Below are 57,671 nucleotides of genomic sequence, written 5' to 3' on the forward strand. Positions count from 1 at the left end.
AATTGAATCTATAGATTCAGAACTTTCTAAATGAACATCTTTTTTCCTCAGCGTGTTGATAAGTCAACTAACACTCGAGGCTCTAGAAAGGAGGTGTTCCAGCCGCACCTTCCGGTACGGCTACCTTGTTACGACTTAGCCCTAGTTACCAGTTTTACCCTAGGCAGCTCCTTGCGGTCACCGACTTCAGGCACCCCCAGCTTCCATGGCTTGACGGGCGGTGTGTACAAGGCCCGGGAACGTATTCACCGGATCATGGCTGATATCCGATTACTAGCGATTCCAGCTTCACGGAGTCGAGTTGCAGACTCCGATCCGAACTGTGACCGGTTTTATAGATTCGCTCCTGGTCACCCAGTGGCTGCTCTCTGTACCGGCCATTGTAGCACGTGTGTAGCCCAAGGCGTAAGGGCCGTGATGATTTGACGTCATCCCCACCTTCCTCACAGTTTGCACTGGCAGTCTTGTTAGAGTTCCCGACTTGACTCGCTGGCAACTAACAACAGGGGTTGCGCTCGTTATAGGACTTAACCTGACACCTCACGGCACGAGCTGACGACAACCATGCAGCACCTTGTAAATTGTCTTGCGAAAGATCTGTTTCCAAACCGGTCAATCTACATTTAAGCCTTGGTAAGGTTCCTCGCGTATCATCGAATTAAACCACATGCTCCACCGCTTGTGCGGGCCCCCGTCAATTCCTTTGAGTTTCATTCTTGCGAACGTACTCCCCAGGTGGGATACTTATCACTTTCGCTTAGCCACTGAAATTGCTTCCAACAGCTAGTATCCATCGTTTACGGCGTGGACTACCAGGGTATCTAATCCTGTTCGCTACCCACGCTTTCGTCCATCAGCGTCAATCCATTAGTAGTAACCTGCCTTCGCAATTGGTATTCCATGTAATCTCTAAGCATTTCACCGCTACACTACATATTCTAGTTACTTCCTAATAATTCAAGTCTAACAGTATCAATGGCCGTTCCACCGTTGAGCGATGGGCTTTCACCACTGACTTATTAAACCGCCTACGGACCCTTTAAACCCAATGATTCCGGATAACGCTTGGATCCTCCGTATTACCGCGGCTGCTGGCACGGAGTTAGCCGATCCTTATTCTTACGATACCGTCAAGCTCCGACACGTCGGAGTGTTTCTTCTCGTATAAAAGCAGTTTACAATCCATAGGACCGTCATCCTGCACGCGGCATGGCTGGATCAGGCTTGCGCCCATTGTCCAATATTCCTCACTGCTGCCTCCCGTAGGAGTCTGGTCCGTGTCTCAGTACCAGTGTGGGGGATCTCCCTCTCAGGACCCCTACCCATCGTAGCCTTGGTAAGCCGTTACCTTACCAACTAGCTAATGGGACGCATGCTCATCTTTTACCGTTGTGACTTTAATTATAAAATGATGCCATTTCATAATACTATGAGGTATTAATCCAAATTTCTCTGGGCTATCCCTCTGTAAAAGGTAGATTGCATACGCGTTACGCACCCGTGCGCCGGTCTCTAGTTCCGAAGAACTATACCCCTCGACTTGCATGTGTTAAGCCTGCCGCTAGCGTTCATCCTGAGCCAGGATCAAACTCTTCATCGTATATTTTTATATTATATTGCGATGTTATCTATCGGTTCTTTTCAAATCTCTCGATTCCATTACTCTTATTCTTTTGCTTTAACATCTCTGTTAAAACGGCTGTCAATTCAATATGTCTACGAACGTGTATTTCTTTTCTTTCGCTTGTTTCTCAAAGCGGGTGCAAAAGTATAAAACTTATTTCTAACTGGCAAATGTTTTTTGAAGTTTTTCTAAAGAAAATTTCTTTTCTTTTTTCTTCTAAAACCTTACCAATTTATCAATGAACTTTCTGTGTTTTGCGGGGTGCAAACTTAAAACTTTCTTTCTTTACCCACAAGCTTTTTTTAATCTTTTTTCGAAATAAATTTTCGTTTTGATTGCTTTTGCTTGTCAGTATTTCAGTGAACGTTTATCGTTGTTGCGGGTGCAAAAGTAGCGCCTTTATTTACATTTACAAGCCTTTTTATTATATAATTTCAATGTTTTTAAAAACTTTCTCTTAACACTCTGATAACACCAAGTTTAGCTTTTCTTCTTTTTTAGACTTTCTAAGACTTTTCTTAAGCGCATTGCTCTTTTCTCAATAAGCCTCGCTTGAAAACTCGCGATTTTACAGACTTCACAGATTTTTAAATTGTTTGATGATTACTTGGTAACAGGGAATTTAATGGCTTTGGAACAGTTTGCCACGAAGATATTAAAGCACAAAGCTCTTTTTACTGCGTTTTAATCTCGTAATCCCGATGGCTATCGGGAGCACAGGCGCTAAGTTTTACTTTTGGGACTGTTTTAATAAATTACTGGTAAGTCGCTACGTTTCTCTTTATACTTATATAGATACTCTTCTTATGAAAACCTATGCCCTAGCCCTGATAGAAGAGGAAATCCTTTTGTGCCGGTGTTCGGCACAAAAGATTGGAACGGATAGCAGGAAATAGCTCCTGATCCTTAAAACTAAATTTCAAATTTTTCAAATTCCAAATCCCAATCTTCAAAATCTAAAACTTAAAGGCTTCGACTTCGCTCAGCCGGACATATTACTCTTATATATATGATACAAAAAATAAAACCCGACAGGTTTTAGCAAACTGTCGGGTTATATAAAGATTTATAGTCATTTATTCGAAACGAATGGCCTTGACCGGTGATATCTTTGTGATTATATAGGACGGAATTAGGAGCACAACGAAACATACTGTAATGGTAAGCAAGTTTAGCAAGGCAATATAACCCCAGTTTAAATATACCGGTGCCTGATTGACATAGTAGTTTTCGGGATTTAACTGCACTACTCCGAATTGCTGCTGGATTAATAATATTGCTATACCTATTAAGTTACCCCAAAACAATCCTCTTATGATGAGATAGAATGCGTTGTATAAAAATATTTTGCGAACTGTCCAGTTGTTCGCTCCCATTGCTTTTAGAATTCCGATCATTTGAGTGCGCTCTAATATAAGTACAAGCAATGCGACAACCATATTTATGGTAGCCACTAAAATCATAACTCCGAGGATCACGACAATATTGAAGTCGAACAATTGTAACCAATCAAAAATATAACTGTATTTTTCGATTATGGTTTTGGTATCTAAAGTAGATGACGTTTGATCATAAACCTGGATTCCTGTTGTTTTGATATTATCGAAGTCTTTGACAAAGATCTCGAAAGCTCCAACCTGATCCGGACTCCATTTATTGATTCGCTGAATGTGACGAATGTCTCCTATTATATAGGTAGCATCGAATTGCTGAAATCCTGAATTAAAAATACCCGCAATTTTGAACCTACGGCTGTTTGGCATTTTTCCCTGTTCTTCTTTAATAAAGAATGTATTGAAATTATCGCCTACCTTTAGATTAAGCCGGTCTGCAAGAAGTCTGGAAATTAAAACTTCTTCGTTTAAACTTTTAGAAAAATCCGGCACTTTGCCCTCAACAATGTATTCTTTAATATTATTCCAATCGTAGTCTCCTCCTACTCCTTTGAAAACAATTCCTTCGAAAGCATTTTCGGTTCTAATAATTCCGGCTTTACTGGCGATGGCCTGAATATGTTTTACTTCGGGAACTGATTTGAAATTGGGATAAAAATCCTGATTTTTTGATATTGGAGTTAAAGTAACTTCAGAATTGTTATTATCAAAATTTGATATAATAATCTGACCATTGAAAGCAGAAACTTTATCACGTATTTTTTGCTGCAATCCTATTCCGGTAGCAACTGAAACTATCATCATAATAATACCAATAGCAATGGCCGAAATGGCAATTTTTATAATTGGCGCTGATATACTGCTTTTATAGTCTTTGGCAGTAATAAGTCTTCTGGCTATGAAATATTCTAAACTCAAATTTAAGTTGTCTTTTATTAATTATCAGTGGATTTATTGATCCGAATCAAAAATACATTTTAAAAAGTAAAAACGAATGGCTTACAAAAACAATTACGAAAGTTTTAATCTCTTATAACGGAAGTTTCTTTTTCATTTCTTCTACTATATTGTATGCAGCAGGACAAATGGCAACATTCTTTAAAGTAAGGTCCGCAATTTGATGAAACTTTTTACGATCTGTATGCGGAAATTCTCTGCAAGCTTTTGGACGAACATCATATATCATACAATAGTTCTCGTTATCCAGAAAACTACAGGGAACACTTTTTAAAACATAATCTTTATCCTCGTCGATTCTAAGATATTGTTCGATGAATTGCTGTGGTTTTTGCCTGAATGATTTCGAAATACGTTCGATATCGGCCAAAGTAAATAATGGCCCGGTTGTTTTGCAACAATTGGCGCATTGCAAACAATCTGTTTTTTTAAATTCGGCATCATGCAAGTCCTGCATGACATAATCTAAATTCTTAGGTTGTTTCTTTTTTAGCTTATCAAAATACTTTTTGTTTTCGATATGCTTATCTTTGGCTAACTTATTTAAGTTATTTAAAATTTGTTTCAAGTTTACTTTTTAAAGTTGATCTGCAAAATTAAACAACTTTAAACTTGAAACCCTAAACTTTGAACTAAAATACGATGAAAGATCTATTTGGGAAAGCGATGTTCGACTTTCAAACCAATAATTCTCCTGAAGATATCATTACAGAAACTACGATTTCTGAAGAAGATGAAATGAGCGTTGATTATTTATTCCGTTCTTATAACGACATGCCAAAATTAGAGCAAAAAGCATTGCAATTGGCCTTTGGTAAAACATTAGATGTTGGATGTGGCGCAGGAAGCCACAGTTTGTCTTTACAAAATGACCGTAATTTAGAAGTTACATCAATAGACATTTCAGAAAAAGCAATTGAAACTTGTAAACTTCGCGGCGTAAAGAATGCAAAAGTTCAAAATATATTAGATTTTGAAGGAGAAAAATTCGATACGATTATTTTATTAATGAATGGTGTTGGTATTTTTGGAAAATTAGAGAACTGCAATAAATTTTTATCTAAATTAAAATCTCTTTTAAATCCAGGCGGACAGATTTTATTAGATAGTTCTGACATTATTTATATGTTTGATGAGGACGAAGATGGCGGAAAATGGATTCCGTCTAATAATGATTACTACGGCGAACTTGTTTTTAATATTTCTTATAAAGGAGAAAAAGAGGAACCTTTTGACTGGTTGTATTTAGATTACAACACACTTCAGAATGCAGCAATTGCAAACGGACTTAAATGCGAACTGATTCTTGAAGGTGAACATTACGATTATTTGGCTAAACTTTCGATTTAAAATAAAACAATTCGATCATGGAAGCATTAGATTTAGAAAAATTAAAGTATCCGATTGGAAAATTTGAATTTCCCAAGGAATTTAGCGCTGAATATATTTCTGATAACATTCATGAAATTGAATCTTTTCCTGAAAGATTAAAAAAAGAAACGATTCACTTAACAGATGAACAACTGGACACTCCTTATCGTCCCGGCGGATGGACTGTTCGACAAGTAATTCATCATTGCGCAGAAAGTCACATGAATTGTTATGTGAGAATAAAATGGGCTTTGACAGAAAATAATCCGGTGATAAAGTCTTATGATGAAACTTTGTGGTCTGAATTGCCTGATAATTTAAACATGCCCATTCAACCAACGCTTACTCTGCTGGAAGGTCTACATTTTAGACTGGTTTATATTATGAGAAATTTATCAGATGAAGATCTTGAAAAATCGTTTATTCATCCAGAGAATAATTCAGAATATAAATTAAAACAAATAATAGCGACCTATGCCTGGCATGGAAATCACCATTTAGCACATATTACTACTTTAAAAAAATATAAAAACTGGAAATAAAAACCTGTTTCTTTTTTATACAATGTGTATTATTTATCCTAAACAAAAAAATCTCTTCGGCTGAAGAGATTTTTTTATATCCTTTAGGGAATATTTAAGTATTTATGGGTTTGAAGTGAAACTCTCCATTTTGGATTATTCATTACATAATCTACAATTAATGGTGTCATCTCTTCTTTTTTACTCCATTCTGGCTGAAGAAACAAAATTGCATTGTCATTTACCAACTCAGCTTGTTCTTCTGCAAAAATAAAGTCGTGTTTGTTATAGATAATTACTTTTAACTCGTGTGCATTATCATACACGGTTTGTGTTGGTAATTTATTTTTTTTAGGCGAAAGACAAATCCAATCCCAGGTCCCTGATAGCGGATATGCTCCTGAAGTTTCTATGTGAACTTTTAGATTTCTGTCTTTTAATTCCTGAGTTAGTAAAGTCATATCCCAGGTTAATGGCTCTCCACCAGTAATCACAACGGTATCTGCCTGGGTTGCTGCATTATTTACAATTAAATCAACACTTGTTGGCGGATGTAATTCTGCATTCCAGCTCTCCTTCACATCACACCAGTGACAACCAACATCGCAACCTCCAATTCGTATAAAGTAAGCGGCCGTTCCTGTATGAAAACCTTCGCCCTGAATGGTATAAAATTCTTCCATCAAAGGCAACATTGCTCCTTTATTTACTTCTAATTGTATTTCTTTTGATAACATTATTTTATTTTAAAGTGCAAAGATAGTCAATTAAATACGGAACAAAAAAAACCGATAGTTCAAAGAACTACCGGTTTTGTATTTAAGAAAAGATCTTATATTATTTTAAAGCTTTTACTGATTGCGCTGCGTAAGCATTTGCAGGATCTAAAACTAAAGTTTTATTGAAATATTCAATTGCTTTAGCTTTATCAGTATTTGCGTAACTAGCACCAATACTATTGTAAGCTTCGATTACTTTTTTAACTGTAGCAGGTTTTGCTAATTCTTCAGGACCTTTTGCAGTTGTTTTAGTAACATACTCTTCGTAGTTTTTGATAATTAAATCATCTTTCTCCAATAAGTTATTGATTCTTCCTTTGTATAAGTAAGCTTCATCATAGCTTGGAGAAGCTTCTAAAACTCTGTCGAAAGCACCTTCAGCTTTTGCTAAAGCAGCAGCATCCGGAGCACCGTCTTTTTTATTTGCATTAGCATAATAAAGTGAAATACCATAATAAACATTGTCATCTAAATAATTTTTAGATTCTTTGTTATTAACAGCAAGTTCAAAAACAGTTGCTGCTTGTGCAAATTGTTTTTTACCAAACAATGCTTTTCCTAAATCAGCAAGTTCTTCAACTACTAAAGGCTCTAATTCAATTGCTTTTTTAATGTCAGCAACACCAGAATCAAAAGCAGCCTGATCAACTACTCCTTCTGCATTAGTTCCTTTTTTAATTTTTGATAAACCTAAATACAAATAATCTCTACCAATTACTTTGTTTGAAGGCACTTTCATAAAATCTTCGATAGATTTAATTGCTACATCAACATTTCCGTTTTCGTAAGCAGCATAACCTAAATATCTGTAGATTCTTGGATTTACTTTATCTTCAGCAATCATTTTGTTTGCTACAGTTTCAAGAGTTTTATAGTCTTTTACCAAGATTAAGAAATCTGCATGACGCATTTTAGAATCTAAAGAGTAATCTGTAAGACTTAAATATTTCTCATAGTTTGTAATTGCATTTTGCATATTAACTTTTGCAGTAGAAGTTTTGTTTCTTCCCCATTTGTAATATGTTTCAGCTAATTCTCTGTAAACTGGTCCATAATTAGGGTTGATTGCGATAACTTCATTAAAAGATTTAATTGCTTCTTCGTAAGATTTAGCTCCTTTTAATAAAACTCCTAATTGCATTTTTGCTCTCAAAAGCGTTGGATCTGCAGTAAATGCATCACGGTAAGCTTTGTAAGCATCATTTTGATTGTTTGAACCGTAGTAAGCATCACCAATTGTCAAAAGAGCATTTGCATTTTGAGGCTCGATTAATAAAGCACGTTTCAAAACAGCAATTGCAGCTGGATAATCAGGATTATTAGAGTTAATATAAGCTCTACCGATGTAAATAAACTCTTCTACATCCTTACGTTTCATATCTTTTGTTGCTAAGCCAAAATTTGCCTGAGCTGCAGCAGCATTTTTATCATCAAGATCTATTTGACCTAACCCAATATAATTTAAGTTTTTCTTATCAGATGCTTGCAATCCACTTGCGTAATAAATTTTAGCTGAATCAACAATAGATTGATTTAAGTATACATTACCTAAAACAAAATGAGCTTCTCCGTCAGAAGGTTTTGCCTTGATGATTGCTTTAAGCAAAGACTTTGCTTTTTGAAATTGTTCAGCATCAACTGCCTTTTTAGCTTCTTTGATATCTTGCGCTTTTGCAACATTAGCTGAAGCAACTAAGGCAAGACTAAAAATTTTAAATTTATTCATCTTTAATTGTAATTAATTTATTCTTTATCTTTAATAATTTGACTTCTAATCTTAAGATTTCTTCCCGGCATCCTAACAGGCAATAATCCTGATTTTAAAACAATTCGCTGTCCAATATCTCCTGATATAAATGAAGCGAATCCCATTCCTAAACCAGTATATCCCTGACAATTTATAATAAACAAATCACGTGCCAAAGGATATTTCTTTTCACCAAGATCATTTTGGGTTGGATTATAATATCCATCACCGTTTAGACCTTTGACGCTCATTACATTTATTTTTTTAATGATATCGAGCATATTCAGAGATGGCTGATACAGCCAGTTTACTCCAACTACCCCAATCATACCATCATTCTCTGAAACGAATTTAATAACTTCGTCGTTAGTTTTAAAAGAAAAAACGTTTTTTAACGGAAGCTCTTTTACTTTAGCCAAATCTTTCATGTAACGCACCGTACTTGAATTTGGATTATCAAATACTAGTCCTTTAATTCCAGAATCTGATTTGCCTTGTAAAAAATCGATCACGGTTTTCAACGCAATTAATGTATCATTATTGCCTTTATTAGTAACAAAAGCTATTGCATCTGTCGCAAAAGGTGTTACTCTGGGATTAATCTTACTTTTTTCGAATCTTGCTTTTTCTTCCGTAGTCAGCTCTCTGGTTGTTACTACAACTTTTGCTTTTTGGTTTAATAAATCATTTATTAATTCCGCTTCTGACTTAGGTTTTATAGCAATTTTTGCTTCGTAATATGTTCCTTCAAAAACAGCAACCATATCCTCAACAATAGGTTTTATTGTTTCATCTACGGTAATATCTAATGATCCTTTTAAAATTGTTTCGCTTTCAGCTTCATTCTTGCTTTTTTGGTTGCACATGGCAAACAAAAAAACAAAAACAGCCAAACCTACAACTTTACTATATTTCAACATAATTATTCTGCGTTTGAATTGATTAATCTTAAGAAACGAATTGCTGAATATACGATCAATAATCCGCCAAAAGCATATCTGTATTTAGGTTCCATATCTAAGGGAAGTTTATCCCAGAACATAATCATTAAACCCAGTACAAGATATATTAAAAAAAACATTATTCCTAAAACAAGAAGAAATCGCTCTTTGAGCGATTTCTTCTGAATATTATTAAGCTTATCTTTTAACATTATTCTGCAGATTGAATAGTAATAGGAAGCGAGTAAAGAACCCTAACTTTCTTACCATTTTGCTCGCCGGGAGTCCATTTTGGACATTTTTTAAGAACACGAATTGCTTCTGCTCCTGTACCGTAACCGATATCCCTTAAAACTTTAATGTCGGTTAATGAACCGTCTTTTTCAACTACAAAAGTAACATAAACTTTACCTTTTAATCCTTCTTCTTCCGGAGTTTTGTAATTGTTTCCTACGAATTTGTAGAACTTTTCAATTCCTCCAGGGAAATCAGGTTTTACCTCGATACCAGCAGTATTATAAACAGTGTTATCTTCCTGAATGATCTCAGTAACCGGTCCTTTACCAACTGGCTCATCTACAGTTAAAACTGCATCCGGATCTCCTTTGATAGTTTCGTTACCTACTTTTTTATCCTTAAGATCCACAATTTTTGGTGGGTCTTCAGTAACCTCATTTGCTTTAGCAACTACCGGTTTCACGAACTTAACCTGATCCACTTTTGGTGGTGGTGGTGGTGGTGGTGGTTGATTTGGCTTAATTTCCTCTTTTTTAGGAGGTAATTTTACTGTTGCGATTTTAATATCATTATTCACCACTTCTTCTTCAGACTCTGGTAACAAGCTTGCAATAAGAGGAGCTGCAACAGCTAAGCTAAAGATAATCGAACCAATAATAAGAGCCCTAACGGTAGTCTTATTGTTCGATTTTCTTAACTCATATGCACCATATATCTTATTACGTCCTTCGAATACGATATCAAGCCACTGATTTTTAATTATATCTAATTTCATTTTTCTTGATTATTAGGGATTAAAATAAGATTGCTCTTATTTTTTATCTATCAATTTCGTTTCTTCTGGAGTAAACTCAGGAACAATAGCATAAGTTTCTACACCTGAAATTGCCATCTCATCCAAGATATCAACCAAATTACGGTAATTTGATTTTTTAGTTGGTTTGATAATAACAATAATTCCGTTTTTAGGTTTCCCTAAAGCTGTAGAATAAGCCAAAACTGCTTTCTTCTGAGTTAATAATTCTCTACGAATTCCGTCTTTACCATAGGCGATATCTTTAGGTCCAACTTTAGGACTTGCAAGCAATCCCATATAATAAGTCATCTTATTGTCTTCACCTAGTATAACTGTCATCGTACGATTTTCATCTACTTTGGTATCCTTAGTATCTTTTTCGTTAGGATCTTTATCTGGCAGAGACAAATCCATCGCTTGAGGTTTTGACAACGATGTGGTCAACATAAAGAACGTGATCAATAAGAATGCCAAATCCACCATTGCCGTTAAATCGACCTTAGAATTCTGCTTTTTACTTCTTACTTTACCACCTTTTCCGCCACCACCGTCGCCGGTATTTAATTCAGCCATTTTAGTGTATGTTTTTTAATTAAAAGTCTTTTCCTCTCGTACCTGTAACTAAGTTAAAGGAATTGATTTTCTGATCTTGTAAAATATCCATAATCTTTTTGATTTGTGGATATTGTTCTTTAGCATCTCCTTTTATTGCAATTTTCAATTCTTTATCATCAAGATCAATCGAAGCTCTTCTCGAAACTAAAAGCCAGTCTTTTAATTGATTATCTAATGAATCTATTGGAATTCCAGGTTGATTTGCTTTTGTTCTGTCAGCCGCTTTCATATCAATGATTTGCTTCAAATTTGTTAATGGTACACCGAAGTCATCCATTAAAGCAAATTTAGTTTTATCATCTTCAGAGAATTCTATACTGTATTTTGCTCCCATACCTTCAAGAGTTCTTTTACGAATCTCTCTACCTTTTAGATCAAAAAACACTTTACTTTTCCCGTCTGCACCTTTTCCAATTGTAATAATAGCTAAATCCGTATCAGGTAATTTAGATTGAGCAACAGAAGAAGGCATATCTACAGGAAGTGCTTCTGGCACTTTGGCAGTAGCGGTCAAAATAAAGAACGTAAGCAAAAGGAACGCAACATCACACATGGCAGTCATATCTGTCGATGTTGACTTTTTTTTCATTTTTATTTTAGCCATTATCTTTTATTTTATTTTGATATAATTAATTATAATTAATACTAATCAAAAATTAATTATTGTTTCAAACTTCCTCTGAATCTTCTGTAAGTATTTACAATTGTAGTACCAGCCTCATCAATAGAGTAAGTTAAATCATCAATTTTAGCAGTAAAGAAGTTATAAGAAACGATCGCTAAGATAGATGTAGAGATACCTGTTGCAGTGTTGATAAGTGCCTCAGAGATACCTGTTGCAAGAGCAGCCTGGTCTGGAGTTCCAGCAGAAGCTAACGCACCAAACGCTTTAATCATACCTGATACAGTTCCTAATAATCCTCCTAAAGTTCCTAATGATACTAAAGTAGAGATAATAGTCATGTTTTTTTCTAACATTGGCATTTCTAATGAAGTTGCCTCTTCGATTTCTTTGTGGATTACTTCTGCAGCTTCTTCACTGTTGAATCCTTCTTTTTTAACATCTTGGTATTTTACCAAAGCAGATTTAATTGCGTTTGCAACTGAACCTTGTTGTTTGTCACATGAAGCGATAGCAGCCTCGATGTTTCCTTCTTTAATACTTCCTTGTACATTTTTCATAAATGCATCTAAGTTAGCTTTACCAGCAGCTTTACCGATAACGATAAATCTTTCAATAGAAAAAACAACAACCATTAAAAACATACCTAATAATACTGGTACGATAAAACCTCCTTTATATACTTGACCAAGTGTATTGATCGGGTGACCAGTTTCTGGATTACCTCCTTCGAAGTTAGCCGCATCTCCCATGATTACTTTCCAAATAAACACCCCAACTAAAATACACGCAACAATAATGATTCCTGTAATCATTCCTCCTCCATTTGAAGTGCTTTCTTTTTTAACTTTAACGTTTGCCATTTTTTTTAATTTTAATAGTTTTAAATAATTTTTATTTTTTAGTTATATTTAACTTGTAGAGGAGCAAATTTATACGTTTAGTTTAAATAAAAAAACTTTTTTTAATTTAATTGAAGCAAATTTAACGTCAATTTAAAAAATATCTCATTAAATTGCCGGCGTCATTTTTTAGATAAAACAAAAAATAGGGCTATTAATGGGAAAATTACAACGTTTTAGTAAATATTCAAACATTCCTTTGATATCTTCTTAAAAAGTTGCGAAATTATTTTTTATATAATTTTCAACCCATAAAAGCTTTTTCTTACTAAAAAAAACAGACTCAAAATGTTAAAAAAACAAGCAATACTCTTATAATCATCTAAATTACAATAAAAACATGAATAAAAAGGACAATTTCATTCAAGATATAAACAATGGTTACGCTTCTAAAGGTGATAGTATAATTCTTGGCGGAGCCATTCTTGACGGAGAACCTATTGCTGAAGCTCATGTTAAAATCCCGCTAAAAACACTAAATAGACACGGACTTATCGCCGGAGCAACCGGAACAGGAAAAACCAAAACAATACAGGTTTTTTCTGAGCAGTTGTCAAACGCCGGAATTCCTGTTTTAATGATGGATATAAAAGGGGATTTTAGCGGAATTGCGGAAGAAGGTAAAGAAGAGGGTTTTATTACTGAAAGACATGCCAAAATAAACATCCCATATAATGTTGCTTCATTTCCGGTAGAACTAATGTCTTTATCCAAACAAAACGGTGTTCGTTTAAGAGCTACCGTATCTGAATTTGGTCCTGTTTTGTTTTCGCGAATTTTAGATTTAAATGACACGCAAGCCGGCGTTGTTGCTGTTATTTTTAAATATTGCAACGACAACAACATGCCTTTACTTGATTTAAAAGACATCAAAAAAGTTATTAATTATATTACCGAAGAAGGTAAAGAAGAAATCTCTGCTAATTATGGCAAAATTTCGACAGCCACTACGGGAACTATTTTAAGAAAAATAATAGAATTAGAACAACAAGGAGGTGACATATTCTTTGGCGAGTTGTCTTTTGACATTGAGGATTTGATGCGAATTGACGAAAACGGAAAAGGATACGTCAATATCATTCGCTTAACTGATATTCAGGATAAACCAAAATTATTCTCGACATTTATGTTAAGTTTATTAGCCGAAATTTATCAAAAAATGCCTGAGAAAGGAGATGTATCTCAACCTGAATTAGTTATTTTTATAGATGAAGCCCATTTAATCTTTAATGAAGCCAGTAAAGTTTTATTAGAACAAATTGAAACCATTGTAAAACTGATCCGTTCGAAAGGGGTTGGTATTTATTTTGTAACCCAAAATCCTATGGATGTACCAAGTGGTGTTTTGGCGCAATTAGGATTAAAAATTCAGCATGCTTTAAGAGCTTTTACAGCAAATGACCGTCAGGCAATCAAGAAAACAGCTGATAACTACCCTACTTCTCAATATTACAAAACAGATGAATTATTAACAAGCCTGGGAATTGGTGAAGCTTTGGTTACGGCCTTAAACGAAAAAGGGATTCCGACGCCACTTATAGCCACGATGATGCGTGCCCCAATGAGCCGAATGGATGTTTTAACTTCTGACGAAATTAATGCCATTAATAGTAAATCGAAACTGGTTAAAAAATATGCCGAAGAAATTGACAGCGAAAGTGCCTACGAAATTCTAAACAAAAAAATTGCCAATGCTCAACAAGCAAGCGCGCAACAAGAACAACAAGCACCAGCCAAATCATCAAAAGCTGAACCAAGCACTACAGAAGTTGTTACAAAATCAGTTTTGAAAGTCGTTACAAGTGCTACTTTTATTCGTGGTGTTTTTGGCGTTTTATCCAAAATATTTAAGAAATAATCTAAATAAAATTTAAACCATATAAGTTATTTAAGTCAATATAATGCCTTGCGCATAAATTGAACAAACTTATATCGCTATTTTCGTTTAAACATTTTATTGTCAAACAAATAAAACCCGACAGATTTTAAAAATCTGTCGGGTTTACTATTTCTACATTAAATGAACTTATAAGACTTATATGGTTCAAAAAACTATGAATTTTCTAACAACTCCAAAATCTTATTTTCAATTTCTGGCGTGTTCCAGATATTTTCGATATTCTCTGTTCTTAAAACCTCTTCCATAATTCCGTTCTGGAAATCACCAATAGCCAAAGCCTCGGCATATGGGCGATCACTAAAGGTAACACGACTGTAAAGCGGAATCCATTTGTCAGGGTGTTTATCAGAGAATGCTTTTTCTATTTTCTTTTGCAGCAAGAATTTTTCATCAGCCGTTTTCGTACTCATTTCCATGAAATTTCTATACGAAAGTTCTGCAATCGCATCAGCATTTGGCTTACGGGAAATTTGATACTCAGAGAAAATCTTCTTCCAGTCATCACCATATTGCTCTATCATTTCATACAAAACCGTGATATCTTCAAATCCCGCATTCATACCTTGTCCGTAAAACGGAACAATGGCATGGCAAGCGTCACCAATCAAAGCAATTTTATCTTCATAAGTCCAGGGGAAACATTTCATGGTTACCAAAGTACTCGTTGGATTTTTAAAGAAATCTTCAGCCAATTTCGGAATCACTTCAATCGAATCAGGGAAATTTTTCTCAAAGAAATCCTCAACCATTTTACGATCTGTAAGACTTGCAAACGAATTTTCACCCTCAAAAGGCATGAATAATGTACAGGTAAAACTTCCGTCAAGATTAGGAAGCGCAATTAGCATGTATTCTCCACGCGGCCAGATATGAAACGAATTCTTATCCAGTTTATGAGTCGCATCAGCATTTGCCGGAATATTTAATTCTTTATATCCCATGTTCAAAAATTCCTGCGAATAATTAAACATGCTCTGGCGTTGCATTCTATGACGAATTCTCGAAAAAGCACCATCGGCACCAAAAACCATATCGTATTTTATCTCCTCCCACTCGCCTCTTTCGGTTTCGCCAATATGCAAAGTGGCATCACTTAGCGTAACATCCCAGATTTTTTGGTCAAAATAAAATTCGGCACCGGCTTGTTCCGCAAGGTCAATCATTTTCCTGTTCAGCGTTCCGCGCGAAATCGAATAAATAGATTCGCCTTCCTGTCCGTAGTTCTGAAAATTGAGTTTATCGACCAAATGAATGGCGCGTTTGTCCATCGGAATCGCGATTTCACGAACCGAATCGCCAACGCCAACGCCATCAAGCGCTTTCCATCCACGATTAGACATGGCCAAATTGATAGAACGACCCGAAAAATTAATTTTGCGAATATCAGGACTACGATCATAAACATGAACGGTGTGACCTGCTTTTTTGAGATAAATTGCCAATAGTGATCCTACCAATCCAGAACCTACAACAGCAATTTTTAGTGGAGTTTGCATCAAGAAAAATCTAAATATAAGATCGTAAAAATAAGTAATAAATACACAACAGCTTTAAAATAAAACAAATATTTAGACTAATTCGTGATAATTATTTGGGCATGACCCGCCGAAAAAAGCGGGTCGGGCTTTCGGCTTTATTCCCGATTAACAAAAACTACGGCTAAAAAGCCTTGTTTTTCTAAATCTGGAGATACCGCCTCTATCCCTCATGCAAGTTCCGTTTTCATAACAAATTCTGGTTTTTAATGATTTATTAGAAATATAGAAAAGCCTATTTTCGCTAGAATATACAATCTAGCAAAACACACAGTTGCAAAGTTTCATTTTTTGTCATCCTGACGAAGGAAGGATCACACTTGTAACTCTACAAAGATTGACGATTCTCTATGCGGAGTTTCTTGTGCGATCCTTCCTTCGTCAGGATTGACAAAATTCTACTAAAATTTTCATCATATGTTTTGCAAAAAACTCACTTAAATAAATACCATGAAAAGCGAACTATTACAATCTGATATCATTCTTGAAAACGAAAAAGTATTATTACTTCCATTTGAAAACGAAAGAAACATCGAACTCAAAGAAATAATCTTCGACGACGAAATCTGGAAATACATGGGAATGTACGTTAGAAATGATGCCGATTTCGAAAATTATATCAAAAGCACCTTAAAACAAAAAGCAGACGGAATTTGTTATCCGTTTTTAATAATAGACAAAGCCACAAACAAAATTGCAGGAAGTACCCGTTACGGATATCTAAATCACGCTAGCCAGAAATGCGAAATTGGCTGGACTTGGTACGGAAAGGAATTTCAGGGAACTGGTTTAAATAAAGCGTGTAAATATGAATTATTAAATTTTGGTTTCGAAAACATTCAATTTAAAAGAATACAATTTAGCGCCGATCTTGAAAATAAAAAATCACAACGCGCGATTGAAAAATTAGGCGCAATAAAAGAAGGCATTTTTAGAAATAACTATGTAGACTCTGAAGGAAATAGTAAAGATGACGTTTATTATAGTGTGATTTTGGAGGAATGGGGAAATACTAAAAACAAACACTTTAAAGAATACCTATAAAATAAAACTATTGTAGCAGTAAAAAGAAATCTACCATTAATACTAAATTTAATTTGTATTTTCGTTGGGTAAAAGAAAACCGTTAATCTTATGAAAGATTGTGAATTATCAAATATTGACATAGAAGAAATCGAATGTTTTCTTGAAGAAATTGAGAAATCCTTTAAGGTTCACTTTTTGAATAATGAATTAATTCATATTACAAAATTTGGCCAACTTTGCGATTATATTACAAATAAAATAGAACTTGAAAATTGCAATAATTGTACTAATCAACAAGCCTTTTATAAACTTCGTGAAGCAATTGCAATTATTTTAAATGTTGAAAAAAGAACCATAACCTTAAATCAGTCACTTGCTGATCTTTTCCCACGCAAAACAAGAATTACAGATATTAAAAAACTAGAAACTTATTTGGGTTTTAAACTAAATATTTTACGCCCTCACCATTGTTTATCTATAATCTTTTCTGCTTTATTCACCATATCTTTTGTTGCTCTTTTTTTTATTTTGCCAATCGGATTGTTAGGTATCTTGATTTCCATAACCGGATTTAAAATCTCACACGAGAATGGAACTGAGTTAAGTCTAAAAACTATCAGACAAATAGTTGAAAAAATGACAAGAGAGAATTACCTCGAATCAAGAAGAAACCAAAACACTTTTAATAAAAACGAAATAGAAAATGTATTAATTGATTGGTTTAGTAATCAATTTGATTTAGACAAAACGAAATTAACCCGAGAAGCAAAACTATTTTAACTACAATAAAGGCTTAATAAGCAAACTCTATACTCAAAATGAACCTCTACTCCGAACATTACGTAAGTCAGAAAACTGAAAGGTTCGTCAATAAAATTTGGTGTCTCGATAACAGCATCGGCGAAAGCCTTATCGAAAATAAACTTGTTTTACCCAATGGTTGTTTTAATCTGGCAATTGTAAGCGGAAATGCCATAGAAGTTCATACAAGCAAAAATAAATACACAATGAATGAAGGTTTTTACTTTTGTTCGCAAATGACCAATAAAGTTTTGGTTAATATTCAGCCTAAAACTAAAGTTACCATTATTCAATTGCATAGCTGGACACTTTCGTTTTTTCCAAAATATGATTTGAATAATTTTTCAGATGCTATTATCAAAATTGATGCAGCCGAATTGCCTTTTCAAAACAAAATCGAAGTTGGTTTAAATAGCGATATTTCGAAATTATTAAACACTATTAATTCTTATTTTGAAGATTTAAATGCTTCAAATCCCACTAAAACAGTAGTCGAAAAAATCTGCGAACTCATTAAACTTCACAACGAAGAAATCACGGTTTCGGAAATTGGAAAAACATTGAATTCTTCGCAAAGATCGCTTCAAATTAAATTTAAAATTGCAACCGGACTTACAATCAAAAATTATATTCAGATTCTAAAATTCAGAAAATCTGTAGATCAAATGGTACACTCTGATTTAGAGAAATTAAAACTAACGGATGTTGCGCTTTACAATAAATATTTTGACCAGTCGCATTTTATAAAAAAGTTTAAAGATGTGACGAAGACCACTCCAAAAATGTTCAATTCTGATTCTTATTTTCTTTCTAAAAAAAGATAATATTCGCATTTGTACAATTTTGTCGTTACTATTTGCAGTACTATTGCAAAATCATCAATCAATCAAATTAATCAAAAATGAAAATCAACAAATCATTTTTCCAGTTAAAAACATTTTTAGTTGGAATACTACTGCTCCAATTCCATATTGGATTTTCTCAGGAAGAAAAAAACTCTAAACTGTACAAAGCCATTATGTCAAAAGACAGTCTTTTGTTTAACATCGGATTTAATACCTGCGATGTATCACAATTCGAAAATTTACTAAGCAACAATTTCGAATTCTATCATGACAAAGACAGTATTCAAGACAGAACCTTATTTCTTAAAAACATTAGAAAAGGTTTATGCGGTTCAACCAAAACGTATCAAGCCCGAAGAGATTTAGTACAAGGCAGCACCGAAATTTATCCGTTGTCTAAAAATGGCGCTTTATATGGCGCGTTGCAAATTGGAATTCATCAGTTTTTTGAATCTACCCCGGAAGGAAAAGACAAATTTGGCAGCACGGCAAGATTTACTCATGTCTGGATTTTAGAAAACGGAATCTGGAAACTAAGACGATCCTTTAGTTACGATCATCAGGAGACAAATACCGCAGGAACGAAATCAAGTATTTTTGATAATGATTCTGAAATTGAAAAATGGTTAAAGCAAAATAACATTCCAGCTCTTGGACTTGGCATTATCAATAACGGAAAATTGCAGCAAATAAAAGTATTTGGCGAACTTAAAAAAGGAGTTACAGCGCCTTACAATACCATTTGGAATGTTGCTTCGTTAACCAAACCTGTAACAGCAATGGTAGCTTTGAAACTGGCAAGTGCAGGAAAACTGAATTTAGATGAACCATTATACAAATACTGGACAGATCCGGATATTGCAAAAGATGCTAATACTAAACTTTTAACGGCAAGAATTATTTTAAGTCATCAAACCGGTTTCCCGAACTGGAGATTTATGAACGAATCCGGGAAACTTGATTTTAAATTTAAACCGGGAACAAAATATCAATACTCAGGAGAAGGGCTTGAGTATTTGAGAAAAGCGCTGGAAAAGAAATTCAACAAAACATTACCACAATTAGCCGATGAATTAATTTTTAAACCGCTAAAAATGACGGATACGAAATTTGTCTGGAATGATATTACCGATGTTTCAAGATTAGCAATTGGGTATGACAACAAAGGAAATGCTTACGAACCTACTAAAAATAAAACCGCAAATGCTGCCGATGATTTATTAACAACAGTGCAAGATTACGGAACATTTTTATGCAGCGTGATGAACAGCGATGGCTTAAGTAAAAAAGTATTTGATGATATGATTTCGCATCAGGTTGAGACGAAGAAAAATAAATATTTCGGACTTGGTTTCGAAATATACGATTTAGGAAACGACAATTATGCGCTATCACATGGCGGAGCAGATCAAGGCGTTCAAACCATTGTTTTACTATTACCAAAAACAAAACAAGGGCTGATTATTTTTACTAATGTTGACGATGGTTACAAAATCTACGAAAAGATAGTAAACCATTATTTGGGAGAGAAAGGAAAGAAAATAATTGAAATTGAAACGAAGTAAAATGGCAACTAATAAAGACACAACGATCAATCCCATGGTAAATGTAATAATGCTTTTTATTCTTTTTCTAAGCAAACAAGCCGTAGCCCAGACTAATAGCGAAGTTTTAAAGACTGATGTTCTCAGAAATGAAATTCTTAAAATGGATAGTTTACTTTTTGATGTTGCTTTTAACCAATGTGATGCCTCGCAGTTTAAAAAAATAATAGCCGATGATGTCGAGTTTTATGACGACCGTTTTGGTTTGAATGTTTCAAAAGAAAATGAAATAAAATCATTAGATGCAAAATGCAGCCGACCTGAAAAACTAACCCGAAAATTAAATTCTTGTATCATTGACAAATTAGGTGATTTTGGTGCTGTACAAATAGGCGATCATACTTTTTATGTGGATGGAAAACCCGAAGGAACCGGAAAATTTGTTCATATCTGGGAACGAAAAGACAAGGATTGGAAATTAAAAAGAATTGTTAGTTATGAGCATAGACCTATAAAGAAGTAATTTTTGGTCTGTGCTCTGATTTTCATATTTCTGGAAAAAATGGAAAATTTTGATTTATACTGAAACCTAATTCAAAAACAGTCGTCTAACCAAAAGACGTCATCGTAATCCTCTGTGATTATTAAAGTTTCAATCATCAATCAAAATCGATCATTAACCATAATTAACTCATCCATCATTATGAAAAAATCAATCAAACTAATTGTTCTTAGTACATTGCTTCTGTTTTTCGCTTTCAATGTTTCTTTTGCACAAGACAAAGCAAAACAAATTGACGAACTTATTGGCAAGTACGATCAATACGGTCAATTTAACGGCGCTGCTCTTGTGGCTGAAAACGGAAAAGTAATTCTAAAAAAAGGTTTCGGTTCTGCCAATATGGAATGGAACATTCCGAATCAGACGGACACCAAATTTAGATTAGGATCTATCAGCAAACAATTTACCGCTTTCCTGATTGTAAAATTAGCCGAAGAAGGCAAATTAAAATTAGACGTTCCTATTACTACTTATTTGCCCGATTACCCAAAAGCGACAGGCGACAAAATAACCATTCATCATTTGCTTACACATACTTCGGGTATTCCAAATTATACTTCGCTTCCTAATTTCTTTAAAGACCAAAGCAGAAATCCTTATACTCCTGAAGAATTCGTAAAAACATTCTCGAGTTTACCTCTTGAATTTACGCCTGGTGAGAAATTCAATTACAGTAATTCAGGATATTTTTTACTGGGGTATATTATCGAAAAAGTTTCAGGAAAATCATATGAACAATATTTACAGGAAACTATTCTTGATCCGCTAAAGATGGTGAACTCAGGTTACGACCATGGCGAAGTGATTCTAAAAAACAGAGCAGCAGGTTACGAAAAAAGAGGTAAAAAAATCAGAAATGCTCCTTATCTCGATATGAGCATTCCGTATGCTGCGGGTTCTTTATATTCGACTGTAGAAGATTTGTATTTATGGGATCAGGCACTTTATACCAATAAATTGCTTTCGTCAAAATCTATGGAATCTTTATTTACTCCGTATATCAAAGCCGGAAAAGGATCTTATGGTTACGGATGGTTTATTGAAGAAGCTGACGGAGCAGCAGGCAAAGTAGAAGTGATAGAACACGGAGGCGGAATAAATGGTTTTAATACTATAATTTACCGAATTCCTGGAGATAAAAACCTAATCGTTTTACTAAATAATACGGGCGGAACGGTACTAAATGAAATCAGCCAGTCTATTCGTGCAATATTATACAATCAGTCTTTTAAAGCGCCTAAAATGTCGTTAGCATTTGAATTATTGGATGCATTCTCAGATCAAGGAGTTACGAGCGGATTAAATACATATAACAAACTTAAGAACGATCCTGTTTATGCTATTGCAGAAGGAGAAATGAATCGGGTTGGATACGAATTACTTCAAAACGGAAAAACAAAAGAAGCCATTGAAGTTTTCAGAATAAATGCCGAAACGTATCCAAAATCAGGGAATGCTTATGATAGTTTGGGCGAAGCTTACCTAAAAGACGGAAACAAAAAACTCGCCATTGCAAACTATCAAAAATCTATAGAACTTGATCCGAAAAATGAAGATGGCAAAAAAGCATTAGAAGGACTTTTGAAAAAATAATACTCAAAAAAGACGAACCCTCAATAGCGGTAATCTTTCTCTTACCAACTCTAATAATTCTGGTTTTAAGCCAAAATTATTAGAGTTTTTTTATTTTAAAAGTGTATTTCCGATTCGATATTTAGCATAAAAAAACTATTTTAGCGCTGCCCGAAAAAACAATTTCAAAAACCCAAATCAACCTGATTTACAGCTTTTACAAGCTGTAACCATTATTTATTTAACCTATGAAAAAATTAAAGATGCAACTTTTAGTATCATTACTATGCCTGTTTATTCCAATCATTGGTAATTCTCAAACAGCTGCTAAAACAGTTCCAATGCCCACTCAGCAAAACAAAATTATAATTGATAAAATTGTTGAAGCCGCACATTACAAAAACTATGTTATTGATTTTTGCTTAGAAACCATAAACGAAGCTGCCCTTAAAGAAAAATGGAACGACCAGAAAACTGTCGAAATCAGCGAAACGATCAATTATAAAAACTTCAGGGATGCCGTTTATAATATGTTCGCGTTTTATAACGAAATAGAATTAGAAACATTACTGAAAACCTACAAACAAGATACCGCTTACCAAACCTCAAATGTTATGATTGCCAATGATGCTCTGGGCTATAATCTGGAGATTTTTGCAAATGATATTGTTAGAGGGAAATATAAATAGAGGTTCAAAGGCTTTTTAGGTTCAAAGGAACAAAGGTTTCTTTTAGGCTCTGAGGTTCTAAGTTGCTAAGATTCTAAGGTTTTTTCAGCAAGCTCTTTGCGCTCAAATCTTTGTCAAAGTTTAAAACTTTGACAAAGATCAAATAACGGTAGATTTTTTTACCTATAGCTTTGCGATCTTCATGGCAAAGCCATAAAAGATTAAAACCTTTGCGAATCTTTGCGAAAAAAACTTCGCGCACTTTGCGGTAAAAAACACAAACCAAAAACCACAAAAAACTACTTCTTCGCTGGTTTAAAAACCAATTTAGTCGACGTTTTTATAATCTCGTCTTTATTCAATTTCATTTTTCTGAATTCACCTGCATTGTACATTTCTGCCTGATCGTCGTAATGTTTACTAAACGGATTTCCGGATTGTCCGGTTGGCAAGATACTCCAGCTATTTTCGATATCTGAGAAATCAACTACTCTTCGGGTTGATGGCCCGCCTTTTGTGTAATACTTCCCTTCATTCGTAAGTCCGAAGAATTGATTGTTTATTACTTCGTTTGATCCAGGAGCCGCAAAAGGCCCCACATTAAAAAGTTTACGCAAAGCAGCAATTTTCCCTAATGGATGTTCGTGTTCTACGGTATGCACTTTCCCCCAAGTCCAATCGGCAACCTGATCGCCCAATTGTTCCTGAAGTGCTTTGACAGATTCTTGAAATGATTTTGAAACAATATCTTTTCTGGTTTCTTTTACATTTTTGGTTTTGATATTATCCCACCAAACCGAATTTTCATTTTCAATTTGTCTGGCTATAACTTGCTTCCCTAAAGATAATCCAAGGAATAAATTAAAATTATCCTCTCCCATTTCATCTTCAAAAGTATTCTTAAGATATAAATAAATCCATTTATTGTAAATCGTTGGGGCAACATCTTCAAGATTATTTGTGCCTTTCCATGATTTCAAAGCGGCAATTACTTCTTTTTCTTTTGCTGAAAGCGAAGCCGTATTTACATTCGAAATTAAACTCTGAACAACTCCCGGCGAAACTGGTGAAGTATTATCAAAAATCATTTTACTCATGGCTTCTTTGTCCCAATCAGACTTTGCATCCATTAAAGCTGAAATTCTTTTGGCGCGATCTTCCGGTAAATAATATCCCGGATACAAATAACCATCAATCGCTTCCGGCTGATTATTGGCGGAATATACATAACCCCATTTTGGATTTTCGGCGGAAGGATTTTTAGAAAAATCAAGATATTCTTTGATATCATCTTTACCACTGGCTCCGTCCAAAATAAAAAATGAATTCACTCCTTTGTCATGTTTGTAAAGCGTTCCCGTTGCCCACCAGGCTACATTTCCTTTTGCATCGCCATACATTACATTCAATCCCGGCGCAGCAACTAACTGAACTGCTTTCCTGAAATCGTCTTTACTTTTAGCATGTGATAGTCCGTAAACGGCATCTAAAATTTGTATCGGTTGTTGAGTATAAATCCACGACATTGCAATAGGATTTTTTCTATCCAGACGATCTAATAAATCATTCATGATTGGTCCGTGTCGGCTTGATTTAATTGTCAATACTACATCCGAAGTATCTTTTACTTTTATCGTTTTCTTTCTGGTTTCGTAAGCTGCAAAACCCGTTGGAGTTTGATATAGATTCGAATCTCCAACTTTATTCTTTTCCTGATAAAAATCGATATCATCATTTTCGAACATCGTTAATCCGTACGCATAATCACGATTGTGCGCCAATAAAGGATATGGAATTCCGGCCAGATAACAGCCATACAATTCAAATTCTGGTGTAATTAAATGCGCCTCGTACCAGGTTGCCGGTTGCGAAAATCCAATATGCGGATCATTAGCAAAAATTACTTTTCCGTTTTTCGTTTTATTTGGTCCTGCCACCCAACTATTACTTCCCACAAAAGGCGGAATTGGCGAATTATCCAACAAAGCCGCTACTGATTTTGCAATTGTAGTATATTCTTCGATATTCTCTTTAGAACTTTTAATTTGTGTCGTATTAAATTCTCCTTCAATTCCTAAATCTTTCAAATATGCAGCACCATATCTATTGCGAATATCGGTTAGCAAAGGATCTGTTTTTTGAGCCATCGCAAAACTGAAAGACATATAACCAAAAATATTATAAACGTCTTTTATAGTAAATTTTTCTTTTTTAACGCCCACCAAAGTAAACTCAATTGGCGTTGTTCCTTCCTCTAAATACTGATTGATTCCGTCTAGATACGCCAACGTCATTTTATAACTCTGACTGTTTTTATCTAATTTGGCAATGGCTTTGGCCGAAGCTTCTTCGATACCTATTCCGGAGAAAAATTTATCATTTTTGAGCGCGAGAGATCCAAAGATTTCTGATAATCTTCCCGGTGCAATACGACGAAGCAATTCCATTTGCCATAAACGTTCCTGTGCATGAACATAACCTAAAGCCGTCATGGCATCTTTTTCAGAACTGGCATAAATATGAGGCACTCCAAAATCATCAAAATAAACCGTGGTTTCTTTGTCAAGGTTTTTCAGCTGAACTTCACCTTCATATTTGGGTTTCAGATGAAAAATATAGGCACACAAACCTATTCCAAGAACAACAATCAATACGAATAAAACCAGCAGAATTTTTTTAATTTTTCTCATATTCAAGACAGTATAAGGATAAAATGATTTGGTAATGATGTAACTTTAAGATAGAATCCTGTAAAAAACATCGCTTTTAAAACTCTAAATTTATGTATTTAAAATCAATACCATAAATGTCAATCTATAAAAAAATAGCGATCGGTGTAATTTCTTTGTTTCTTTTTGTGATTTTAGTCAATATTGGTCTCAATTATTGGATAAAAAAACAATTACCCATAATTGTAAACGAGAAAAATAAAACGGCATACAACATTCACTACGAAAAAATCGAAGTTTCGCTTATTTCGCGAAATATCAATGCGACGACATTATTGGTAAGTCCTAAAAATCAACCAAAAGATAGTAAAAATGGACTATTTTCTAAGATTGAATCGATCACGATTAAACATTTTAATATTTGGGATTTGGCTTTTAATGATATCATTCAGGCCGAAAGTATCATCATCAATAAACCTCGCGTGATTTTATACAAAAAAGGAGAAAAACTTCTGAATAACAGCAAAAGTATAAAGAACGAAATCATCGAACCTTTTAGAAAAATTGTGGCTGTTTCGAATATTTATTTAAATGACGGAACGGTAGACGTAGTTTCATTAGATACCGACAAACCTATTTTGAGCGTTAAAAAAATCATCTTAAAACTCGAAGGTATTTTACTTACTGATGCTACTCTTAAAGAAAAAATTCCGATGCATTTTAAAAAATATGTATTAGTTTGTGATAGTCTATATTATAAACCAAGTGCTTTTTATGCCATGAATATTGGGCAAATAAGTACGGAGAGAAGTTTCTTAAAAATTAAAAACTTTACATATTTACCTGAATTTAGCCGAAAAGTTTTTGTGAGTAAATTAGACAAAGAAAAAGACATTTATACCATCAAATTAGATTCGGCACATATCGAAAAAATGGATTGGGGTTTTAAAGACGATCGTTTTTTCTTTAAAGCAAATTCTCTTATCGCCAATCACGTTGACGCCAATATTTACCGTAATAAAATGCCAAAAGACGATTTGAGTAAAAAATATCTGTACAATCATTTATTGCGAAAAATTAAGTTTCCGCTTGAAATAGATACGATACAAATTCTAAAATCGAAATTGGTTTATGAGGAGGAAATAGATTTCTCTAAAGGTCCCGGAATTTTAAATTTCGATCGTTTTAATATGCAGGTCACTAACTTAAAAAGTGGTTTTGGTCACAAAAAAATGGCCGATGTAAAAATCAAAGTCAATTGTGTTTTCATGAAAGCATCTCCCCTTAATGTCAATTGGAGTTTTAATGTTCTGGATCTCAAAGACAGTTTTCATATTCAGGGAACGATCGCGAATTTTAATGTCGTGGCGATGGAGCGCTTTACAAAACCTTATATCAATACTACATTTACAGGAAAGTTTAATAAATATCATTTTAACTTTTACGGAAATGACAATACTGCCAAAGGAAATGCAACGCTTGATTATGAAGATTTAAAAGTAAAATTATTTAAGAAAAAAGATCGCGAAAAAGAAGCCAAACTTAAAACGGCTGTCGCTAACTTATTGCTTAAGAATGACTCAGGCGACGAAAGCAAAAAGGCAGATGTCGAACTCGATCGAATTCAGGAAAAGTCATTTTATAATTTCTTATGGAGAAGCATTGCAGAATCTTTCAAGAAAATTTTGATTTAATGTGTTTTCGTCACGAATCTTTTTTTTTGCCACGAATTTCACGAATTAGCACGAATTAATCATTTCTGAAATTCGTATGAATCTTTGTCGAATTGCGAATGTGATTTACTTCGTCTATTCGCTATCGCTCGGGTCTCATTTTGAATCGAAATGACAAACTTTACGAAAATCTTATTATGAAAATGATTGCCCTAGCCCCGATAGAAGAGGAAATCCTTTTGTGACGGTGTTCGCCACAAAAGATTGGAACGAATAGCGGGATTAGCTCCTAAAAAAAGTTATCATTATAGAGATTAAAAATGATCAGTTTTATGAAATAAGAAAATTTAAACCTGATAATTATCAGGTTTTTTGAGCATAAATTTTCCAACATTTGCTTTTATTTTTAATTTAAAAACAAATGACAAAACCACCTTTACACACTTTTCATATTCCTGTAATGGGGCTTGCCTATACAATCGATAGCCCAATTCGAGTGGCACAATATGGAATTTCATCTGTGGTCTCGATAGCTGATGATGATTTAATTGAAAAGATGCGTAATTTTTATAGCACCAAATTCAATTTTCCTTATGAGGAAATAACTCAAAAGTTTCACGACTACAGAGCCGAAAGAATTACTTCATACCTTAATTTAGTGGACAAAATTGTAAAAGAAAAATTTGACAATTTTAAAACTGAACTTATCGAAAGCAAAACTGCTGTAGAAAATTATATCGCGATGTTACCCAACACATCAGATATTAAAAAAGGATTTCAGAACTTATTGAATGATGGAATTTCTTTTAAAGAAAACATTCAAAATTATATCGAATCTCATCTTTCTCCCGGTTTAATCGATGTGAATATCATGACCAAACTGGACAAAGATAATTTCGAAAAAAACGAACAACTTCCTATTGAATTTAATGATGCTCATGCTGCTTTAAGAGGGTTTGCCAATAGTAATCTTGAATCATCGGTTGTACTTTCTGCGGGAATGAATCCGAGATTGTTTAGTTATTTTGAAAATTTCCCCGATTTTTTTCCCAATCTTAATAATGAACTTAAGAAGAAAATCATTTTAAAAGTAAGTGACTTTAGGTCAGCAATGATTCAGGGTAACTTCTTAGCCAAAAAAGGATTATGGGTTTCTGAGTACAGAATCGAATCCGGATTGAATTGTGGCGGACACGCGTTTGCTACTGACGGTCTTTTGTTAGGACCAATTTTAGAAGAATTTAAAGAGAAAAAAGATCAACTTGTTCAATCTGCACATGAGTTGATGACAAAAGTATTACAGCAAAAACAAATTTACGCTCCAGAAAATCCTTTACCGCTAAAAATTACGGTTCAGGGTGGCGTAGGAACTGCTGAAGAACATGATTTTTTATTAGACAAATACAAAGTAGATTCTGTTGGCTGGGGATCTCCTTTTTTACTGGTTCCAGAAGCTACTTCTGTAGATAAAGCAACCCGTGAATTATTGATAGAAGCCAAAGAAGAAGATTTATACTTAAGTCATATTTCGCCATTAGGAGTTCCGTTTAATACTTTAAGAGGTACTACAAATGAGATTTTAAAACAAAAAAGAATTGAGCAAAACAAAGCCGGAAGTTCTTGTCCGAAAAAATTCCTTGCTTTGAGCAAAGAATACGATCCTCACGGAATTTGCACTGCTTCGAAAAAATTTCAGGATCATAAACTGGAAGAATTAGAAAACATAAAAGAAACAATGTCATCTAAAGATTTCGAAAAGGCAAAATTTGCAATCACAGAGAAATCTTGCCTATGTGTTGGTTTAGCCAATGCTTCGTATTTAGAGAATGATATTAAAATAAAAGGCCAGGCGCAAGGAGTTGTGATCTGCCCTGGGCCAAATATGGCTTATTTTGACCAAGAAGTTTCATTGGCTGATATGTTGGGTCATATTTATGGAAATAAATCGATTCTAAGAACCGATAACAGGCCGAATTTATTTGTAAAGGAATTGAAAATGTATGTAGATTATTTCAGGAATGAAATTGAAAACATTTCAGGAGGAATTACAAATGCTCAGGTTAAAAAGTGGAATACTTTTAAAGCCAATATTATCGAAGGAATAGAATATTATCAAAATCTACTTTCGACCTCTTTGTACTTTAAACAGGATTTAAATAAAATTAAAAATGATTTCGATTTTTATAAATCAGAATTATCTAAAATAACAATACCAACCTTAGAATTAGCTTAAACTAAAAAACCCCGATTTAAAATTTAAATCGGGGTTTTTACTTATATAGAAATTGGTTTATTCTTTTTTCTTTTTACTGTCGATAACAGCACCTGTTCCGGTTCCTAAAGCAGCACCGGCTAAACCACCAATAATGGCACCTTCGCCTTTTTTCTTACTTACAATAGCTCCGGTTGCAGCACCTACTCCAGCACCAATTACGGCACCTTTAGCAGTAGCACTCCATCCTTTTTTCTTTTTTGTAGTCGTTGTAGTTGCAGTTCCGTCAGCTTGTTGTTGGTGTACTACCACAACTTTTTGAGATTCTACTTTTTGTTGCTCTACTTTTTGTTGTTCTTTCAGGTTGGCCATTTCTGTCTTCATTGAATCAATAACTCTTTGTTTATTAATTTCAACTTTCATCGAATCAATGCTAGCTTGTTTGGCTTTATTAATATCTTCTTTTCCTTGATTTTGACAAGAAACGATTGATAAAGCGGCGAATAAAATATATAAGGCTTTCATGATTGTAGTGTTTTTAAATTATTACACTACAAATTAAAGCATATTCGTTTTGCTGAAGTTACATGATTTAGAGTAATGGTTACAGAATTTAAAGATTACGCTAAAATTGGACACGGATGAAACGGATTGCTAAAGCAAAACGCGGATTTAAAGCGGTTTTATTAAGTCGATACCTAAAAATAATCTCGCAATCCCGATAGCTATCGGGAGCAGAGCCGTAAAGTTTTTCTCATTTTATGTCATTTCGACAAAGGAGAAATCTTCGCGAGAAGCTCGACAAAGATTTGACTTTCTTTGCAGAGTTACTTACGAAGATTTCTCCTTTGTCGAAATGACAAACAACGCGTAGAGATTGACTTTAATTAAAAAACTTTTCTACTTTAAAAGATTACTATACTTTTACTTCTCTAAAATTCCTTTTTTCAGGATTTGCCCAAAGTCGTACATATCTTCATAAGAACAATATAAAGGAACTGGTGCCAAGCGAATAACATTAGGTTCACGCCAATCTGTAATAACACCGTTTTTCATTAAATAATCGAATAAACTTCTTCCTTCTCCATGTAAAAAAACCGATAATTGAGAGGCTCTTTCTTCAGGATTTGAAGGTGTGATAATTTCGAAATTACCTTTTACTTCTTTGTCTATTTCATGCAAAATAAATTCTAAGTATGAGGTGATATGGTCTCTCTTTTTTATTAAAGCATCCATTCCAACCTCAGCAAACATTTCTACCGAAGCTAAATAAGGCGCTAAAGAAAGTACAGGTAAATTACTAATTTGCCAGCCATCTGCTCCGTGAACCGGATCAAAATTAGGTTCCATTTTAAAACGGCGTTCTTTATTATGTCCCCACCAACCTGCAAAACGAGGCAGATCCGGGTTATTGTGATGTTTTTCGTGCACGAAACAACCAGAAGCATTTCCCGGTCCTGAATTCATGTATTTATAACTGCACCAGGCAGCAAAATCTACGTTCCAGTCATGAAGTTCTAATTTGATATTTCCTGCAGCATGAGCTAAATCCCAACCTACTTTTGCTCCGGCTTTTTGTCCGGCTTCAGTAATGGTTTTAATATCGAAAACTTGTCCGGTATAATAATTTACTCCACCAATTAAAACTAAAGCCAGCTCATCACCAACTTCTTCAATTTTTGCCAAAACATCTTCAAGACGAATATTGTGTTCGCCTTCACGACGTTTGATTTCAACTATGGCATCTTCTGTTTTATATCCATGAAAATGAACCTGACTCTGAAACATATATTGATCTGATGGGAACGCTTTTTCTTCGCAGATAATTTTATAACGCTTGTCTTTTGGCTGATAAAAAGAAACCATCAATAAATGAAGATTTACCGTCAGGGTATTCATCACCGTAACTTCTGATGGCAAAGCGCCCACAATTTTACTCAAAGGTTCTGCAAATATTTCCTGATAATCCCACCAAGGTTTTTCGGCATAAAAATGACCTTCTACAGCAAGATCTGCCCAATCGTTCATTACTTCGTCGATATAGGCTTTGGTCCGTTTTGGCTGTAATCCTAAAGAGTTTCCTGTAAAATAGATTACGCGTTTGTCATTTACTTTAGGAAAAAGAAACTGATCCTGATAATGATTTAATGTGTCTTGCGAATCAAGCTCTCGTGCGAATTCGCGTGTATTTTGAAAAGTCATTGTGTTTTTGTTTTGTCTGCTAAAATAACAAATTTTGTTTGTTTTGTTTCATGTTTTAAGTTTTGCGTTGATATGTTTTGGAGATTTAACCGCAATCCCGATAGCTATCGGGAGCAAAGGATTTTTATCTCGATTAACGTTTACAAACGCTAAGTTCGCAAAGCTTTGTGTGTTTTTGTATGTAACAAAAACAAACTGCGTAAAAAAACTTTAAGAAACTTTTGCGTTTAAATTTCGCAACTAATACCAAACTTGAAACCTGAAACTTTTTAAACATAAAAAAACCCGCCATTGCTGACAGGTTTTATATTTATTTTAAATATCTGATTAGATAATTAACATTGCATCTCCGTAAGAATAGAATTTGTACTCTTCTTTGATAGCTTCTTCGTATGCTCTTTTCATTAAATCATGTCCACAGAAAGCAGAAATCATCATTAATAATGTTGATTTTGGTGTGTGGAAATTTGTAATCATACAGTTTGCAATACTAAAATCGTGAGGAGGGAAAATAAATTTATTTGTCCATCCTTCGTAAGGATTCAAAGTATTTTGTGATGAAACTGAACTTTCAATCGCACGCATAGAAGTTGTTCCAACAGCACAGATACGTTTTTTCTTTGCTTTTGCTTCGTTTACAATATCACAAGCTTCTTGTTTGATGATCAATTCTTCAGAATCCATTTTGTGTTTAGATAAATCTTCAACCTCAACCGGGTTAAAAGTTCCTAAACCAACGTGAAGTGTAACTTCAGCAAAATTAATTCCTTTAATTTCTAATTTTTTCAAAAGGTGTTTTGAGAAGTGTAATCCTGCAGTTGGCGCAGCTACAGCTCCTTCTTCTTTTGCATAGATAGTTTGGTATCTTTCAGCATCTTCAGCTGTTACTTCTCTACTGATATATTTAGGAATTGGAGTTTCTCCAAGTTCTGTCAATTTGTTTCTGAATTCTTCATAAGATCCATCGTATAAGAAACGTAAAGTTCTACCACGAGAAGTTGTATTGTCGATTACCTCAGCAACTAACGAATCGTCATCACCAAAATAAAGTTTGTTACCAATACGGATTTTTCTAGCCGGATCAACTAAAACGTCCCAAAGACGTTGCTCAGAATTTAATTCTCTTAATAAGAAAACTTCAATTCTTGCTCCTGTTTTTTCTTTGTTTCCGTACAAACGTGCAGGGAAAACTTTAGTATTGTTAAGAATCAAAACGTCTCCGTCATCAAAATAATTGATAACATCTTTAAACATTTTGTGCTCTATAGTTTGTTTTTGACGATCGATTACCATTAAACGAGATTCGTCTCTGTTTTCTGCCGGGAATTCTGCTAAAAGTTCTTTCGGTAAATTAAATTGAAAATGTGATAATTTCATTTGAGAAAGTTATGAGTTATAGATTTTCGATCAGGATTATTTGAAGACCTGATTTTTAATCGTGTGCAAATATACGACTGTGAGATAGGCGTTGTCAAGTGTTTTGATGTTTATTTTCAAAAGTCGCTGATTTAGTGGTGTTTTAGTGACATAAAAAAATGGGATTTCACCATATAAGTGATATAAGTTCATTTAAATTAGGAATCTTTAAAAATTGCTGGTGTTTTTATTTGGCTAAAGCCGAACAGTTTGCGCATAAAAAAACCTCCAGTTAAAACTGGAGGCTATTCAAATTATGTTTGTTTAAATGAACCTATATCACTTATATGATTAAAATCTACAATTCTGAAACTTGGAAGTTTAAAGCTTTTAGATCATTCCAGAAATCAGGATATGATTTCGAAACTACTTCAGCATCTTCAATAATGATAGGGACTTTTAAAGCCAAAGGCGCAAATGCCATTGCCATACGGTGATCGTTATAAGTTCCGATTTTCACATTATGATTGATGTTTTCTGAAGCTACTAAAGTCAGACTATCATTAGTAACCGAAATGTTTGCTCCTAATTTTGTCAACTCAATTCTAAGCGCCTCAAGTCTGTCTGTTTCTTTAATTTTTAAAGTATGAAGACCTGTTAAATGGCAACCAATTCCTAAACCTAAACACGTTACTACAATAGTTTGTGCAATATCTGGTGTATTGTTTAATTCAAAATCTACTGTTTCGTATTTAAAATTTTCTTGTTTTACCAAAGTCATTTTATTGTCCTGAAACGTAGTCTGAACTCCTAATTTCTCATAAAGAGAAACCAATTCAGAATCTCCTTGCAAACTATTTTCTTTGTAACTGCTTAAAGTAATTGAAGCTGTGTCGGCCAAAGCAACCAAACTAAAGAAGTAAGATGCTGAACTCCAATCTGATTCTACTACCATTTCTTTGGTTTCAACTTCAGCTTTTGGATAAACTTTAATCACGTTTCCTTCAAAACTAGTTTGAATATCTAAATCATTAAGCAAAGCCAAAGTCATTTTGATATACGGAATTGAAGTAATTTCTCCTTCTAAAGTCAGCTCTAAACCATTTTCTAATTTTGATGCCACTAATAAAAGTGCCGAAATATACTGGCTGCTTACATTTGCTGCCAAAGTAACTTTTGAAGCAGTTACTTTTTTTCCTTTAATTCTAATTGGCGGATAACCTTCTTCTTTTTCATAAGAAATCTCAACTCCCAATTGTCCTAAAGCTTCAACTAAAATTTTTATCGGACGTTCCTGCATTCTGCTTGAACCTGTCATAACCACTTCGCGACCTTCATTTACAGCAAAATATGCGGTTAAAAAACGCATTGCAGTTCCTGCATGGTGAATGTCTACAATTTCGTCATTGCCAATTAAGGCTTTTTGCATTACCTCACTATCATCTGAGTTGGAAGTATTTGCTAATGTAATATTTGGAAATAATGCTTTTAACAACAATAAACGATTGGTTTCGCTTTTTGATCCTGTTACTGCAATTTGTCCTTGTAAATTATGTTGAGTTGTCTGGAGTAGTAAATTCATTTTTTTAATGGTAAATTGAAATTATGAATTATGAATGGTTAGAAACGTAATTCGCCACGCAATTTACCACTCCCCACTCATAATTCAAAATTCAAAACTCATAATTCAAAACTTATGAGTGATATTTCACAATTATTTCAATTTATCGTTGTTTTTGTGACGATCTTTATCCCTAACCGATTTTAAGTCCATTTTTTTATCGAAAGCAGCTTGTAAATCTATTCCGGTTTGGTTGGCAAGACATAAAACAACAAAAACAACATCGGCTAATTCTTCTCCCAGATCTTTGTTTTTATCACTTTCTTTCTCTGATTGTTCGCCATATCTACGGGCAATAATTCTGGCAACTTCACCTACTTCTTCTGTAAGTTGTGCCATATTTGTAAGCTCATTAAAATAACGAACACCGTGTTCTTTTATCCAGGTATCAACATCTAGTTGTGCATTTTTCAAGTCCATAGTTATATTTTTTTAAGAATAATTTTTTCATTTTGACTGACAATCATCTTCCGGAAAAAACTTTTAATCCATTGTAGTGATCAGCTGCAAAAATACTATTGTTAATTTCTTTTAAACTACTTATTTGAATTTTGTTTCCTTTAATGAAAAAAATTAAATTCGCTTTAAAACTATTTTTTCAGATTGTTTCGCAAGTATTATTTTGTAAAATTCTTTTAGCCCTTCGTATTTTTCTATTGGAATTATAACTTCATTCATTTGATGAACAATTGTCATTTGTATTTGATTTTCACTGAAAGCGGTACTAAATTTAAATGTTCCTGAACCATCTTCTGTACTTACAACAGCAGATTGAGGCAAATTTTCGACTGTATAATTGTCAGGAATTTTTATGCTTATGGTGTATTTTTCCAGAAATGGAAATCCAAAATCTACCGGATATTCCCTTTTCTCCTGCTTGAATGGATTTTTTTCCTTTAAGAAAAACAACATCGGACTGATATATATTTGTCCTCCGATAATTTCTGAAAAATTTGAACCTGCAAATGAAAATGTTTCTGAAATGGGTAATAAAAGTTCATTTTGATTGGTTCTTTTATATTCGCTTAATTCGATCTTGTTATTCTCATTTTCAAATTTATCTAAATAGGCTTCTTCTGTTTCGTTCAAAAAGGTGTTTCTAAAATTGAAAGCATTATAATTTGAATATTGTCTTCTGACTTTTCCTTTAATTTCACCCTTTTCAATAATTTCATAACTCATTGAAACAATATGATCTGAAATTTTTTGCGGCATTAAATCAATTTCTTCTGAAGTTTCGTTCTTGCGAATTAAGCGTCCAATCCAATTTAAATCCCTCAAAGGTAAAATGTTTACTGTAGAAAAAGGATCTGTTGCATCCAGCAGAACTCTTCCGCTTGGTGTTTCTACACCTGTAATTACATAGTTGAAAGCATTTGTATTCGGGAAAAAAGCAATTCCGTTAGATCGTGTACTTATTAAAACAGGATCAGCTTCAAGACCTGCAGCGCGCAACATGGCAGTCAGAATAAAGTTGACATCTGCACAATTACCGCTTTTTTCTTTATAGGCTTTTCGGACACCTTTTTCGCATCCGTATCCATAAGTATTATTCCATTTTATCTTTGATTTTACGTAATCCAGAATCACTTTTATTTTATCATCCGGATTTACTTTATCTTTTAATATCAATTTCAAATCGTCTTCAAAATAACTTTCTTTTCTTAATTCGGGTCCAAAATTTTCAAACTCATAAATTGTTTTGGCAACAGCTTCCCAATTAGAAGAAATCGTTTTATAGAGTTGCCCTGGTATGCTTATAGTTTCTAACTCATGCAAAATACCTGAACGATAATTGTTTACATTGTTTACAAAAACTTCTTCTTTCAACGCCGGCAAATCTTTAAGGATATAAGTCGTTTCCGTTGCTGGATAACCATAGGTTTTAGCAATATCAGTAGTTACTTTTGGAGTAAAAAGACCTTTTATCATTCTCTTAAATTGAAATGAATTTGGAACTGTCGTTTTAAACTCAGTATAATTAACCGGAATATCTTCCTGAAAGTTCCAATCCTGAATATACAATGATCCTGCGTAGTTTTTAATCTGATATTCTATCACCGATCCTTCTTTTACATCTGGAAATGTGATTTTTTTAATCCAATAATTACTATTGATCTTATCTAGAAATTCTCCTTCCGGCTTTAATTTAGATTTTACAATTTTTCCGTCTATTAAATTATAGGTATATACATCGGTTATACTTATTTGATTTGCTTTTCCTGCCGGAACACCAACCTGAATTGTAGCCCAATTATAACCTTCTTTTTTATAAATTTTGATCCTCTTTTTAACAATGTTTTCCTGATTGCCGTGATCTCCTATCGAAACGACTCCTTTGCTAAATAAAACAGAGGCTACCGCGGCTGAATCTTTTGGATGTATTTTTTCTTCGAGCTCTGCAATAGTTACTTTCCCTAATTCATAAGTCTGAGCTTTTATTTTAGATAATCCAAAAAACAAAAAAGTAACTATTACTAAGCTTTGAAACTTCATATTAGATTCTTTTTAAAACAATTTTTTCTGTTTGTTTTGCAATCATGTTTTTATAATATTCTTTTAGCATTTCGTACTTTTCAGTAGATACAATTGCCTCGTTAATTTGATGCTGAATAATGATTTGCAATGAGTTTCCTACTGGAGCAATATTAAACTTAAAACTCCCTAAATTATCCTCCATATTAATAATGGCTGGCGCAGGTAAAACTTCTGCTGTAAAACCTTCAGGGATTTGAAGAGTAATGTTGTATTTGTCTGTAAAAGGGAATCCAAAATCGACTGGATATTCTCTCACATCTTGTTTGAAAGGATTTTTTTCGTTTGTAAAAAACAACATAGGATTTACATAAATTTTCCCACCAATAACATCGCACAAATTATTTCCAGTAAATGAATATGTTTCCATTGTAGGCAACAATAATTCTTTTTCGTTTGTTCTTGAATAGTCACTGATTTCTATTTTGTTATTACTATTTTCCAATTTTTCTAAATACTCTTCTTCTTTAAAACCGTTAATGTTTTTTCTTGTGATCATAGCATTATAATCGGTACATTGCCTTCTGGTCTTTCCCGTTACCTTACCTTCTGTATCAATACTATAACTCATAAAAACAAAGTCATTTGACGATTTTTTAGGCATTAAATCAACTTCTTCAGAGCTTCCGTCTTTTCTAATCAATCGACCATACCAATTTAGAGCTCTTAATGGCAAAACATTAGGCGTTGAAAATTTATCAGAAGCATCTAATAAAATATTTCCGTTTGGAGTTTCAACCGCTGCAATAACATAATTAAAAGCAGTTCTGTTTGGGAAAATTGAAATTCCGTTAGAACGTGTGCTTACCAAAACCGGATTTGCTGTTAAGCCTGCATAACGAAGCATAGCGGTAAGCATTAGATTAATATCAGCAATGTTTCCCGTTTTTTCTTTGTATGCTTTTTTAACACCATTATCACAGCTATATCCTAAATATTCATTCCATTTTACATTTGCTTTTACATGATCTAAAACAACTAATATTCTTTCTTCGCTTGTATTTTTCCCTTCTAATTTCTTTTTCAAATCCTCCTCAAAATATCCGGTCTTATTCAACTCAGAACCAATGTCCTTATAAATTGTATGCACCACTGACTCCCAATCTACAGAATACATTTTCACCTCTGACTGTGGAAATTTTGTTAGTGATAATTCATGCTGAATACTTGAGGTATAATTATCAATATTATTTACATAGGCTTCCTCTTTCATCGCCGGAAAATCTACAGCAAGATATGTAGTCTGCGTTTCTTTATAATCTACTTTACTCGTAGAAAATGTTGTTTTGGTATGCCTGTACTCACTATCTCTCTCTTTATTTGTAAAAACAATAGATTTTTGATTTATAACTTCAGTTTTCTTAGGAAAAACATATCCCTTTTGTCTTGCATTAAAGACATAATACTCCGGAACATAAGTTGAAAACTCAGAATAATTCACCGGAATACTGGTTTGAAAATTCCACTCTCTAATCATCTGACCACTTGGACTTCTTATTGTATAGCTAAATTCAATAACAGAACCTTCCTTAACATTAGGCATTGTTATTTTTTTCTGACCTCTGAATTTATCTACAACTTCATCAAAAACTCCTTCACTCTTTAGTTTTGTCTTTTCAATTTTACCATCAACTAAATTATAAGTAACCGCATCAGAAAAATTCACTTTCTCTTTAAAATCAGACTGGTTGTAGTACCAAACATTTTGATTTGCCCAGTCGTAACCCTCCTTTTTATAAATTTTAATTCTAGTCTCTACTTCTGCTACAGTCACAAAACCATTATTTACATCATATTCTATTCTGGTTCTTCCCTTTTTATACAAAATTGCAGCTGCCGCCGATGAATCTTTGGGATGTATTTTTTGTTGTAACTCTGCGATGGATACTTTTCCTAATTTAAATTCCTGCCCTGTTACTTTTGATATAAATAACAAAAGAATCGACAGACTAAAAAGTTTGATAGTTTTCATTTTTGGTTGTTTCTTGATTAGTTCTTGGTTAATATAATTTTGGCATTATCATTCTTTGACACTTGCTCCATAAAAAGGCGGTATTCATCATATTCTTTGTTAGAATATTTGCCTTTATTTAAAAACATAGTGCGCTTATAAATCAGTTTATTATTTTCTTTTTTGATGATTTCAGTTTTATATTCTCCAAACTTTCCTTTTAAATCGAAATTTGACGGCAAAAATTCTATCGTAAAACCTGTTGGTAAATTAATTTCAACTTCATCTGAATCTAAATAACCTCGCTGAATTTCAAATGGATTTTTTCTATTTCGGATTCTTTTGACGTTACCGGAACTTTGATTGAAAGCATCTACCGTAAAAATCATTTTATTACCCGAAATCGCAGCATAGTTTATGGCGCTTATTTGTACATCTTCAGTAAATTGAATATTCTCTTTATTATTTGTGAAAGTTATTTTACCTAATTTCAAGTTATTGATATTACTCCAATAGTCTTTATAATGAGATTCCTTTTCAGTTGGCTGCATCGTTTCTATTCTGGTTTTAGAACTATACTGCGAACCTTCTGAAGTAATGATAACTGAACCCGAAAAATGACCATTTTCATCTATAGTATAACTTCCTTTGTCTTTTTGAGTATTTCCAACATCTTCATATATTTTGGTTCTCACTATTTCGCCACCTTCAGGTTTAATGATCAAAACATCACGATCATCTGTAAAAGTTCCCTGATATCCAAAAGGATCATCCTGGCTTGTACATTCTAACCAGGTGTAATGATTTCCGTGCGGAATTGCCAAAATCATATGATTTCCCTGCATCGAAACAAAATCAGATTGAATATCTGACTTATAGCGATTTCCATATAAAATAGTATTGTAAGACGGAACATCTACAACTTCTAAAAGTGCTCTTGTATAATTAGACAATGCTTTACAATCTCCATAACCTAAACGATCTACATCGCTCGCAAGCATTGGTTTCCAACCACCAATACCTACAGCAATATTTACATATCTGGATTTCTTTTGTACGTAATCGTAAATGATTTTTGCTTTTTTTATAGGATCTTTTTCATCACCAACTAATGCCTTTATTTTTACTTTAGTTTCTTCCGGCAATGTGGTAGTTCCCGTTAAGATTTTTTCTCCATACCATTTACCAAATGCTTCCCATGTTGTAGCATTACCATCAACCCCTTCTAAATGAAATTTCTCTAATCCCATCATTACTTTCGGAAATAAATCATCGGTAGACGGACTATAATCTTCTACTTTTCTCGCTAAAATGTTTAGGGCAACATAACTTAGTTTTGTATCGGTATCGCTAGTTTTCTTTATATTAAAACCTGAAAAAGCAAACTCCTTCTTTTTGAAACCAAGATCGTTTGGAAAAGAAACATTTAAGACGCATTTCTCTACGCTCAGATTATAATCGCTTAAAAAATACCATCTTGGTATGAAAGCTGTGTTTGAAGTCTCACTTTCGCTGGTGTACACAACCGTAAAAGGATATGAAATTGGGGTGTAATCTAAATAAAGTATACGGTTATCAGAGAAAAGAGTACTACCGCTTACTGCACTTTGATCTTTAAAATCTTTTCGTTTTATCTTTTTGATTTCCTTACCTGAAATATCATATATAATTGCTTCGATATTTTTTACTCCGCCTGATTTATCATAGTGTTGATAAGCGCCAATATCGCTAAGACCATTTTCATTTAAAACGGTTACTACTCGTTGCGTTTTGATATTCATACTTCTTTGCGAAAGAATTGTAATATCCATTTGATCTAAACGAACAACGGCACTGGCATTCTCTTTAAGGCTATCTGAAATAGAAGCGAAAGTATATTCGACTTTTTGAGCAGAAGAAATATTGATAAATAAGAAAAAGAATAACCCGAAAAAAGTAGATTTCATTAGTAAGTAATTTCGTCAAATATATATTATTTTTAGAAATTTTTAACACTCGTCTAATGATTTTTTAATCTTTGTTTTTGCTGTCAATTAAAATCGTTACAGGCCCGTCATTCAGCAGACTCACTTTCATATCTGCACCAAAAATTCCGGTTTGTACTTTCTTATTGAATTCTTTTTCTAAGGACTGAACAAAATTCTCATACATTGGAATTGCAAAGTCAGGTTTTGCTGCTTTTATGTAAGATGGGCGGTTTCCTTTTTTTGTAGAAGCATGAAGTGTAAATTGACTTACTACAATAATATCTCCGTCGATATCCTGAACAGAACAATTCATGACGTCATTCTCGTCGCCAAAAATTCTCATTTTAATGATTTTACCCACTAACCAATCAATATCTTCCTGAGTATCCAGATCTTCAATCCCAACTAAAACCAATAAACCTTTCTGAATATCAGCTACTTTTTTTTCATCAACTGTAACTGATGCTTCTGAAACTCTTTGAAGAACAATTTTCATATTTTATCTAATGATGTGTGGTTTTGCCACAGATTATACGAATTCTAAAGATTTTAAACTTTAACGTTAGATGCACTGCAGTGCATCTCTACAATCAAACTCTGTCAATAATTTTTGATTTGGAATTTGGAATTTTAAGAAATTGGAATTTATTTTATTTCCTCAATTCGTCACTAGCTTTACGATCTTCATCATAAGAGTCTGTACGATAGTTTTCGTCGTCGCCTTCTAAGATTTTTAAGTAACTATTATAACGTGACCAGGCGATCTCGTCTCTTTCTAAAGCGGCTTTAATAGCGCAATGTGGTTCTTCTTTATGTAGACAATTGTTAAACTTACACTGATCTTTTAATTTGAAAAACTCAGGAAAATAACCGCTGATTTCTTCTTTTTCCATATCAACGATTCCGAAACCTTTGATTCCCGGTGTATCGATGATTTTTGCATTAAAAGACAAATCATACATTTCAGCAAAAGTAGTCGTGTGCTGACCTTGTTTACTCGCCTCAGAAATGGTTTTAGTTTTAAGATGTAAAGACGGTTCCATGGCATTTACCAAAGTCGATTTCCCAACTCCTGAATGTCCTGAGAACATACTTACTTTGCCAATCATCATTTCTTTTAATTCCTCAACACCTTTCATTTCTGTAGACGAAACGCGAAGACATTTATAACCAATTTGCTGATATACATATTGCATGTACAATTGGTCTTCGAGCGTTGGCTCATCAAAAGTGTCTATTTTATTAAAAACCAAGATTGTTTCAATATTATAGGCTTCGGCAGTTACCAGAAAACGGTCAATAAAGTTGAAGGTTGTTGGCGGATTGTTAATCGTAATCAATAAAAATACACGATCAATATTCGACGCAATAATATGCATTTGATGCGATAAATTAACCGATTTACGAACGATGTAATTCTTTCTTTCGTGAATATTAAAAATCGTTCCGGTTAAAGCATCTGAGGTTTCTTCGAGTTCATAATCGACAATATCGCCTACAGCAATAGGATTGGTACTTTTTATACCTTTCATCCTAAACTTCCCTTTCATACGGCATTCTATAAAATCGCCTGTTTCTGATTTTACAGTATACCAACTTCCTGTAGATTTATATACGAGTCCTGTCATTCAAATTTTAGATTGCTGATTTTAGATTTTAGATTATTCTGAAAAACTAAAATATATTAAAAGGCAAAATTACGTTTTTAGAATTGAACAACGCAACTTCGCCTTTTAAAATTAAAAAACAGACGGTAAAATTGACTCATTTACCAAACAATTTCGGCTAAAATTTCATTTTCTTTGATTTTTCCTAACTGAATCGTTTTTAAAGTTTTTGTAGTTTTTCCAGCTCTTGTAGTATAAATTTCTACCATGACAGTTGCAGGACCACTTTCGGTTAATTCTCTTTCGCCAAAATAATTGGTTTTAATTTGATATTTTCCTTTAAGGGCATTTCGAATTAAATATTGTTCAGGTCCGTAACCTTCTGTAAAATCTTTCGAGAATCTTGCCCCGGCTTGTGTTTCTTTATGTGCATAATAACATTCTTCGCCATTTGGCTCAATAATATGCAAATCAAGATCAACATCCATTTGGTTCCAATTCATAATTATTCTGATATCAACCGGCATTTTGGCCAAATATTTTTTATCAAGTTTACTAGTTTTCAAACCTTTGTGTTCAATAGTCAAACGGTTAATATCCATTAAAATAATATCTTCTACGCCTTCATATTGTCCGCTCATTTCTCCGTAATAATTTACTTCCAATGCTTTAATCAATTGATCAAAAGCTTCCTGATACTTTCCTGCATCTTCAAGAGCCAAAGCATAATCTCTTAAACTTTGTGGTTCGTGCGATCTCCACTTTGCAATTTGTCTTGCAGTAAATAATGCATCATCATAATCCTGCCATTGTCGTAAAGTATAAGTAAGGGTTTTATAAAGCTGATGATTTTCTAAACCTAAATCAGCAATAGTACTGATGATTTGTAATGCTTTTTTAACATCGCCCTGATTGTAGAAAAAATGCGCTACATCAAAATAGAAACTAGGATTTCTTTCCTGCCCGTTTCTAAGTTCAAAATACAATTCGTATTGTTTTTCTTTTGGTGCCGATGCCAAAGCTTTTAAATACAAACGATCCGGATTCCAGGTTTTAGGTTCATTTTCAATTCCATTTGATTCTCCATCCTCATCATCGTCTTCGCTATCTGAATCTTTTTTAGAATCGAAATTAACTTCACTTTCGCTGCGTACAACTTTATCACTGCTTATTGATGGCGAGATCTGAACTCCGGCCACCTTACTCTCTAGTGCTTGTGATATATCAGCATTTTTAGAAATAGTTTCAGCTGCCACTGATTGTGAAGAATAAGAAACAGATCTTTTTTGTGTTGTTGCATATCCAGTAACCACTACTTCTGCTAATGACTGTGAAGATTCTTTTAATTGAACTCTAATTTGATTATTTCTCCCCACATTTAATTGATAGGGTTCAAAGCCAATAAAACTAAAGTTAAGAGTGCTATTCTCGGCTGCTCTGATTACAAATTTACCGTCAAAATCAGTAGCAACTCCTTCTCTTTCTCCTCTTATTGTTACAGTCACACCCGGTAAAGGCAGTCCCTGCTCATCAAAAACAGTCCCTTCAACTTTACCTGCCGCAACATTTGTGCTTCTGTTTGAAACTACACTTGCACTTCTGCCCGAACTTGTGTTTACTGCATTATTTTCTGATCGGCGAGGGTTTTTAACTTTTGGCTTCGGTAACGGTTTTGGAACAGAATATTTCACATCTTTTTTCCACCAATTATTTAAACCTTCAAAATAACTTTCTATACTTTCCCAATTATTTTTTTGCTGCGCCAAAGCATTAGCATTTTCTTGTTTTTTAATTCGGTCAAATTCGGCACGTAATTCTGCCGGCGGAATAATATCATAAGAAATATAATCACGAATATCTTCCAGAACAATCAAAGAAGTATTCTTTGTTATAATTCCGTATTTCTTGCCTAAAAGCTCTATTTCATCAGCATTTTTACCGTATTGAAAATCAAGATTAGCTATTTTTTTCTGAGCCCAAAGTTTTTCGATATTTACTTCTTTTGTGTTTTGAATACTGGCATCCAAAGTTATTTTTCTTTCTAAAACAGCTTCATTATTATAACCAAATAACAACGTAATTTCATTTTTTGGTTTTAAGGAAACCCCGGAGAAACTAAAACTTCCTGAAGCCGAAGTTCCCGGCATCGGAAACAAATCAGTCACAGTATAATTCTCTTTTATTCCTAAAAACTTCAAATTTGTATTGACCAATTTATCCAAAGCATTTTCTTTATTTACCTGATTTAAATTGATAAAACTACCGCCTGTTTGCATCGCCGAATAATTCAGGAAAGAAAAATCAGCGGAAACAGAAGACGTAATCGTATAAATTGGCTTTTTAGTTTTTGGCAAAACATTTTCGCTCAAAGAAGATAATCCATCAGAAAAAAGCAAAAACTCATCATGAGGTAATAGATTTATTTTAGAAAATCTTGTTCCACCATCGTATTTGGCATTTTCTAATACGGTTTTTAATTCAGCCCAATTTCCGTTTATAATAGTATATTCTTTCTGTTTTTCGAAAGTGTAATTCAAAAAGTACAAGGTTACTTTTGTGTTTTTTATTTTTTGAAAATAAGCGTCAAGCAAAGCCAATTCCTTTTTTAAATCTCTCGTTTTACAACTCAGCGAATTATCCCAAATTAAACCAATCGAAACTGGATTTTTCTTTGCTATTTTATTCCCTTCTATAAAAGTATTTCCGTAAAAATAATGCTGACCGCTAACATCCTGCATCAATACACTTGGAATATTTTGCTGAATCGGAATTTTAAAAACTAATTTCTCCGTAGGCTGATAATTTTCCTTTTTGATAGAAGTCTGAAAAGATTGATTCCATTTTGAAAAAGCAATTTCATCACCGGAATTTTCTGCCACAATTGGAGCAGTTTCAGTTCCTAAAACCGAAACATTCATCTCGAACTGATCTAGTTTTTTAGGATAACGACTTACTAATTGGTACACCAAATTATTTTTATCGAATGCCGAAAGTTCTTCTTCGTAACCTATAATAACAGTTCGTTCTCCGTTTGGCATCAGTGGATATATTCTGGTTCTAAAATTATTTCCGTCTACTTTTTCTAACAATCCCGGGTCAACACGACGATGTTCTATAGCCTCAAAAACCTGTTTCCCTTTATTTTTATTTACCGGAACGGCTTCACGCATTTTACCATTAATATCTATGGCATATCTTGAAACCGAAACATTTTCCGGTAACGGAAAAATAAGTTCCGCTTCCATCTGACGGGTTCCTGAATTAAAAAAATGCATTTCGGCAGTAGTGTAAGCAATATTCCCCACCACTTTTACATTAACAATTAATTTATTCATTCTCACTTTTTCAGCTTCGTCACCTTTCACCGTTAGTTCGGGACTTTGCGCTAAAGATTTTGTTCCTAAAAACAACAAGAAATAAAACAATACTTTCCAATTTACTTGAAAAAATTCTGGCTTAGATAAACGTCTTTTTGATTTCATAACACGAGAGTTAAGTTTGTATATAACTATAGAGCATATAAAATCTAAAAAGGTTGGAATGGGATATAAAAAAATTTTAAACCATATAGGTTATATAAGAAAATATTAGCCTAAGATTGAGATTAAAAACCTTGTAAAATATAGCCCACGATTAAAACCGTGGAAGATTTGCGATTCCAAAAGATTGCGAACATTGATTGAGTTCCCACGATTGAAACCGGGGGCTATGTTTATATAGAAATTCTATTTAACCATATTATGGTTTATAACCCCAAAAAAAAAATCTCCAACACTTCTTTTACAAAGTGCCGGAGATTCTTAAAAAAACAATCTATTTTTAAAATCGTGATATAATAAAACTAAATAACAAATTTCAAAAGAAACTTAAATTAACTTATATCACTTATATGGTTTAGAAAATTATGCGTTGAAAATTTTCTCCTGGTGACCAATACTTTCCTGGTGAATTGCTTTGAACATTCTTAAAACAAACTCTTCAGTAAGACCTTTTTTCTCACCTTCAAGAATCATTTTTCCTAAGATTTCATTCCAACGGTTGTTTTGAAGAATCGCTACGTTTGCATCTTTTTTCACCTGACCAATTTCGTCAGCCACTTTCATACGTTTTCCTAACAATTCTAATAAGTTAGCATCAAGAACGTCGATGTTTGCTCTTAGTTTTGTCATTTTTGAACTGTACTCATCTGTTGTATCATCTGTTTTTCTGATAGTCAAATCTTTAATGATTTGTTTCAAAGCATCTGGAGTAACTTGTTGAGCAGCATCAGACCAAGCGTTGTCCGGATCGTAGTGCGTTTCGATAATCATACCATCGTAGTTCAAATCTAAAGCTTCTTGAGTTACTTCAAAAATCATTTTACGATCTCCAGTAATGTGAGACGGGTCGATGATTAATGGTAAATCAGGGAATTTATTTTGTAATTCGATAGCAATTTGCCATTCTGGAATGTTTCTGTATTTTGTTTTTTCGTAAGTAGAGAAACCTCTGTGAATAACTCCTAATTTCTCGATTCCAGCCATATGTAAACGCTCAACACCACCTAACCATAAAGCTAAATCCGGGTTTACAGGGTTTTTAACCAAAACGATTTTATCAGTTCCTTTCAAAGTATCAGCAATTTCCTGAACTGCGAAAGGGTTTGCAGTCGTACGGGCACCAACCCATAAAACGTCGATATCATGTTCCAAAGCCAGTTTACAGTGAGCCGCAGTTGCAACCTCAGTTCCCATTAATAAACCAGTTTCAGCTTTTGCTTTTTGCAACCATTTTAAACCAATTTCTCCAACACCTTCAAATCCTCCCGGACGTGTTCTTGGTTTCCAGATTCCTGCTCTGAATACACTAACTTTTGAATCTTTCAATTCATGAGCAATTTTCAATACTTGATCTTCTGTTTCTGCACTACATGGTCCTGCTATCACAAGTGGGTGATTTAAATTGAAATCTTCTAACCACTTTCTCATTTCTTTCTTATTTTCCATCTTAATTTTAATTTACTTCTTAGTTGTTGTTAATCCGTTTAATATTTCTTTGATTTTATTCGTGCTTTCCATTTCTTCAAAAATGGCATTGTAATTTTCGTCTTTCAACAAATCCCTAAACCGACTGAGATTTGAGATATATTCTTCTAATGTTTCGATAACGTGTTCCTTATTTTGCTTAAAAATCGGTGTCCACATGGCCGGAGAACTTTTTGCTAAACGAACGGTACTTTCAAATCCACTACCCGCCATGTCAAAAATATCCTGTTCGTCTTTTTCTTTGTTCATTACTGTTTTCCCTAGCATAAACGAACTAATGTGCGACAAATGCGAAACGTAAGCGATGTGTTTGTCGTGCGAAGTCGGATCCATATATCGAATCCTCATTCCTATTTCGCTAAAAAGCTTTAATGCCTTTTCCTGCAATTTAAAAGTGGTTTTTTCCACCTCACAAATTATGTTTGTCTTTCCTTTAAACAAACCTCTTATCGCCGCCGAAGGTCCTGAGAACTCCGTTCCTGCTATTGGGTGCGTTGCGATAAAATTTCTTCTTTTTGGGTGACTGGCAACAGCATCACAAATTGGCTTTTTAGTCGAACCTACTTCAAAAACAATCGTTTTATCTCCAACTAAATCCAGCACTTTTGGTAAAACAACCAGCGCTACATCCACCGGAACCGAAACAATTACAAAATCAGCATCAGCCAATTCTTCAAAGCTTCCTGCCTGATCGATAACACCTAAATCAATTGCTTCCTGCAAATGTTTTTCGTTATTATCAATCCCAAAAATAGTTGCATCAGGATGTTGGTCTTTGATGTCCAGCACCATCGAACCTCCTATTAACCCTATTCCTATTACGTATACTTTCATACTATTTTTTTAATTTCCAATTTTAAAATTCCAAATTCCAACCTTAATTTAACCGCAAAGTCCGCAAAGAATTTACGCAAGGTTCGCAAAGTGAAATCTAAAATCTACACTCTAAAATCTAAAATCGATCTATCGCTTCTTGCACTTTTTCTTCTTTCACACACAACGAGAATCTTATATAACCTTCACCATTGCTACCGAAGATTGTTCCCGGTGTGATGAAAATGTGTTTCTCGTATAATATTTCGTCAATGAACTTTTCTGATGATTCAATTCCTTCCGGCAATTTTGCCCAAACAAAAAGTCCAACACCTTCTTTATACACTTCGCAGCCTAGTTTTTCTGCTAGTTTTTCTGTTAATTCTCTACGGCGTCTGTAAATTTTATTTTGATCTTCGAACCAGGATTTATCACAATTCAACGCTGCAACTGCACCTTTCTGAATTCCGTAAAACATGCCGCTGTCCATGTTGCTTTTTACTTTTAGAACCGCATCAATAATTTCAGGATTTCCTAAAACCATCCCCACTCTCCAGCCTGCCATATTGAATGTTTTACTAAGAGAATTCAATTCTAAAGCCACCTCTTTTGCACCTTCAACCTGTAGTAAACTCATTGGGTTATCATTCAAAACAAAACTATACGGATTGTCGTTGATCAATAATATGTTGTGTTTTTTAGCAAAAGCAACTAATTTTTCAAATAACGCTAAACTTCCTCTTGCTCCTGTTGGCATGTGAGGATATCCCAACCACATAATTTTTACTTTCTCCAGATCTAATTTTTCCAACGCTTCAAAATCCGGTTCCCATCCATTTTCTTCTTTCAAATCATAATAAACCGGAACCGCCTGAACCAAATTCGTTACCGAAGTATAGGTTGGATAACCCGGATTCGGAATCAAAACATGATCACCTTCATTTAAAAATGCTAACGAAATGTGCATGATTCCTTCTTTCGAACCCATCAAAGGCAAAATCTCGTTATTCGGATTTAATTCAACACCAAACTGATTCTTATAAAAATCTGCCATCCCTTTTCTCAATTCCGGTAATCCCTGATAGCTCTGATAACCATGTCCATTCTCATCTTGAATTGCTGCGGCAACCGCTTCAATTACTGCTTTCGACGGACTCAAATCAGGGCTTCCAATTCCCATATTGATGATAGACTTTCCTTCAGATTGTAGCTGACGCACTTCTCTCAATTTTGATGAGAAGTAGTATTCTTCAACTGTATCTAATCTTTTTGCTGTTGTAATCATTTTTTTTATTTATATTTTGCTTTAGGCTTTAGGCCGTAAGCTTTATGCTCATTTTAACTTTCTAACTTTGCGGGCTTCTCCCGAAGCTTCAGGATCGCTCAGCCTGACAATTGGAATTTTGAATTTTAAAAAATTGAGATTTCCCCTTTATGGTTTCGTATTTTTATATTCTCCCAGTACTTTAAAATATTCCGCCATTATGTTTAATAACGATTTGGCTTTTGCAAAATCTTCGTATTTCTCGAATGTTACGTCTACGAAAAACGAATATTTCCAAGGTGTTTCAATTTTTGGCAACGATTGAATTTTTGTCAAATTCAGTTTGCAATCGCTCATTACATTTAAAACTGCTGCTAAGCTTCCTCTTTTGTGATCCAGTTCAAATTTGATCGATGCTCTGTTGATTTCGTTTTCTGGCAAAAATGAATTTTGCTTTTTGATAATCACAAAACGAGTCATATTGTTTTTGATCGTTTGAATTTCTGGTGCGATAATATCAAGATCGTACATTTCCGAAGCCGTTTTACTTGCAATTGCAGCGATTCCGGCCAGTTGTTTTTCCTGAATTCTTCTTGCTGTTTCAGCGGTATCTTTGTCTTCAACCAACTTAATGTTCGGATATTGTTTTAAGAAATCCATACATTGTAAAATTGCCATTGGATGCGAATGAACTTCTTTTATATCTTCGATTTTCTGACCTTTCAGTGTCATTAAATTTTGACTAATATTCAAATAATGCTCTCCAATTATGTGTAAATTATTCTTGTCAATCAATGCATAATTCGGAATAATTGGTCCTGCAATCGAATTTTCAATTGCCATAACTGCCTGGTCTGTTTTTCCTGAAAGCAGGCTATCAATCAATTCTTCAAACGACAAACATTCATCAATTTCCACATTTTCAGAGAAATACTCTTTCACAACCTGATGATGAAAAGAACCTTTTATACCTTGTATCGCAATTTTAGTTGTCATATATTCAAAAAAAAATCCTGATTTTCATCAGGATTGTATATTAGTTTTATTTGTCTTTTAAATTTTCTCAAATAACCATAGCACAATCCTCACTTCTACTAAAGAAGAAATAAAAAGAGTTGCTAAAATAAAAACGGTTATTAGACATTTTGTTTGTGTTTTTCAATAAATTCTCTGCGAATGTATAAATTAATTTCAGTGCACCAAAAAAAATATTGCATTTTATGAAACAAAAAAGGATTTCTTAACAAATTTAGCAGGTTTTGTATGATAATATAAAAATATTGGTTTAAAATGAGATATTTACAATTGGTTTTTCTAAGGTTCTGAGATACTGAGATGTTAGGGGACTAAGTTTTTTTTGCCACGAATTCACGAATTAGCTCAAATCATTATCATTTTACAATTCAATTTCTCGAATTAAAGGAATGTCTCTGTCCTTTCTTGTCATTCCGAGGAACGAGGAATCTCCGCAAGAAACTCCGCTCCGAAAGACTCCAATCTTAGTCGAGTTACGAGTGTGATTCCTCGTTCCTCGGAATGACAAGATTGCGAACATAAATCAAAATTTACGAAAACAACCCAGAAACCGGCTGATTTTTAATACCAATTTTAGAATAATCGAAATTCATTTTTTCTTTTAATAAAGAGGCATAGACACTTCTAAAATCAGTTTCGTATTTTAAATCGCCGTTATCCAGGTTCGCTAAATCCGGATTGTGACCTAAAATAGTTCCTTTGTTATTTCCTCCTATTATAAACATTGGCGCGGCAGTTCCGTGATCTGTTCCGTTTCCGTTGTCTTTTACTCGTCGACCAAACTCTGAAAAAACTACAATAGTAACATTTTGAAGTAATTGTGCTTGTTTTAAATCCTGATAAAAACTGTACAAGGCATCATTTAAAGTGGTTAATTGTTTTTCTTGAATAACAAGTTGATTGTCATGTGTATCAAATCCGCCAAGCGAAGTATAATATACTTTCGAATTTAGATTCCCTTTTATTAATCTTCCAATCCATTCGAGGTTTTTGGATAAGTCGGTTTTAGGATAAGTGATTTCTGATTTTGATTTCGCCAGAGCTTTCTGAATTTCATCTGATCCTTCGGTAACGGAATTGGCAATTTTTCGAACAAAATCTAATTGCGGATTATCGGATAAGGTTACATTTTCTTCTTTATCTGATTTTACTTTAAATCGGTTTGGATCTTTTACCGTGATCGAATTAGGTTCTAATCCTTTTAATGCGAGATTATCAATCGAATCGATATTGATTCCTGCCGTTGCCTGATGTCCGTTGCATTGCAAATCCAGATAACGTCCTAACCAGCCTTCGTTGATGTATTTATTAGAATCTGTTGCGGTTTGCCAGATTTCCTGACTGCGAAAATGCGACCGAATAGGTTCCGGATATCCCACATTCTGAATTACAGTTAAATCTCCGTTTTGCTGCATTTGAGCAAAATCTTTTAACGAAGGATGAAAAGCCATTCCTTTATTCTTACTGATAACCAAATCTTTATTTAAGGCAATTTTAGTTCGAAGATCATAATACAACGGATTATCGTACGGAATGAAGGTATTTAAACCATCATTTCCACCATTCAATTGTACAAATACAATACATTGCTCGCCGATTACTAAATTGTTTTGCGAACCAAAAGCATGTAAAAAATCAGGAAGCACTAGCATTCCGCCCGTAAAAGTTCCTGTAAGCGTTAGAAAATTCCTTCTGTTCATAGCTGTAGCTTTCTAAATTAATTGATATTCGGGTAGTTTCGTGATATAATCAAAAAGTCGTATTACGGCAAAATTAGCGTGAGCTTCTTTTGGGTCGAAATCATACTTTAGTAAATTCTCCATATCTTTTTGCATCGAATCATTTACTTTAAATAATAATCTATTTGATAATTCGGTGATAATGGTTTTATTATTTCCGTTAGGATCAAAGTCGATTTTAATATCGATTTTCTCTACTTCTGTTTTTGGCTTTTCAGTATCCGAAGTCATCGTATTCAATACTCTTCTGGTAATACTTCTTCCGCTGCAAAGCAAATCTGAGGTGTTATTGCGTTGTAAATAAATTTGTGAAGTCAACCAGGAATTACCGCCGTCCCAACCTTTTACATTGACCTGATTGTACAAATCCATTCCTTGTTGTTTCAGGAAATAGAGAATCATACCATCATCAAGATCGTCGATATGCAATTCATCCAAAAGCTGTAAAATATAAACCAACGGATCTTTGATCTTTGTTCCTGAGGTTTCTTTTTTATATTCTTCGGTAAAGATTTTGGTTAGTAAAGGTTGTATTTCGAACTTTACTTTTCTGAAATAATCGCCGTAATAGTTCACTAAATCTTCTGACGGATTATCGTAAATAAACCATTTTAGAATTTTTCTGGTAATGAGATACGGAATATTTTTCTGTTCAAAAATGATATCAATGAGATCATCTGAGTTCCAGTTTCCAGTTTTCCCGAAATAGGTTTTATTGGTATTATCCTGAGCAAGACTTCTGTAGATAGCGCCATCGTCTCCGTAATTTAATCCAGCCAGAGCTCGTGCGCCTTCTTTGATGTCATTTTCAGAATAATTTCCGATCCCGATTGTGAATAATTCGAGTAATTCCCGACTTAGATTTTCGTTGTACTTCCCTTTTTTGTTATCGACATTGTCCAGGTATTTGACCATTGCATTCGATTTTACGATTTCTTTGGTCAGTTTTTTGAAATTTCCAAATGCATTTTCGCGCAAAATCATATTGTGCTGGTAAATCCAGTAATTGACTTTTACTTTTTGGGTTGTAGAAACGAAATGATTGTGCCAGAAACAAACCATATTTTCGCGTAACGGAAATTCGTCGTTTCGCATTTTGCCAATCCACCATTTTTTTAATTCTACGGATGAATAGATTTCCTGCATGAGAATTTTCTTTTTAGCTTCTGAATCGGCAGTTTTTATCGCTTCTCGCAGCTCTTTGAGTTCCATTAATGTTTTGGGATCGTCATTTAAAAAAGTGGGGAGTTCTGTGTCGAATTTTAAATCATAGGAATGTTTTAGAAATTTTTCTAATCCTAATTTTTCTATTGCATCGGATTCTTTTCCGGAAAAACCCAATCGTAAGGACCAAAGATTGCTTTTTTTCATAATTCAGAAATTATTACAATAAGACTTGACTTTCTCTTAAAGGTTTAAAGAGAAGGTTCTGAATTTCTTAGTTACTAAGGGACTAAGTTTTAAAATCTTTGGTAATAATTAGAACGGGGAATTTTTGGAGATATTGTTTTATTTGTATTAATACGAAACGGACGGAATTAATACATAACAAGAAATTCATCAATAAATTCCTTTTTTTCGTTGATGTATAAAAAATAGTCTCCAACTTCTTTTTGATTTTGAAGAATATTCAATTTAATTTCAATACAGGGAGTTGGAATAAAATCGTGATCTATTAGAATAGAAATAGACTTTGGAAAGATTACAGAAAGATCATTAATCTCTAATTCATCAGAATCTAGTTGATTAAAATAATTATTAGCCAAATTATAATAATTCTCTTTATTCTTGTAAATAATATTTAAGTCCATAAAATGTTTCAATTTTTTATTTTTCTCCAATAATATTTGGACTGATCTACATTATCAAACAAAAAAGTAATTTTCTTATCACTTAGAATTATATATCTACTTTCTCTCTTATTCTGATCTTCGATAAGCTTTAATGTATCCTTGATAATAGTCCAATTTCCATATTCTTTTGAAGTTCTTAATGGAATATTTTTTCTTGCCATTTTTCTTGATGAAAATTTTTGATTTATTAAGTAATATCTCGAATCTTCCTCTAAGATTAAAACATTAATATTATAAGAATAACCAACTGCCGGATAAGAATCATAAGCGATTCTATAAATAATATCCTTTTTTTGAGCATAAAGAGAGCCAACCATCAAAAGCAAACATAACACAATCTTCTTCATTCGAAACTATCTTTTTATTGCATCAAAATCTTTTTTTGTCATGATCTTTTTATCAAGCATGAGTTTTAACCAATCTTCAATTGATTTCTTAGAAACTTTGTCTAGCTTGCTAATATCAATTTTTGAGGAATCAGAATAATCTACATTATATTTCTCGTACAATGCTTGAAGATAATCATAATATCCTCTTTCATAATTGTGTTGCAAAGCCATGATTTTGGCATAAACCATTACACTATCTGTGCGTACTTCTATAGCACTTTCTTTAAAATCATAAAAAAGCTCTAAGTAAGCATCTTCATCGCCCATCTTTTTAACTCTATTAACCAAGGTATCATAATTGGTTCTTATAGCATTCATCGTAACAACCTCGTCCTGATCAATATCACTATAATCGTTTTCCTGCTTTGCAATCTTGACTTCTTTTACATCTTTAGTTTCTTTCTTTTTGCATGAAACAAAAAAGAGCATTAACAATATAAAGATAATTCTACTTTTCATAAATTTCTATTGAATGATGATTAGCCCCGATTGAAGTGGAAATCCTTTTTATTTTTTTCTTTAAAAAATAAAAAGATTGCAATGAAAAGCGGGAAATAGCTCCTAAAAAAAAGCAGCTATCATTACAATAACTGCTTTTTATAAATATTCTAAAAATCTAAAATCTTAGATCTAAACTCTAAAATCATTAAGACCCACACATTTCACAATCATCAGGCTCTGCTGCTTGTGCTTTTAAAAGCATTGCTTTGTAATCCTCAACGCTGATTGCTTCTGTTTGCGGAACTAAAGTTACCGGTGCATCTTCTTCTTTTTTATCGTTGTTTAGGGTAAATTTAATTGCATCAACCGCAGATTTTGTTCTTAGGTAATACATTCCTGTTTTTAAACCTGATTGCCAAGCATAGAAGTGCATTGACGTAAGTTTAGAATAGTTTGCATCTTGCATGAACAAGTTTAATGATTGCGATTGGTCAATAAAATAACCTCTTTGACGTGACATATCGATAATGTCTTTCATCGACATTTCCCAAACTGTTTTGTACAATTCTTTAAGGTCTTGCGGAATCACATCAATATTTTGAACTGATCCGTTATGACGCATAATTTCCTGTTTCAAAGTTTCGTTCCACAAACCTCTGTCTACTAAATCGTGAAGTAAATGTTTGTTTACTACGATGAATTCTCCAGACAATACACGACGTGTGTAAATGTTTGATGTATATGGTTCGAAAGCTTCGTTGTTTCCAAGAATTTGTGAAGTCGAAGCGGTTGGCATTGGCGCAACTAATAATGAGTTACGAACTCCATGCTCCATTACTTCTTTTCTTAATGAAGCCCAGTCCCAACGGCCTGATAATTCTTCATCTTTCATTCCCCACATATTGTATTGGAATTCTCCTTGTGACATTGGAGATCCAGCGAATGTAGAATATGGTCCTTCTTCTTTTGCCATTTCCATAGAAGCGGTTACGGCTGCGAAGTATAATGTTTCAAAAATTTCCTGGTTTAATGCTTTTGCTTCGTCACTTGTAAACGGCATACGCAACATGATAAAAGCATCTGCTAAACCTTGTACTCCTAAACCAACCGGACGGTGGCGTAAGTTAGAATTTTCAGCTTCTTTTACTGGATAGTAGTTTCTGTCGATTACTTTGTTCAGGTTACGAGTTACACGTTTTGTAACATTGTAAAGCGCTTCGTGATCGAATTTACCGTTCTCGATAAACATTGGCAATGAGATAGAAGCCAGGTTACAAACTGCGATTTCATCTTTAGAGGTAAACTCCATAATCTCTGTACACAAGTTTGATGAACGAATTGTTCCTAAATTCTTGTGGTTCGATTTACGGTTTGCTGCATCTTTGTACAACATATAAGGCGTTCCTGTTTCGATTTGTGACTCAAGGATTTTCTCCCACAATTCACGTGCGCGAATGGTTTTTCTACCTTTTCCTCTAAATTCATAATCAAGATACATGGTTTCGAATTCCTCTCCGTAAACATCATATAATCCAGGACATTCGTTAGGACACATTAAAGTCCATGACGCATCTTCCTGTACACGTTTCATGAATAAATCAGATGTCCACATGGCGAAGAATAAATCTCTTGCACGCATTTCTTCTTTTCCTGTATTTTTCTTTAAATCCAAAAATTCGAAGATATCAGCATGCCATGTTTCGATGTAAATCGCAAAACTACCTTTACGTTTTCCACCACCCTGATCTACGTAACGAGCCGTATCGTTGAAAACTCTCAACATTGGTACGATTCCGTTTGAAGTTCCGTTTGTACCACGAATATAAGATCCTGTCGCACGAACGTTATGAATAGAAAGACCAATTCCTCCCGCTGATTGCGAGATTTTAGCCGTTTGTTTTAAAGTGTCGTAAATACCATCGATACTATCATCCTGCATTGCCAAAAGGAAACAAGAAGACATTTGTGGTTTTGGAGTTCCTGCATTAAACAACGTTGGCGTTGCATGCGTAAAGAACTTTTTAGACATTAAATCGTAAGTTTCGATTACTGATTTTAAATCGTCAAGGTGGATACCAACCGAAACACGCATCAACATATGTTGTGGTCTTTCGACAATTTTACCGTTTATTTTTAACAAATACGAACGTTCTAAGGTTTTGAAACCAAAGTAATCGTAATTGAAATCTCTTGTATAAATGATATGTGAATCTAAGAATTCTGAATTTTCCTGAATTACTTTGAATACTTCATCCGAAAGTAACGGAGCTTCTTGCCCGTTTCTTGGATTTACGTAATGATACATATCTTTCATCGTTTCTGAGAACGATTTTTTAGTATTTGAATGTAGGTTTGAAATTG

Annotated in this window: 45 protein-coding genes and 1 rRNA gene (1 of these 46 only partly in view); 12 read left to right on the top strand and 34 right to left on the bottom strand. The window is 33.8% G+C overall.

Features of this window, described 5'->3' with window-relative positions; all coding sequences use genetic code 11:
• Positions 1-86 precede the first annotated feature (86 nt).
• The 3 genes from L0669_RS02500 to L0669_RS02510 all read right to left on the bottom strand — a co-directional run bounded on the left by L0669_RS02500 (position 87) and on the right by L0669_RS02510 (position 4,543).
• Positions 87-1,600, bottom strand: a 16S ribosomal RNA gene (locus L0669_RS02500).
• Positions 1,601-2,700: 1,100 nt separating this feature from the next.
• Positions 2,701-3,936, bottom strand: coding sequence for an ABC transporter permease (locus L0669_RS02505; protein WP_263761065.1), 1,236 nt, complete (start codon positions 3,934-3,936; stop codon positions 2,701-2,703).
• A 112-nt stretch (positions 3,937-4,048) separates the two neighbouring features.
• Positions 4,049-4,543 (bottom strand): YkgJ family cysteine cluster protein, encoded by a 495-nt coding sequence (locus tag L0669_RS02510; RefSeq protein ID WP_263761066.1) that lies wholly within the window; start codon positions 4,541-4,543, stop codon positions 4,049-4,051.
• 74 nt (positions 4,544-4,617) lie between these two features.
• On the opposite strand from L0669_RS02510, the gene L0669_RS02515 reads away from it, so the two are divergent.
• Both L0669_RS02515 and L0669_RS02520 read left to right on the top strand, forming a co-directional pair.
• A complete protein-coding gene (locus tag L0669_RS02515) occupies positions 4,618-5,325 on the top strand; it encodes a class I SAM-dependent methyltransferase (protein ID WP_263761068.1) in 708 nt (235 codons plus the stop codon).
• A 17-nt stretch (positions 5,326-5,342) separates the two neighbouring features.
• Positions 5,343-5,888 (top strand): YfiT family bacillithiol transferase, encoded by a 546-nt coding sequence (locus tag L0669_RS02520; RefSeq protein WP_263761070.1) that lies wholly within the window; start codon positions 5,343-5,345, stop codon positions 5,886-5,888.
• A gap of 83 nt (positions 5,889-5,971) precedes the next feature.
• Here the strand turns inward: L0669_RS02520 and L0669_RS02525 are convergent, their stop codons facing one another.
• The 8 genes from L0669_RS02525 to L0669_RS02560 form a co-directional block, all read right to left on the bottom strand.
• Positions 5,972-6,604, bottom strand: coding sequence for a 7-carboxy-7-deazaguanine synthase QueE (locus L0669_RS02525; RefSeq protein ID WP_173973168.1), 633 nt, complete (start codon positions 6,602-6,604; stop codon positions 5,972-5,974).
• 100 nt (positions 6,605-6,704) lie between these two features.
• On the bottom strand, positions 6,705-8,372 hold the full coding sequence (locus tag L0669_RS02530; protein ID WP_263761072.1) for a tetratricopeptide repeat protein: 1,668 nt from the start codon (positions 8,370-8,372) through the stop codon (positions 6,705-6,707).
• Between the two features lie 17 nt (positions 8,373-8,389).
• The gene (locus L0669_RS02535; RefSeq protein ID WP_263761074.1) at positions 8,390-9,313 is read right to left on the bottom strand and encodes a PstS family phosphate ABC transporter substrate-binding protein; all 924 of its coding nucleotides are present in this window, start codon (positions 9,311-9,313) and stop codon (positions 8,390-8,392) included.
• Positions 9,314-9,315: 2 nt separating this feature from the next.
• The gene (locus L0669_RS02540) at positions 9,316-9,546 is read right to left on the bottom strand and encodes a hypothetical protein (RefSeq protein ID WP_173973171.1); all 231 of its coding nucleotides are present in this window, start codon (positions 9,544-9,546) and stop codon (positions 9,316-9,318) included.
• On the bottom strand, positions 9,546-10,346 hold the full coding sequence (locus L0669_RS02545; protein WP_173973172.1) for an energy transducer TonB: 801 nt from the start codon (positions 10,344-10,346) through the stop codon (positions 9,546-9,548). The genes L0669_RS02540 and L0669_RS02545 overlap by 1 nt, the downstream gene beginning before the upstream one ends.
• 36 nt (positions 10,347-10,382) lie before the next feature.
• Complete coding sequence (locus L0669_RS02550) at positions 10,383-10,940, bottom strand: ExbD/TolR family protein (protein WP_173973173.1); 558 nt, start codon at positions 10,938-10,940, stop codon at positions 10,383-10,385.
• A 19-nt stretch (positions 10,941-10,959) separates the two neighbouring features.
• Complete coding sequence (locus tag L0669_RS02555) at positions 10,960-11,586, bottom strand: ExbD/TolR family protein (RefSeq protein ID WP_173973174.1); 627 nt, start codon at positions 11,584-11,586, stop codon at positions 10,960-10,962.
• A 56-nt stretch (positions 11,587-11,642) separates the two neighbouring features.
• Positions 11,643-12,467 carry a MotA/TolQ/ExbB proton channel family protein gene (locus L0669_RS02560; RefSeq protein WP_263761076.1) on the bottom strand — a complete coding sequence of 275 codons (825 nt, stop codon included), beginning with the start codon at positions 12,465-12,467 and terminating at the stop codon, positions 11,643-11,645.
• 379 nt (positions 12,468-12,846) lie between these two features.
• On the opposite strand from L0669_RS02560, the gene L0669_RS02565 reads away from it, so the two are divergent.
• Positions 12,847-14,364 (top strand): DUF853 domain-containing protein, encoded by a 1,518-nt coding sequence (locus L0669_RS02565; protein WP_263761078.1) that lies wholly within the window; start codon positions 12,847-12,849, stop codon positions 14,362-14,364.
• Between the two features lie 194 nt (positions 14,365-14,558).
• Here the strand turns inward: L0669_RS02565 and L0669_RS02570 are convergent, their stop codons facing one another.
• Positions 14,559-15,902, bottom strand: a complete 1,344-nt coding sequence (locus tag L0669_RS02570; protein ID WP_263761080.1) for an FAD-dependent oxidoreductase — start codon at positions 15,900-15,902, stop codon at positions 14,559-14,561.
• A gap of 489 nt (positions 15,903-16,391) precedes the next feature.
• Between L0669_RS02570 and L0669_RS02575 the strand changes: the two genes are divergently transcribed.
• The 7 genes from L0669_RS02575 (at position 16,392) to L0669_RS02605 (ending at position 22,980) form a co-directional block, all read left to right on the top strand.
• Positions 16,392-16,985: a GNAT family N-acetyltransferase gene (locus tag L0669_RS02575; protein WP_263761082.1), complete on the top strand. Its 594-nt coding sequence runs from the start codon at positions 16,392-16,394 to the stop codon at positions 16,983-16,985.
• A 90-nt stretch (positions 16,986-17,075) separates the two neighbouring features.
• Complete coding sequence (locus L0669_RS02580; protein ID WP_263761085.1) at positions 17,076-17,747, top strand: hypothetical protein; 672 nt, start codon at positions 17,076-17,078, stop codon at positions 17,745-17,747.
• A 38-nt stretch (positions 17,748-17,785) separates the two neighbouring features.
• Positions 17,786-18,592, top strand: a complete 807-nt coding sequence (locus tag L0669_RS02585) for a helix-turn-helix domain-containing protein (protein ID WP_263761087.1) — start codon at positions 17,786-17,788, stop codon at positions 18,590-18,592.
• A 77-nt stretch (positions 18,593-18,669) separates the two neighbouring features.
• A complete protein-coding gene (locus L0669_RS02590; protein WP_263761089.1) occupies positions 18,670-20,178 on the top strand; it encodes a serine hydrolase domain-containing protein in 1,509 nt (502 codons plus the stop codon).
• A gap of 1 nt (position 20,179) precedes the next feature.
• Complete coding sequence (locus L0669_RS02595) at positions 20,180-20,680, top strand: nuclear transport factor 2 family protein (RefSeq protein WP_263761092.1); 501 nt, start codon at positions 20,180-20,182, stop codon at positions 20,678-20,680.
• A 180-nt stretch (positions 20,681-20,860) separates the two neighbouring features.
• The gene (locus L0669_RS02600; protein ID WP_263761094.1) at positions 20,861-22,312 is read left to right on the top strand and encodes a serine hydrolase; all 1,452 of its coding nucleotides are present in this window, start codon (positions 20,861-20,863) and stop codon (positions 22,310-22,312) included.
• Between the two features lie 227 nt (positions 22,313-22,539).
• Positions 22,540-22,980: a hypothetical protein gene (locus L0669_RS02605; protein ID WP_263761096.1), complete on the top strand. Its 441-nt coding sequence runs from the start codon at positions 22,540-22,542 to the stop codon at positions 22,978-22,980.
• Positions 22,981-23,258: 278 nt separating this feature from the next.
• On the opposite strand, the gene L0669_RS02610 is transcribed toward L0669_RS02605, so the two are convergent.
• Positions 23,259-25,649 carry a penicillin acylase family protein gene (locus tag L0669_RS02610; RefSeq protein WP_263761098.1) on the bottom strand — a complete coding sequence of 797 codons (2,391 nt, stop codon included), beginning with the start codon at positions 25,647-25,649 and terminating at the stop codon, positions 23,259-23,261.
• A 116-nt stretch (positions 25,650-25,765) separates the two neighbouring features.
• On the opposite strand from L0669_RS02610, the gene L0669_RS02615 reads away from it, so the two are divergent.
• Together L0669_RS02615 and L0669_RS02620 are read left to right on the top strand one after the other, a co-directional pair.
• The gene (locus tag L0669_RS02615; protein WP_263761100.1) at positions 25,766-27,322 is read left to right on the top strand and encodes a hypothetical protein; all 1,557 of its coding nucleotides are present in this window, start codon (positions 25,766-25,768) and stop codon (positions 27,320-27,322) included.
• 400 nt (positions 27,323-27,722) lie between these two features.
• A complete protein-coding gene (locus L0669_RS02620; RefSeq protein WP_263761102.1) occupies positions 27,723-29,534 on the top strand; it encodes a hypothetical protein in 1,812 nt (603 codons plus the stop codon).
• A 57-nt stretch (positions 29,535-29,591) separates the two neighbouring features.
• On the opposite strand, the gene L0669_RS02625 is transcribed toward L0669_RS02620, so the two are convergent.
• The 21 genes from L0669_RS02625 to L0669_RS02725 all read right to left on the bottom strand — a co-directional run.
• Positions 29,592-30,038: a YMGG-like glycine zipper-containing protein gene (locus L0669_RS02625; protein WP_173971441.1), complete on the bottom strand. Its 447-nt coding sequence runs from the start codon at positions 30,036-30,038 to the stop codon at positions 29,592-29,594.
• 399 nt (positions 30,039-30,437) lie between these two features.
• Entirely contained in the window at positions 30,438-31,715 is a 1,278-nt protein-coding gene (kynU, locus tag L0669_RS02630) for a kynureninase (RefSeq protein ID WP_263761105.1), read from the bottom strand.
• 327 nt (positions 31,716-32,042) lie between these two features.
• Positions 32,043-33,092: a tRNA preQ1(34) S-adenosylmethionine ribosyltransferase-isomerase QueA gene (gene queA, locus L0669_RS02635; RefSeq protein WP_173971439.1), complete on the bottom strand. Its 1,050-nt coding sequence runs from the start codon at positions 33,090-33,092 to the stop codon at positions 32,043-32,045.
• 337 nt (positions 33,093-33,429) lie between these two features.
• The gene (gene aroA / locus L0669_RS02640) at positions 33,430-34,653 is read right to left on the bottom strand and encodes a 3-phosphoshikimate 1-carboxyvinyltransferase (RefSeq protein ID WP_263761108.1); all 1,224 of its coding nucleotides are present in this window, start codon (positions 34,651-34,653) and stop codon (positions 33,430-33,432) included.
• Between the two features lie 132 nt (positions 34,654-34,785).
• Positions 34,786-35,112: a nucleotide pyrophosphohydrolase gene (locus L0669_RS02645; protein WP_012022600.1), complete on the bottom strand. Its 327-nt coding sequence runs from the start codon at positions 35,110-35,112 to the stop codon at positions 34,786-34,788.
• A 153-nt stretch (positions 35,113-35,265) separates the two neighbouring features.
• The gene (locus tag L0669_RS02650; protein WP_263761110.1) at positions 35,266-37,188 is read right to left on the bottom strand and encodes a transglutaminase family protein; all 1,923 of its coding nucleotides are present in this window, start codon (positions 37,186-37,188) and stop codon (positions 35,266-35,268) included.
• Position 37,189: 1 nt separating this feature from the next.
• Complete coding sequence (locus L0669_RS02655; RefSeq protein WP_263761112.1) at positions 37,190-39,199, bottom strand: DUF3857 domain-containing protein; 2,010 nt, start codon at positions 39,197-39,199, stop codon at positions 37,190-37,192.
• A gap of 17 nt (positions 39,200-39,216) precedes the next feature.
• Positions 39,217-41,124 (bottom strand): DUF3857 domain-containing protein, encoded by a 1,908-nt coding sequence (locus tag L0669_RS02660; RefSeq protein WP_263761114.1) that lies wholly within the window; start codon positions 41,122-41,124, stop codon positions 39,217-39,219.
• Positions 41,125-41,188: 64 nt separating this feature from the next.
• Complete coding sequence (gene dtd / locus L0669_RS02665; RefSeq protein ID WP_263761117.1) at positions 41,189-41,641, bottom strand: D-aminoacyl-tRNA deacylase; 453 nt, start codon at positions 41,639-41,641, stop codon at positions 41,189-41,191.
• 154 nt (positions 41,642-41,795) lie between these two features.
• Positions 41,796-42,773, bottom strand: a complete 978-nt coding sequence (rsgA, locus tag L0669_RS02670; RefSeq protein WP_173971433.1) for a ribosome small subunit-dependent GTPase A — start codon at positions 42,771-42,773, stop codon at positions 41,796-41,798.
• A gap of 140 nt (positions 42,774-42,913) precedes the next feature.
• Positions 42,914-46,234: a VIT domain-containing protein gene (locus L0669_RS02675; RefSeq protein ID WP_263761118.1), complete on the bottom strand. Its 3,321-nt coding sequence runs from the start codon at positions 46,232-46,234 to the stop codon at positions 42,914-42,916.
• Positions 46,235-46,654: 420 nt separating this feature from the next.
• The gene (locus L0669_RS02680; RefSeq protein WP_029270594.1) at positions 46,655-47,737 is read right to left on the bottom strand and encodes a bifunctional 3-deoxy-7-phosphoheptulonate synthase/chorismate mutase type II; all 1,083 of its coding nucleotides are present in this window, start codon (positions 47,735-47,737) and stop codon (positions 46,655-46,657) included.
• A 12-nt stretch (positions 47,738-47,749) separates the two neighbouring features.
• The gene (locus L0669_RS02685; RefSeq protein ID WP_208683491.1) at positions 47,750-48,610 is read right to left on the bottom strand and encodes a prephenate dehydrogenase; all 861 of its coding nucleotides are present in this window, start codon (positions 48,608-48,610) and stop codon (positions 47,750-47,752) included.
• A 118-nt stretch (positions 48,611-48,728) separates the two neighbouring features.
• The gene (locus L0669_RS02690; protein ID WP_263761120.1) at positions 48,729-49,874 is read right to left on the bottom strand and encodes a pyridoxal phosphate-dependent aminotransferase; all 1,146 of its coding nucleotides are present in this window, start codon (positions 49,872-49,874) and stop codon (positions 48,729-48,731) included.
• 147 nt (positions 49,875-50,021) lie between these two features.
• Entirely contained in the window at positions 50,022-50,849 is an 828-nt protein-coding gene (locus tag L0669_RS02695; RefSeq protein ID WP_263761121.1) for a prephenate dehydratase, read from the bottom strand.
• Positions 50,850-51,418: 569 nt separating this feature from the next.
• Positions 51,419-52,588 carry a DUF1501 domain-containing protein gene (locus L0669_RS02700; protein ID WP_263761123.1) on the bottom strand — a complete coding sequence of 390 codons (1,170 nt, stop codon included), beginning with the start codon at positions 52,586-52,588 and terminating at the stop codon, positions 51,419-51,421.
• A 12-nt stretch (positions 52,589-52,600) separates the two neighbouring features.
• On the bottom strand, positions 52,601-53,998 hold the full coding sequence (locus tag L0669_RS02705; protein WP_263761125.1) for a DUF1800 domain-containing protein: 1,398 nt from the start codon (positions 53,996-53,998) through the stop codon (positions 52,601-52,603).
• 167 nt (positions 53,999-54,165) lie between these two features.
• Positions 54,166-54,438 carry a hypothetical protein gene (locus L0669_RS02710; protein WP_263761127.1) on the bottom strand — a complete coding sequence of 91 codons (273 nt, stop codon included), beginning with the start codon at positions 54,436-54,438 and terminating at the stop codon, positions 54,166-54,168.
• A gap of 8 nt (positions 54,439-54,446) precedes the next feature.
• A complete protein-coding gene (locus L0669_RS02715; protein ID WP_263761129.1) occupies positions 54,447-54,827 on the bottom strand; it encodes a hypothetical protein in 381 nt (126 codons plus the stop codon).
• Positions 54,828-54,833: 6 nt separating this feature from the next.
• Positions 54,834-55,328 carry an ABC transporter permease gene (locus tag L0669_RS02720; RefSeq protein WP_263761131.1) on the bottom strand — a complete coding sequence of 165 codons (495 nt, stop codon included), beginning with the start codon at positions 55,326-55,328 and terminating at the stop codon, positions 54,834-54,836.
• A 187-nt stretch (positions 55,329-55,515) separates the two neighbouring features.
• On the bottom strand, positions 55,516-57,671 hold the 3' portion of the coding sequence (locus L0669_RS02725; protein WP_263761133.1) for a ribonucleoside-diphosphate reductase subunit alpha. It continues 241 nt past the right edge of the window; only the last 2,156 of its 2,397 coding nucleotides appear in the window; the start codon falls outside the window, past its right edge; it ends in the stop codon at positions 55,516-55,518.

This window comes from Flavobacterium bizetiae, from assembly GCF_024271895.1.
Classification (GTDB): Bacteria; Bacteroidota; Bacteroidia; order Flavobacteriales; family Flavobacteriaceae; genus Flavobacterium; species Flavobacterium bizetiae.

What these genes read in the sequence shown, in the direction of transcription:
- L0669_RS02515 (WP_263761068.1), top strand. Translation starts at nt 4,618, where the DNA reads ATGAAAGATCTATTTGGGAAAGCGATGTTCGACTTTCAAACCAATAAT.
- L0669_RS02520 (WP_263761070.1), top strand. Translation starts at nt 5,343, where the DNA reads ATGGAAGCATTAGATTTAGAAAAATTAAAGTATCCGATTGGAAAATTT.
- L0669_RS02525 (WP_173973168.1), bottom strand. Translation starts at nt 6,604, where the DNA reads ATGTTATCAAAAGAAATACAATTAGAAGTAAATAAAGGAGCAATGTTG.
- L0669_RS02530 (WP_263761072.1), bottom strand. Translation starts at nt 8,372, where the DNA reads ATGAATAAATTTAAAATTTTTAGTCTTGCCTTAGTTGCTTCAGCTAAT.
- L0669_RS02535 (WP_263761074.1), bottom strand. Translation starts at nt 9,313, where the DNA reads ATGTTGAAATATAGTAAAGTTGTAGGTTTGGCTGTTTTTGTTTTTTTG.
- L0669_RS02540 (WP_173973171.1), bottom strand. Translation starts at nt 9,546, where the DNA reads ATGTTAAAAGATAAGCTTAATAATATTCAGAAGAAATCGCTCAAAGAG.
- L0669_RS02545 (WP_173973172.1), bottom strand. Translation starts at nt 10,346, where the DNA reads ATGAAATTAGATATAATTAAAAATCAGTGGCTTGATATCGTATTCGAA.
- L0669_RS02550 (WP_173973173.1), bottom strand. Translation starts at nt 10,940, where the DNA reads ATGGCTGAATTAAATACCGGCGACGGTGGTGGCGGAAAAGGTGGTAAA.
- L0669_RS02555 (WP_173973174.1), bottom strand. Translation starts at nt 11,586, where the DNA reads ATGGCTAAAATAAAAATGAAAAAAAAGTCAACATCGACAGATATGACT.
- L0669_RS02560 (WP_263761076.1), bottom strand. Translation starts at nt 12,467, where the DNA reads ATGGCAAACGTTAAAGTTAAAAAAGAAAGCACTTCAAATGGAGGAGGA.
- L0669_RS02565 (WP_263761078.1), top strand. Translation starts at nt 12,847, where the DNA reads ATGAATAAAAAGGACAATTTCATTCAAGATATAAACAATGGTTACGCT.
- L0669_RS02570 (WP_263761080.1), bottom strand. Translation starts at nt 15,902, where the DNA reads ATGCAAACTCCACTAAAAATTGCTGTTGTAGGTTCTGGATTGGTAGGA.
- L0669_RS02575 (WP_263761082.1), top strand. Translation starts at nt 16,392, where the DNA reads ATGAAAAGCGAACTATTACAATCTGATATCATTCTTGAAAACGAAAAA.
- L0669_RS02580 (WP_263761085.1), top strand. Translation starts at nt 17,076, where the DNA reads ATGAAAGATTGTGAATTATCAAATATTGACATAGAAGAAATCGAATGT.
- L0669_RS02585 (WP_263761087.1), top strand. Translation starts at nt 17,786, where the DNA reads ATGAACCTCTACTCCGAACATTACGTAAGTCAGAAAACTGAAAGGTTC.
- L0669_RS02590 (WP_263761089.1), top strand. Translation starts at nt 18,670, where the DNA reads ATGAAAATCAACAAATCATTTTTCCAGTTAAAAACATTTTTAGTTGGA.
- L0669_RS02595 (WP_263761092.1), top strand. Translation starts at nt 20,180, where the DNA reads ATGGCAACTAATAAAGACACAACGATCAATCCCATGGTAAATGTAATA.
- L0669_RS02600 (WP_263761094.1), top strand. Translation starts at nt 20,861, where the DNA reads ATGAAAAAATCAATCAAACTAATTGTTCTTAGTACATTGCTTCTGTTT.
- L0669_RS02605 (WP_263761096.1), top strand. Translation starts at nt 22,540, where the DNA reads ATGAAAAAATTAAAGATGCAACTTTTAGTATCATTACTATGCCTGTTT.
- L0669_RS02610 (WP_263761098.1), bottom strand. Translation starts at nt 25,649, where the DNA reads ATGAGAAAAATTAAAAAAATTCTGCTGGTTTTATTCGTATTGATTGTT.
- L0669_RS02615 (WP_263761100.1), top strand. Translation starts at nt 25,766, where the DNA reads ATGTCAATCTATAAAAAAATAGCGATCGGTGTAATTTCTTTGTTTCTT.
- L0669_RS02620 (WP_263761102.1), top strand. Translation starts at nt 27,723, where the DNA reads ATGACAAAACCACCTTTACACACTTTTCATATTCCTGTAATGGGGCTT.
- L0669_RS02625 (WP_173971441.1), bottom strand. Translation starts at nt 30,038, where the DNA reads ATGAAAGCCTTATATATTTTATTCGCCGCTTTATCAATCGTTTCTTGT.
- kynU (WP_263761105.1), bottom strand. Translation starts at nt 31,715, where the DNA reads ATGACTTTTCAAAATACACGCGAATTCGCACGAGAGCTTGATTCGCAA.
- queA (WP_173971439.1), bottom strand. Translation starts at nt 33,092, where the DNA reads ATGAAATTATCACATTTTCAATTTAATTTACCGAAAGAACTTTTAGCA.
- aroA (WP_263761108.1), bottom strand. Translation starts at nt 34,653, where the DNA reads ATGAATTTACTACTCCAGACAACTCAACATAATTTACAAGGACAAATT.
- L0669_RS02645 (WP_012022600.1), bottom strand. Translation starts at nt 35,112, where the DNA reads ATGGACTTGAAAAATGCACAACTAGATGTTGATACCTGGATAAAAGAA.
- L0669_RS02650 (WP_263761110.1), bottom strand. Translation starts at nt 37,188, where the DNA reads ATGAAGTTTCAAAGCTTAGTAATAGTTACTTTTTTGTTTTTTGGATTA.
- L0669_RS02655 (WP_263761112.1), bottom strand. Translation starts at nt 39,199, where the DNA reads ATGAAAACTATCAAACTTTTTAGTCTGTCGATTCTTTTGTTATTTATA.
- L0669_RS02660 (WP_263761114.1), bottom strand. Translation starts at nt 41,124, where the DNA reads ATGAAATCTACTTTTTTCGGGTTATTCTTTTTCTTATTTATCAATATT.
- dtd (WP_263761117.1), bottom strand. Translation starts at nt 41,641, where the DNA reads ATGAAAATTGTTCTTCAAAGAGTTTCAGAAGCATCAGTTACAGTTGAT.
- rsgA (WP_173971433.1), bottom strand. Translation starts at nt 42,773, where the DNA reads ATGACAGGACTCGTATATAAATCTACAGGAAGTTGGTATACTGTAAAA.
- L0669_RS02675 (WP_263761118.1), bottom strand. Translation starts at nt 46,234, where the DNA reads ATGAAATCAAAAAGACGTTTATCTAAGCCAGAATTTTTTCAAGTAAAT.
- L0669_RS02680 (WP_029270594.1), bottom strand. Translation starts at nt 47,737, where the DNA reads ATGGAAAATAAGAAAGAAATGAGAAAGTGGTTAGAAGATTTCAATTTA.
- L0669_RS02685 (WP_208683491.1), bottom strand. Translation starts at nt 48,610, where the DNA reads ATGAAAGTATACGTAATAGGAATAGGGTTAATAGGAGGTTCGATGGTG.
- L0669_RS02690 (WP_263761120.1), bottom strand. Translation starts at nt 49,874, where the DNA reads ATGATTACAACAGCAAAAAGATTAGATACAGTTGAAGAATACTACTTC.
- L0669_RS02695 (WP_263761121.1), bottom strand. Translation starts at nt 50,849, where the DNA reads ATGACAACTAAAATTGCGATACAAGGTATAAAAGGTTCTTTTCATCAT.
- L0669_RS02700 (WP_263761123.1), bottom strand. Translation starts at nt 52,588, where the DNA reads ATGAACAGAAGGAATTTTCTAACGCTTACAGGAACTTTTACGGGCGGA.
- L0669_RS02705 (WP_263761125.1), bottom strand. Translation starts at nt 53,998, where the DNA reads ATGAAAAAAAGCAATCTTTGGTCCTTACGATTGGGTTTTTCCGGAAAA.
- L0669_RS02710 (WP_263761127.1), bottom strand. Translation starts at nt 54,438, where the DNA reads ATGGACTTAAATATTATTTACAAGAATAAAGAGAATTATTATAATTTG.
- L0669_RS02715 (WP_263761129.1), bottom strand. Translation starts at nt 54,827, where the DNA reads ATGAAGAAGATTGTGTTATGTTTGCTTTTGATGGTTGGCTCTCTTTAT.
- L0669_RS02720 (WP_263761131.1), bottom strand. Translation starts at nt 55,328, where the DNA reads ATGAAAAGTAGAATTATCTTTATATTGTTAATGCTCTTTTTTGTTTCA.